Annotated in this window: 50 protein-coding genes, 2 tRNA genes, 1 other RNA gene and 2 pseudogenes (2 of these 55 cut by a window edge); 30 read left to right on the top strand and 25 right to left on the bottom strand. The window is 65.4% G+C overall.

All coding sequences use genetic code 11. The features are described 5' to 3' along the window. Nucleotides 1-56 carry the 5' portion of an RraA family protein gene (locus KM295_RS01770; RefSeq protein ID WP_256028144.1) on the bottom strand. The gene continues 607 nt to the left of window position 1, outside the view, so only the first 56 of its 663 coding nucleotides appear in the window; the start codon lies at nt 54-56; its stop codon lies beyond the left edge, outside the window. Nucleotides 57-235: 179 nt separating this feature from the next. Here KM295_RS01770 and KM295_RS01765 point away from each other — a divergent pair, with 179 nt between their 5' ends. Genes KM295_RS01765 through KM295_RS01755 form a run of 3 tightly spaced genes read left to right on the top strand, consistent with a single transcriptional unit; the run spans nt 236 to nt 3,712 of the window. Continuing rightward, nucleotides 236-1,369, top strand: coding sequence for a thiamine pyrophosphate-dependent dehydrogenase E1 component subunit alpha (locus tag KM295_RS01765; protein WP_256028143.1), 1,134 nt, complete (start codon nt 236-238; stop codon nt 1,367-1,369). Continuing rightward, nucleotides 1,366-2,370 carry an alpha-ketoacid dehydrogenase subunit beta gene (locus tag KM295_RS01760; RefSeq protein WP_256028142.1) on the top strand — a complete coding sequence of 335 codons (1,005 nt, stop codon included), beginning with the start codon at nt 1,366-1,368 and terminating at the stop codon, nt 2,368-2,370. Before KM295_RS01765 ends, KM295_RS01760 begins: the two co-directional genes overlap by 4 nt. Then, nucleotides 2,360-3,712: a dihydrolipoamide acetyltransferase family protein gene (locus KM295_RS01755; protein ID WP_256028141.1), complete on the top strand. Its 1,353-nt coding sequence runs from the start codon at nt 2,360-2,362 to the stop codon at nt 3,710-3,712. The genes KM295_RS01760 and KM295_RS01755 overlap by 11 nt, the downstream gene beginning before the upstream one ends. Nucleotides 3,713-3,772: 60 nt before the next feature. On the opposite strand, the gene KM295_RS01750 is transcribed toward KM295_RS01755, so the two are convergent. Then, the gene (locus KM295_RS01750; protein WP_256028140.1) at nt 3,773-4,513 is read right to left on the bottom strand and encodes an SDR family oxidoreductase; all 741 of its coding nucleotides are present in this window, start codon (nt 4,511-4,513) and stop codon (nt 3,773-3,775) included. A 116-nt stretch (nt 4,514-4,629) separates the two neighbouring features. Here KM295_RS01750 and KM295_RS01745 point away from each other — a divergent pair, with 116 nt between their 5' ends. Next, nucleotides 4,630-5,616, top strand: coding sequence for a D-2-hydroxyacid dehydrogenase (locus tag KM295_RS01745; RefSeq protein WP_256028139.1), 987 nt, complete (start codon nt 4,630-4,632; stop codon nt 5,614-5,616). A 51-nt stretch (nt 5,617-5,667) separates the two neighbouring features. Here KM295_RS01745 and KM295_RS01740 read toward each other — a convergent pair whose 3' ends face one another. The 5 genes from KM295_RS01740 to KM295_RS01720 form a co-directional block, all read right to left on the bottom strand. Next, entirely contained in the window at nt 5,668-5,964 is a 297-nt protein-coding gene (locus KM295_RS01740; protein WP_256028138.1) for a DUF7312 domain-containing protein, read from the bottom strand. 49 nt (nt 5,965-6,013) lie between these two features. Further along, nucleotides 6,014-8,158: a methionine--tRNA ligase gene (gene metG / locus KM295_RS01735; RefSeq protein ID WP_256028137.1), complete on the bottom strand. Its 2,145-nt coding sequence runs from the start codon at nt 8,156-8,158 to the stop codon at nt 6,014-6,016. Between the two features lie 64 nt (nt 8,159-8,222). After that, complete coding sequence (ppsA, locus tag KM295_RS01730) at nt 8,223-10,499, bottom strand: phosphoenolpyruvate synthase (protein ID WP_256028136.1); 2,277 nt, start codon at nt 10,497-10,499, stop codon at nt 8,223-8,225. 67 nt (nt 10,500-10,566) lie between these two features. After that, on the bottom strand, nt 10,567-11,481 hold the full coding sequence (locus KM295_RS01725) for a PhzF family phenazine biosynthesis protein (protein WP_256028135.1): 915 nt from the start codon (nt 11,479-11,481) through the stop codon (nt 10,567-10,569). A 50-nt stretch (nt 11,482-11,531) separates the two neighbouring features. After that, complete coding sequence (locus tag KM295_RS01720) at nt 11,532-12,704, bottom strand: MFS transporter (RefSeq protein WP_256028134.1); 1,173 nt, start codon at nt 12,702-12,704, stop codon at nt 11,532-11,534. 134 nt (nt 12,705-12,838) lie between these two features. Here KM295_RS01720 and KM295_RS01715 point away from each other — a divergent pair, with 134 nt between their 5' ends. Beyond that, nucleotides 12,839-13,534 carry a phosphoribosyltransferase gene (locus KM295_RS01715; RefSeq protein WP_256028133.1) on the top strand — a complete coding sequence of 232 codons (696 nt, stop codon included), beginning with the start codon at nt 12,839-12,841 and terminating at the stop codon, nt 13,532-13,534. Nucleotides 13,535-13,545: 11 nt separating this feature from the next. On the opposite strand, the gene KM295_RS01710 is transcribed toward KM295_RS01715, so the two are convergent. From KM295_RS01710 to KM295_RS01695, 4 genes are all read right to left on the bottom strand, one after another. Continuing rightward, nucleotides 13,546-14,607 (bottom strand): segregation and condensation protein A, encoded by a 1,062-nt coding sequence (locus tag KM295_RS01710; RefSeq protein ID WP_256028132.1) that lies wholly within the window; start codon nt 14,605-14,607, stop codon nt 13,546-13,548. Next, nucleotides 14,600-18,178, bottom strand: coding sequence for a chromosome segregation protein SMC (smc, locus tag KM295_RS01705; protein WP_256028131.1), 3,579 nt, complete (start codon nt 18,176-18,178; stop codon nt 14,600-14,602). Before smc ends, KM295_RS01710 begins: the two co-directional genes overlap by 8 nt. Nucleotides 18,179-18,187: 9 nt before the next feature. Continuing rightward, on the bottom strand, nt 18,188-18,541 hold the full coding sequence (locus KM295_RS01700) for a DUF7518 family protein (RefSeq protein ID WP_256028130.1): 354 nt from the start codon (nt 18,539-18,541) through the stop codon (nt 18,188-18,190). Nucleotides 18,542-18,657: 116 nt separating this feature from the next. Further along, on the bottom strand, nt 18,658-19,887 hold the full coding sequence (locus KM295_RS01695) for a PQQ-dependent sugar dehydrogenase (RefSeq protein ID WP_256028129.1): 1,230 nt from the start codon (nt 19,885-19,887) through the stop codon (nt 18,658-18,660). A 108-nt stretch (nt 19,888-19,995) separates the two neighbouring features. Here KM295_RS01695 and gatB point away from each other — a divergent pair, with 108 nt between their 5' ends. From gatB to mce, 5 genes are all read left to right on the top strand, one after another. Continuing rightward, a complete protein-coding gene (gene gatB / locus KM295_RS01690; RefSeq protein ID WP_256028128.1) occupies nt 19,996-21,480 on the top strand; it encodes an Asp-tRNA(Asn)/Glu-tRNA(Gln) amidotransferase subunit GatB in 1,485 nt (494 codons plus the stop codon). 109 nt (nt 21,481-21,589) lie between these two features. After that, nucleotides 21,590-24,091 carry a DNA topoisomerase I gene (locus KM295_RS01685; RefSeq protein ID WP_256028127.1) on the top strand — a complete coding sequence of 834 codons (2,502 nt, stop codon included), beginning with the start codon at nt 21,590-21,592 and terminating at the stop codon, nt 24,089-24,091. A 68-nt stretch (nt 24,092-24,159) separates the two neighbouring features. After that, nucleotides 24,160-24,885 (top strand): phosphoglycerol geranylgeranyltransferase, encoded by a 726-nt coding sequence (locus tag KM295_RS01680; protein ID WP_256028126.1) that lies wholly within the window; start codon nt 24,160-24,162, stop codon nt 24,883-24,885. A 58-nt stretch (nt 24,886-24,943) separates the two neighbouring features. Further along, nucleotides 24,944-26,614 carry an acyl-CoA mutase large subunit family protein gene (locus KM295_RS01675; RefSeq protein WP_256028125.1) on the top strand — a complete coding sequence of 557 codons (1,671 nt, stop codon included), beginning with the start codon at nt 24,944-24,946 and terminating at the stop codon, nt 26,612-26,614. A gap of 77 nt (nt 26,615-26,691) precedes the next feature. After that, nucleotides 26,692-27,075, top strand: coding sequence for a methylmalonyl-CoA epimerase (mce, locus tag KM295_RS01670; protein WP_256028124.1), 384 nt, complete (start codon nt 26,692-26,694; stop codon nt 27,073-27,075). A 202-nt stretch (nt 27,076-27,277) separates the two neighbouring features. Here the strand turns inward: mce and KM295_RS01665 are convergent, their stop codons facing one another. Beyond that, nucleotides 27,278-27,925 (bottom strand): FAD-dependent oxidoreductase, encoded by a 648-nt coding sequence (locus KM295_RS01665; RefSeq protein ID WP_256028123.1) that lies wholly within the window; start codon nt 27,923-27,925, stop codon nt 27,278-27,280. 162 nt (nt 27,926-28,087) lie between these two features. Between KM295_RS01665 and KM295_RS01660 the strand changes: the two genes are divergently transcribed. Together KM295_RS01660 and KM295_RS01655 are read left to right on the top strand one after the other, a co-directional pair. After that, complete coding sequence (locus KM295_RS01660; protein ID WP_256028122.1) at nt 28,088-29,857, top strand: 2-oxoacid:acceptor oxidoreductase subunit alpha; 1,770 nt, start codon at nt 28,088-28,090, stop codon at nt 29,855-29,857. After that, nucleotides 29,854-30,723 (top strand): 2-oxoacid:ferredoxin oxidoreductase subunit beta, encoded by an 870-nt coding sequence (locus tag KM295_RS01655; RefSeq protein WP_256028121.1) that lies wholly within the window; start codon nt 29,854-29,856, stop codon nt 30,721-30,723. The genes KM295_RS01660 and KM295_RS01655 overlap by 4 nt, the downstream gene beginning before the upstream one ends. A 36-nt stretch (nt 30,724-30,759) precedes the next feature. Here KM295_RS01655 and KM295_RS01650 read toward each other — a convergent pair whose 3' ends face one another. The 4 genes from KM295_RS01650 to KM295_RS01635 form a co-directional block, all read right to left on the bottom strand. Further along, nucleotides 30,760-31,338 (bottom strand): DUF7090 family protein, encoded by a 579-nt coding sequence (locus KM295_RS01650; RefSeq protein ID WP_256028120.1) that lies wholly within the window; start codon nt 31,336-31,338, stop codon nt 30,760-30,762. 294 nt (nt 31,339-31,632) lie between these two features. After that, nucleotides 31,633-31,706: transfer RNA gene (locus tag KM295_RS01645), tRNA-Lys, on the bottom strand. A 41-nt stretch (nt 31,707-31,747) separates the two neighbouring features. Further along, nucleotides 31,748-32,401: a DUF7119 family protein gene (locus tag KM295_RS01640; protein ID WP_256028119.1), complete on the bottom strand. Its 654-nt coding sequence runs from the start codon at nt 32,399-32,401 to the stop codon at nt 31,748-31,750. A gap of 54 nt (nt 32,402-32,455) precedes the next feature. Beyond that, nucleotides 32,456-32,581, bottom strand: a complete 126-nt coding sequence (locus tag KM295_RS01635; RefSeq protein WP_256028118.1) for a hypothetical protein — start codon at nt 32,579-32,581, stop codon at nt 32,456-32,458. 306 nt (nt 32,582-32,887) lie between these two features. On the opposite strand from KM295_RS01635, the gene KM295_RS01630 reads away from it, so the two are divergent. Further along, nucleotides 32,888-33,229, top strand: a complete 342-nt coding sequence (locus KM295_RS01630) for a DUF8134 family protein (RefSeq protein WP_256028117.1) — start codon at nt 32,888-32,890, stop codon at nt 33,227-33,229. 86 nt (nt 33,230-33,315) lie between these two features. Further along, nucleotides 33,316-35,070 (top strand): nitrite/sulfite reductase, encoded by a 1,755-nt coding sequence (locus tag KM295_RS01625; protein ID WP_256028116.1) that lies wholly within the window; start codon nt 33,316-33,318, stop codon nt 35,068-35,070. Nucleotides 35,071-35,101: 31 nt separating this feature from the next. On the opposite strand, the gene KM295_RS01620 is transcribed toward KM295_RS01625, so the two are convergent. Together KM295_RS01620 and KM295_RS01615 are read right to left on the bottom strand one after the other, a co-directional pair. Further along, a complete protein-coding gene (locus KM295_RS01620) occupies nt 35,102-35,437 on the bottom strand; it encodes an AzlD domain-containing protein (protein WP_256028115.1) in 336 nt (111 codons plus the stop codon). Then, complete coding sequence (locus tag KM295_RS01615) at nt 35,434-36,138, bottom strand: AzlC family ABC transporter permease (RefSeq protein ID WP_256028114.1); 705 nt, start codon at nt 36,136-36,138, stop codon at nt 35,434-35,436. The genes KM295_RS01620 and KM295_RS01615 overlap by 4 nt, the downstream gene beginning before the upstream one ends. A 151-nt stretch (nt 36,139-36,289) precedes the next feature. On the opposite strand from KM295_RS01615, the gene KM295_RS01610 reads away from it, so the two are divergent. Beyond that, nucleotides 36,290-37,504 (top strand): CaiB/BaiF CoA transferase family protein, encoded by a 1,215-nt coding sequence (locus KM295_RS01610; protein ID WP_256028113.1) that lies wholly within the window; start codon nt 36,290-36,292, stop codon nt 37,502-37,504. Next, nucleotides 37,504-38,598 (top strand): LeuA family protein, encoded by a 1,095-nt coding sequence (locus KM295_RS01605; protein WP_256028112.1) that lies wholly within the window; start codon nt 37,504-37,506, stop codon nt 38,596-38,598. The genes KM295_RS01610 and KM295_RS01605 overlap by 1 nt, the downstream gene beginning before the upstream one ends. A 146-nt stretch (nt 38,599-38,744) precedes the next feature. On the opposite strand, the gene KM295_RS01600 is transcribed toward KM295_RS01605, so the two are convergent. Beyond that, complete coding sequence (locus tag KM295_RS01600; protein WP_256028111.1) at nt 38,745-39,290, bottom strand: carboxymuconolactone decarboxylase family protein; 546 nt, start codon at nt 39,288-39,290, stop codon at nt 38,745-38,747. A 128-nt stretch (nt 39,291-39,418) separates the two neighbouring features. Here KM295_RS01600 and KM295_RS01595 point away from each other — a divergent pair, with 128 nt between their 5' ends. After that, nucleotides 39,419-40,534 carry an aminopeptidase gene (locus KM295_RS01595; RefSeq protein ID WP_256028110.1) on the top strand — a complete coding sequence of 372 codons (1,116 nt, stop codon included), beginning with the start codon at nt 39,419-39,421 and terminating at the stop codon, nt 40,532-40,534. Between the two features lie 131 nt (nt 40,535-40,665). Here KM295_RS01595 and rnpB read toward each other — a convergent pair. Continuing rightward, nucleotides 40,666-41,084, bottom strand: an RNA gene (gene rnpB, locus KM295_RS01590) — RNase P RNA component. A gap of 150 nt (nt 41,085-41,234) precedes the next feature. Between rnpB and KM295_RS01585 the strand changes: the two genes are divergently transcribed. Then, nucleotides 41,235-42,020 (top strand): MBL fold metallo-hydrolase, encoded by a 786-nt coding sequence (locus tag KM295_RS01585; protein WP_256028109.1) that lies wholly within the window; start codon nt 41,235-41,237, stop codon nt 42,018-42,020. Nucleotides 42,021-42,187: 167 nt separating this feature from the next. Here the strand turns inward: KM295_RS01585 and KM295_RS01580 are convergent, their stop codons facing one another. The 3 genes from KM295_RS01580 to samp2 form a co-directional block, all read right to left on the bottom strand. Further along, nucleotides 42,188-42,451 (bottom strand): DUF7475 family protein, encoded by a 264-nt coding sequence (locus tag KM295_RS01580; protein WP_256028108.1) that lies wholly within the window; start codon nt 42,449-42,451, stop codon nt 42,188-42,190. Nucleotides 42,452-42,533: 82 nt separating this feature from the next. Next, on the bottom strand, nt 42,534-42,887 hold the full coding sequence (locus KM295_RS01575; protein WP_256028107.1) for a GNAT family N-acetyltransferase: 354 nt from the start codon (nt 42,885-42,887) through the stop codon (nt 42,534-42,536). Then, the gene (gene samp2 / locus KM295_RS01570; protein ID WP_256028106.1) at nt 42,884-43,084 is read right to left on the bottom strand and encodes a ubiquitin-like small modifier protein SAMP2; all 201 of its coding nucleotides are present in this window, start codon (nt 43,082-43,084) and stop codon (nt 42,884-42,886) included. Before samp2 ends, KM295_RS01575 begins: the two co-directional genes overlap by 4 nt. A gap of 116 nt (nt 43,085-43,200) precedes the next feature. Here samp2 and KM295_RS01560 point away from each other — a divergent pair. The 11 genes and pseudogenes from KM295_RS01560 to KM295_RS01510 all read left to right on the top strand — a co-directional run. Continuing rightward, a pseudogene (locus KM295_RS01560) lies at nt 43,201-44,862 on the top strand (AAA family ATPase); the annotation flags it as partial. A gap of 3 nt (nt 44,863-44,865) precedes the next feature. Further along, nucleotides 44,866-45,477, top strand: a pseudogene (locus KM295_RS01555) (replication factor C small subunit); the annotation flags it as partial. Nucleotides 45,478-45,559: 82 nt separating this feature from the next. Further along, complete coding sequence (locus KM295_RS01550; RefSeq protein WP_256028105.1) at nt 45,560-47,314, top strand: helicase C-terminal domain-containing protein; 1,755 nt, start codon at nt 45,560-45,562, stop codon at nt 47,312-47,314. Between the two features lie 64 nt (nt 47,315-47,378). Continuing rightward, entirely contained in the window at nt 47,379-48,569 is a 1,191-nt protein-coding gene (locus KM295_RS01545) for an MFS transporter (protein WP_256028104.1), read from the top strand. A gap of 111 nt (nt 48,570-48,680) precedes the next feature. Next, nucleotides 48,681-49,790: a pyridoxal-phosphate-dependent aminotransferase family protein gene (locus KM295_RS01540; protein ID WP_256028103.1), complete on the top strand. Its 1,110-nt coding sequence runs from the start codon at nt 48,681-48,683 to the stop codon at nt 49,788-49,790. Between the two features lie 65 nt (nt 49,791-49,855). Next, nucleotides 49,856-51,931 carry an NAD-dependent DNA ligase LigA gene (ligA, locus tag KM295_RS01535; RefSeq protein WP_256028102.1) on the top strand — a complete coding sequence of 692 codons (2,076 nt, stop codon included), beginning with the start codon at nt 49,856-49,858 and terminating at the stop codon, nt 51,929-51,931. Between the two features lie 211 nt (nt 51,932-52,142). Continuing rightward, nucleotides 52,143-52,745 (top strand): PspA-associated protein PspAB, encoded by a 603-nt coding sequence (gene pspAB / locus KM295_RS01530; RefSeq protein ID WP_256028101.1) that lies wholly within the window; start codon nt 52,143-52,145, stop codon nt 52,743-52,745. 131 nt (nt 52,746-52,876) lie between these two features. Next, complete coding sequence (radA, locus tag KM295_RS01525; RefSeq protein WP_256028100.1) at nt 52,877-53,914, top strand: DNA repair and recombination protein RadA; 1,038 nt, start codon at nt 52,877-52,879, stop codon at nt 53,912-53,914. A gap of 104 nt (nt 53,915-54,018) precedes the next feature. After that, nucleotides 54,019-54,091: transfer RNA gene (locus KM295_RS01520), tRNA-Asp, on the top strand. 107 nt (nt 54,092-54,198) lie between these two features. Then, nucleotides 54,199-54,627, top strand: coding sequence for a group I intron-associated PD-(D/E)XK endonuclease (locus KM295_RS01515; protein ID WP_256028099.1), 429 nt, complete (start codon nt 54,199-54,201; stop codon nt 54,625-54,627). Between the two features lie 22 nt (nt 54,628-54,649). Further along, the gene (locus KM295_RS01510) at nt 54,650-55,108 is read left to right on the top strand and encodes a pyridoxamine 5'-phosphate oxidase family protein (protein ID WP_256028098.1); all 459 of its coding nucleotides are present in this window, start codon (nt 54,650-54,652) and stop codon (nt 55,106-55,108) included. Between the two features lie 4 nt (nt 55,109-55,112). Here KM295_RS01510 and KM295_RS01505 read toward each other — a convergent pair whose 3' ends face one another. Both KM295_RS01505 and KM295_RS01500 read right to left on the bottom strand, forming a co-directional pair. Then, nucleotides 55,113-56,417, bottom strand: a complete 1,305-nt coding sequence (locus tag KM295_RS01505) for a ribonuclease catalytic domain-containing protein (RefSeq protein WP_256028097.1) — start codon at nt 56,415-56,417, stop codon at nt 55,113-55,115. Nucleotides 56,418-56,464: 47 nt separating this feature from the next. Next, nucleotides 56,465-56,773: a DUF7562 family protein gene (locus KM295_RS01500; protein ID WP_256028096.1), complete on the bottom strand. Its 309-nt coding sequence runs from the start codon at nt 56,771-56,773 to the stop codon at nt 56,465-56,467. 133 nt (nt 56,774-56,906) lie between these two features. Between KM295_RS01500 and KM295_RS01495 the strand changes: the two genes are divergently transcribed. After that, nucleotides 56,907-57,135, top strand: partial view of an aminopeptidase gene (locus tag KM295_RS01495; protein ID WP_256028095.1) — the start only. Its footprint extends 863 nt past the window's final position; only the first 229 of its 1,092 coding nucleotides appear in the window; it begins with the start codon at nt 56,907-56,909; its stop codon lies off the right edge, out of view.

The raw sequence follows: 57,135 nt of genomic DNA, 5'->3' as shown, positions 1-57,135 counted from the left end.
GTGTACAGCTCCCCGTACCTGTCACACAGTTCGGCCTCCGTGATATCTCCTGTCATAGCCCCGATTGTGTCCGTCGTTATATAAACTCTTCTCGGACGCCGGGACCGGTTATCCACCGACCTGGGGCCGATCGCCCCGCCTCGAAGCGGAACTGGATCCCCGAGCCCCCGGGCGAAATTCGGGGGGACGGATAATGGGATGTTTTAAGTTTCCTCGAAATCTTGTGCGGGACGATATGGCACTCTGGTCCGAACAGAAGCCGGCAGAGGATTTCTACCGGGTGTTGGCGCCCGACGGGACCCTCGTGAACGAACCGCCGGGGCTCGAGGAGGGCGAACTCAGAGAGCTCTACCGGACGATGAAGCTCACGAAACGGTTCGAGGACAAGGCTCTCAAACTCCAGCGGGCGGGGGAGGTCAGCATCATCTCGCGGTGCCGTGGCGAGGAGGCGACGCCGCTCGGGGCCGCCGCCGCGCTCGAGCCCGGCGACTGGTGTCTCCCGCTGTACCGGCAACGGTCCGGCCTCGTTTACTGGAACGTGCCCCTGGAACGACAGCTGGTCGGGCTGATGGGTGCCGAGCCGGAGACGATCGACGAGCACCTGCCGGACGACCTCGAGGAGCCGGACGTGAACTTCTCGCCGATCTACGTGCCGCTCGGCTCGAACCTCCCGAACACGGTCGGGTCGGCGCTGGCCGACAAGCTGAACGGGCGGGATACGGTCTCGCTGACGTTCGTCGGCGACGGTTCGACGAGCGAGGGTGACTTCCACGAGGCGCTCAACTTCGCGGGCGTCTTCGACGTGCCCGCGGTGTTCGTCTGTCAGAACAACCAGTGGGCGATCTCGGTCCCCGCCCACCGGCAGACGGCCTCCGAGACGTTCGCCCAGAAGGGCGACGCCTACGGGATCCCCAACGAGCGCGTCGACGGCAACGACATCTTCGCCGTCTACGAGAAAGCCAAGGAGGCCGTCGATCGCGCCCGCAACGGCGGCGGGCCGACCTTCATCGAGTGTGTGACCTACCGCATCGTCGAGCACAACACCGCCGACGAGCCGAGCGTCTACCGGGACGAAGAGCAGCGGGAGTACTGGCTCGAACGCGATCCGATCGACCGGTTCGAGGCGTACCTGCTCGAGGAGGGCGTCATCGACGCGGATACGATCGACGCGATGGAGGACGCGATCGACGAACGGATCGACGAGGCCGTCGAGATCGCCCGCGACGTGCCGACGTCCTCCCCGGAACTGATGTTCGAGAACCACCTCCGGGGGACCTCCTGGAAGGAGCGCCACCAGCGCGCCGAACTCCAGCGGGAACTCGACGGAAAGAACCCGTTCGTCGACTGGACCGGGGAGGGGTTCGAATGAACGACACACGCACGACCGACGGCGAGACGACCGAGCGGAACCTCGTCGAGACGATCAACCGGACGCTCGCTGACGAGATGCGCAACGACGCGTCGGTCCGGCTCATGGGCTACGACATCGGCCCGATCGGCGGCGTCTACCGGACGACGGAAGGGCTCTACGACGAGTTCGGCGGCGATCGGGTCATCGACACGCCGCTGTCGGAAAACGGGCTGCTCGGAACCGCCGTCGGTATGGCGATGCGCGGCGAGCGGATCGTCCCGGAGATCCAGTTCATGGGCTTTTTCTACCCCGCTTTCGGGCAGTTCATGTACACGCTGGTGAAGATGCACGAGCGGTCCGGCGGGGCGTTCGACGTGCCGATGACGGTCCGGATGGTCTGTGGCGGCGGGATCAAGGCCAGCGAGTACCACTCCGAATCGACGGAGACGTTCCTGGTACACACCCCCGGCGTCCGCGTCGTCTACCCGAGCGGGCCGCGGGAGGCGAAGGGACTGCTCGCGGCGAGTATCCGTCACGACGATCCGGTGGTGTTCATGGAGCACAAGAAGCTCTATCGGACCCACCGCGAACCGGTCCCCGAAGAGGAGTACACGCTCCCGCTCGACGAGGCCCGGATCGCCCGCACGGGTGAGGATCTGACGCTCATCTCCTGGGGCGCGATGGTTCGACACGCCGAGACCGCCGCCGACCGGGTCGACGCAGACGTCGAGATCATCGACCTCCGGACGCTTTCCCCGCTCGATATCGAGACGGTCCTGGAGTCGGTCAAAAAGACCGGCCGCTGTGTCGTCTTCCACGAGGCGAGACGGACCCTCGGGCTGGGGGCGGAACTGACCGCGGTAATAAACGAGTACGCGTTCGACCGGTTGCACGCGCCGGTCCAGCGCGCCACGGGCTACGACGTCCACTTCCCCGGCAACCAGATCGAGGAGGCGTACCTGCCCGACCCCGAGCGTGCACAGTATGCCATTGAGGCGGTGATGAACTATGAGTTCTGAGAGCCAACGCCAGCGGTTCGAATTCCGGATGCCCGACCCCGGCGAGGGGCTGACTGAGGCCGAACTTAGCGTCTGGCACGTCGAGGAAGGCGAGGAGGTCGAAGCCGACGACGTGCTCTGTGAGGTCGAGACGGACAAGGCGCTCGTCGACATCCCGGTCCCCTGTTCCGGTGAAGTGCTCGAACTGCGGGCCGCCCCGGGGGAGGTCGTCGCTGTCGGCGACGTCATCGCGGTCTTTGCGACCGCGAACCCGCCGACCGATCGGACGGCGGCCGCCGACGCCGCCGACACAGAGCCGGAAGAGCCCGAGGCTCCGGCCGACGGTTCCACCGAAGCGGACGCCGAGCCGGCCGAACCGGCCGCATCGACCGACCCGTCAACGGCGGACGACGGGCGGACGTTCGCGGCCCCGAGTACCAGACGCTACGCCCGCGAGCAGGGCGTCGATCTGGCCGCCGTCGAGGGCTCCGGTCCCGAAGGTCGGGTGCTCAGAGCCGATATCGACGCGTATCTCGAGGACGGAACGGAACCGGACGAGGATGCCGCTCCCGGCGGGGAGCCGGAGCCGGAGACGGCGACGACACGGGTCGAGACAGCACAGGAACCATCCACGGCCGACGGCGCCGAGTACGACGAACACGGCGCGGTCGTCCGCCGGCCGCTCAAGGGGCTACGCAGGACGATCGCCGACAACATGGTCGAGTCGAAACGGAAGATCCCCCACGTGACCTCCGGGTTCAAGGCCGAAGCCGACGAACTCGTCGCGCTCAAAGAGCGGCTCGACGAGGCGATCGACGCGCCGGTGACGTACACGACGCTGTTGATGAAGGCCGTCGTCCCCGCGCTCGAGGAGTTCCCGGAGATCAACGCGAGCATCGACGACGTGTCCGACGAGGTCGTCGAGAAACACTACTACAACCTCGGTATCGCGACCCACACCGAGGCGGGACTGATGGTGCCGGTCATCGACGACGTCGATGGGAAATCGATCGCCGAACTGGGAACCGAACTGGCCGACGTGGTCGAACGGACCCGCGAGCGGTCGATCGACCCCGAGGAACTGCGGGGCGGCACGTTCACCATCACGAACACGGGCGGTCACAGCGAACACGGGACGTTCGGAACGCCCATCATCCGCCACCCGGAAGCGGCGATCATGGGGGTCGGACGGATCAAAAACGAGGCGGTCGCGGTGAGCGACACCGAGACGGAAGTCAAAAAGACGGTCTCGCTGACGCTGTCGTACGATCACCGGCTCATCGACGGCGTGACCGCCACGGAGTTCATGGAGTACGTCATCGAGGGAATCGAAAACCCGGACGTGCTGCTGGCGCGGCTGTAGGTCCCGCCGATCTTTTCCGTTCGGGAACCAACCGAACCGGCAAGGAGACAGCCGGCCGTATCAGAAGCCGCTGAACTTGTCCGGGCGATAGAGGTCCAGTTCGCTGACGGTGTTCGGTTGCTCGCGGGTGGCCGCGAACACGATCGCCTCGGCGATATCGCCCGGATCGCTGGCCTCCTCGGGACCGTACCGTTCTTTCATCCGGGAGCCGTCACCGAACTCCGAGCGTACCTCCGTCGGGTTCACGACGGAGACGGCGATCCCTTCCTCGCCGACCTGCGCCTCGAGGCTGTGGGCGAAGCTTCTGGCCCACGATTTGCTCGCGGCGTAGACGGGGTTGAACGGCCGCGGGTACTGCCCGGCGAAGCTCCCGACGATCACCACGTGCCCCTCCGACTCCCGGAGGTGGGGGATCGACTCGCGGGCGGTGAAAAACACCCCGTCAGTGTTGACATCCATCATCCGGTGGTACTCCTCGTCCGGGAGGTCCTCGATCGCCGAACCGGCGATGAGCCCGGCGTTACAGACCGCCACGTCCAGCCCGCCGAACTCCTCGACGGTTCGCGCGACGGTTTCGGCGACCGCGTCGCTGTCGCGGACGTCGGTCGGAGCGACGAGCGTTCCGACGCCGTGCTCGGATTCGAGTTCCTCGGCCAGTTCCTGTAGGCGCTCCTCGCGGCGGGCGGCGAGCGCGACGTCCCCGCCGGCGGCGGCGACCTCCCGGGCGGTGGCCCGGCCGATCCCGGCGCTGGCTCCAGTCAACAGTACGGTCTTCCCTTCGAGCGGTTGTGAACCGGTCATCGTCGGGCGTTCGCGGGGTGTGTAATTATACCCTTGGCCCTCGGTCTACCCGGGCGAGGAATCGACGGACGCTGCTCTCCGATATTTATATACTTGCCACCCGAGAACGGCCGTCCATGACGAACCACGGTCCCGACATCCTCGTACTGCGTGAAAAGCTCCACGGGATGGGCTCTCAGGAGTGTACGGAAGCGCTCGAGGAACAGCTTCCGGAGCACGACGTCCGAACGGCCCGTACCACGGCCGAAGAGCGGGAACTCATCGCGGAGGCGCCCGTCGCCGTCGGCCTGCACATCGACGAGGAACTGATCCGGCGCGCCGAGAAACTCGAGTACTTCGCCGCGGCGTCGGCCGGCATCGGTCACCTGCCGATGGAGACGCTCGATTCGGAGGGCGTGGTCGTGACGAACGCCAGCGGCGTCCACGTCCCCAACATCCCCGAACACGTTATCGGGTGGATGCTGGCCATCGCCCGGCGGCTGGACGAGGGTATTCGCCGCCAGCGCGAATCGCGGTGGCAACACTACCAGGCCTTCGGGGAACTGGAGGGCAGTACCGTCACCGTCGTCGGGCTCGGGCCGATCGGGGACGGGATCGTCGAACGGCTCGAACCGTTCGGGGTCGAGACGATCGGCGTCCGTTATTCCCCCGAGAAGGGCGGCCCGACAGACGAGGTGATCGGGTTCGAGGACGCCACCTTCCAGGACGCGCTCGCCCGGACGGATTATCTGGTGTTGGCCTGCCCGCTCACGGAAACGACGCGCGGGCTCGTCGACGAGGAGGCGTTCGGAACGCTGCCGTCCGATGCGGTCGTCATCAACATCGGCCGGGGGCCGATAATCCACACCGACGCGCTCCTCGGGGCGCTGCGCGGCAACAAGATCCACAAGGCCGCCCTCGACGTGACGGACCCCGAACCGTTGCCGGCGGACCACCCGCTCTGGAACCTCGAGGACGTCCTCATCACGCCCCACATGTCCGGGCATACCGACGCGTACTGGGAGCGGGTCGCCGACATCGTCGCCGAGAACGTCCGCGCCGCAGAGGGAGCCGATGGGTACCGGGATCTCGATCTCCGCAACCGGGTCGACGCGGACGACTGACCAGCCCTGTGGTCGAAGTACCGTTCGGAGGTTTCCCCATCCGTCCGGGGTTTACCCCACGAACAGCCGAGAGATAACGAACAGCGCGAACCCGACCCCGAGCAGGACGAAGACGGCACCTTCAAGCGAGGGGTCGCCGGATTCGATCGGCTCGGTCCGGCTCTTTTCGGCCGCTTCGACGGCCGCGGCTTCCGCCTCGCGGGCCTCGATGTCCTCGAGCGTGAACCGCCACTCCCGGGCTTGATCGCCGTTTCCCGACCCGGCGTCGGCCGATCCGTCCGGTCCGTCCGGTCGATCGTCGGCGTCGGGGACGTCCGGCGGCTCCGCCGCGTCCTCGCGGTCGTTCATACCGACTGTACCGACGGCGGACGCAAATGGCTGTCGGCGGCGATCGCCGTCATCGGATCTTCGTCCCCGGCTCGGCGTCGCCGTGGGTGGTCAGCAGGTCGGCCTCCTCGCCCGCCGCCAGGAGCATCCCGTCGGATTCGACCCCGAAGAGTTCGTTCTCCTCGAGGTTCGCGACGACGACGATACGGGTGCCCGAAAGCGATTCCAGATCGTGGAGCTGTTTGATGCCGGCGACGATCTGTCGTGTCTCGAGGCCGATATCGACCTCGAGCTTCGCGAGCTTGTCGGCTCCCTCGATCGGCTCGGCCGACAGTACCTCCCCGACCCGGATGTCGAGTTCTTTGAACGCCTCGAAGCTCACCCGGTCGTCGGCGATCGGCTCGAGGTCGGCCACCGCGTCGTCGGTTTCTTCGCCGTCGGCTTCGTCGCTATCGGCCTTTTCACCGCCGTCGTCGGCCGCCTCGATGCGTTCCTCGAGCTGACGGTTGAGCCCCGCGACGCGGTCGTCCTCGATCTGTTCGAACAGCTCGACCGGATCCTCGAACCCGGCCGGCGGGGCGGAAAGCGCCGCCCCTAGGTCGGCGTCGTGGACGCTGTCGTCTTCGCCCAGCTGTGCCCACAGGGTCTCGGCCTTCCCCGGGAGCACCGGCTCCATGAGGACGGCGATCGCCTTCACGAGCTGGACGCAATCGCGGATGACTTCCGCGGCTCGTTCGGGCTCGTCGTCGGTGAGTTTCCAGGGTTCGTGCCGCTGGATGTACTCGTTGCCGAACTTCGCGAGTTCGACCGGGGTGTGCCCCAACCCGCGGACGCGGTAGTCGTTGACCGCCGTCCGGAAATCGTCCATCGCCGCCTCGATTTCGGCTTCGACCTCCTCGCTCACCTCGGCGTCGGGCGTCCCGTCGTAGTTACGCTCGGCGAAGAGCAGCGACCGATACAGGAAGTTCCCCAGCGTCCCGACCAGCTCGTTGTTGACCCGTTCCTGGAGGCCGTCCCACGAGAAGTCCACGTCCGCGGTGAACTCGCTGCCGGTGACGATGTGATACCGGTACAGGTCGGGGTGAAGTCCCGACTCGACGTAGTCGTCGGCCCACACCGCGCGGTTCCGGGAGGTCGAGAAGGCCTCCCCGTCGAGGTTGACGAATCCACACGCCATCACGGCCCGCGGTTCGTTGAAACCCGCCCCACGCAGCATGGCGGGCCAAAAGACCGTGTGATGCTGGATGATGTCGTGGCCGATGACGTGGACGATCTCGCCGCCGTCCGGCTCGGTTTCGGTCCCGTGATTCTTCCAGACGGCCTCCCAGTCGTAGGTGTCGGCGCCGACCGCTTCGGTGTACTGTTTGCTCGAGGAGACGTACTCGATGGGGGCGTCGACCCACACGTACAACACCAGCTCCTCTTCGCTCTCGGCGGTTTCACCGCCTTCCCGAGGCGTCTCCGAAGCCTCGCTTCCGGGGTAGTCGATTCCCCACTCCATGTCACGGGTGATACACAGGTCCTGGAGTTCGCCCTCGATCCACTCCCGGGGCTGGTTTTGGGCGTTGTCGGTGCCTTCCAGCCGGTCGATGAACTCGTTAAGGTACTCCTGGAAGTCCGAGAGCCGGAGGAACTTGTGTGGACGGGTGCGGTACTCGGCGGGGTTTCCCGTGATCGTCGAGACCGGATCCTCGATTTCGCCGGGCTCGAGGTGTCGCTGACAGCCCTCGTCGCACTCGTCACCGCGGGCCCTCTCACCGCAGTACGGACAGGTCCCTTCGACGAACCGGTCGGGGAGTGGCTGGTCGGTTTCGGCGTCCCAGGCGACCTCGATCTCCTTTTCGAAGACGTGGTCGCCGTCGATCCACGACCGGACGAACGACCGGGTCATCTCGGCGTTCGTCCCGTCGTGAGTGTGGCCGTAGTTGTCGAACTCGACGTTGAACTCCGGGAACGTTTCCTCGTACTGTTCGTGGTACTCCAACGCAAAGGACTCGGGATCGACGCCCGCCTCGGCGGCGTTGACCGCGATCGGCGTCCCGTGCATGTCCGAGCCACTGACGAACGCGACGTTCTGGCCGAGCCGATCGAGCGCCCGCGCGTAGGCGTCGCCGCTGACGTAGGTCCGGAGGTGGCCGACGTGGAGGTCGCCGTTGGCGTACGGCAACCCACAGGTGACCACCGCCGGGGACTCCGTCGGAAACTCCTCGTGCATACACGATAGCCCGGGCCAGGACGGTAAAACACTCCCGTTCTGGACCGAGAGGGCTGACCGCGGCTTACCGGACGGAGTCGAGCAGGAGCTTCTGTTCTTCCCGTTTGACCTCGTGTTGGACGTCCCTGACCGCGTCGATGTTCGCCGAGATCGAGGAGACGCCCTCGCCGACGAGGAACCGGACCATCCCCGGTTTCGAGCCCGCCTGTCCGCAGATACCCGTCGCGATGTCGTGTTCTCGGCAGGTTTCGATCGCGTCGCCGATGAGCTGGAGAACGGCCGGGTGGAGTTCGTCGAAACGGTCGGCGACGTGTTCGTTGTTGCGGTCTACTGCCAGCGTGTACTGGGTGAGGTCGTTGGTTCCGAAGGAGGCGAAATCGATCCCCGCCTCGCCCATCTCCTCGATCGAAAGCGCCGCGGCCGGGGTCTCGACCATGACACCCCACGTCCGGATCGCGGGATCGACCCCCGCCGATTCCATCAGGTTCCGCGCCCGGGTGACGTCCTCGCTGTCGTTGACCAGCGGGAACATGATCTCGACGTTGTCGTAGCCCATCTCGAAGAGTCGCCGGAACGCCTCGAGTTCGTGGGCGAAAAGCTCCGGTCGATCGAGGCTGCGGCGGATCCCCCGGTAGCCGAGCATCGGGTTGTGTTCGTGGGGTTCGTCCTCGCCGCCTTCCATCTGTCTGAACTCGTCGGTCGGCGCATCGAGCGTCCGGACGCGGACCGGTCGGGGATAGAACTCGTCGGCGACGGTCCGGACCCCCTCGACGATCTCCTCGACGTAGGCGTCCTCGCCGTGGTCCTCGATGTATCGTTCGGGCGTTTTGTTCGTCGAGAGGATCATGTGTTCCATCCGGAGCAGTCCGACGCCGTCGGCGCCGGTCGCCGCGGCGCGCTCGGCGGCTTCGGGGATGGAGACGTTGACCTTCACCTCCGTCGCCGTCATCGGTTTCACCGGGTTCTCGGGGCGGACCGACTCGACCGAGTCGGTCTGTTCTTCGGGTTCGACGGCGCCCGCGGTGACGCTGCCCTTGTCGCCGTCGATCGTGACGATCTGACCGTCCTCGAGCTGTTTCGTGCCGACGCCGGCCCCGACGACCGCCGGCGCGCCGAGTTCACGGGCGACGATCGCTGCGTGGCTCGTCATCCCGCCCTCGTCGGTGATGATCCCGTCCGCCCGCTTCATCGCCGGCACCATATCGGGGGTCGTCATCTCGGTGACGATGATGTCTCCCTCGCCGACCTTATCGAGCTGATCGAGCGCCCCGACGATCCGGGCCGGTCCGGAGGCGATCCCCGGCGAGGCACCGAGTCCGTTCAAAAGCACGTTCCCGTCCGGCCCATCGGCCTCCCCGTCGGCGTCCTCGGAGATCGTCGTGATCGGCCGCGACTGGAGCATGAACACTTCCCCGTCGATGGTCGCCCACTCGACGTCCTGGGGTTCGTCGTAGTGGGCCTCCGCCCGCTCGCCGAGTTCGACGAGCTGATCGAGTTCCTCCTCGTCGAGCACCTGGGTGTTCCGTTCGTCCTCGGGCACCTCGACCTCGATCGTCTCGCCCGTCTCGTCGTCTTTGACCATCTTGATCTTCTTGTCCGCGACGGTCACCTCGACGGTCTCGTCCGTCTCCCGGTCGATGACGTAGTTGTCCGGCGAGACCGACCCGGAGACGACCGCCTCGCCGAGCCCCCAGGCGGCCTCGATGATGATCTTCGGCTCGCCGCTGGAGGGGTGGGAGGTGAACATCACGCCGGACTTCTCGGCGTCGACCATCCGCTGGACCACGACGGCGATGTCGACGGCGTCGTGGCCGAATCCCTGTTCGTTGCGGTAGTAGATCGCCCGCTGGGTAAACAGCGACGCCCAGCAGTCCTTGATCCGGTCGATGAGATCCTCCCGGGTGACGTTGAGATACGTGTCCTGCTGGCCGGCAAACGAGGCCGATTCGAGGTCTTCGAGCGTTGCCGAGGATCGGACCGCGACAAACGCCTCACCGTCGTCGAGGTCGTCGTAGGCCGCGAGAATCTTCGAGCGGACGTCCTCCGGCATCTCGGTTCCGAGGATGAGCTCTTCGGCCTTCGCTTCCGCCGCCGCGAGAGCGTCGCTGTCGTCCGAATCGATATCGACGGCATCGAACAGTTCCTCGTCGATGCCCGTCTCCTCGATGAACGTCCGGTAGGTGTCCGTGGTGACGATGAACCCTGGGGGGACCGGCAGCCCTGCGGCCGTCATCTCGCCGAGGGACGCACCCTTGCCCCCGACCGTCCCGATGTCCTCGGATCTGATCTCGTCGAGCCAGAGTACGGGTTCTGCGGAACCGTCCGTCCCGTCTGCTGTCATTACGGGAGAGTTCGCTGCCCCCCAACTTAGGCCATTCGTTCGCCGTCCGTGGCGGGATCCGCCCCGATTACGACGGTCCCGTCGCTTCGATGATGTCGTCGTCGCCCGGATCGGGAACCGCGATCGTCCCCTCGAGCGCCGTCACCGCACGACCGCCGACGGCGACGGGATCGGTTCGGGCACGGACCCGGACCCGGCCGGGCCGATCGAGGAAGTGTCCCTGCTCGATGACGGTTTCCTCGGGTAACTCCCCCTCGAACGCTTCGACCCCCCGGAGGTACGCCCCGACCGCGCCGGCGGCAGTCCCGGTGACCGGGTCCTCGTCGACGCCGACGCCGGGCGCGAACATCCGGCCGTGCAGCGTCGCGTTCCCTTCGAGGGTATCGAACGTGAACGCGTACAGCCCGGTCGCGTCGAACTCCTCGGTCAGCGTCCCGATCGCGCCGAAGTCCGGATCGGCCCCAGAAAGCGCCGACAGGAAGTTCACGGGAACGACGAGGTATTCCAGCCCCGTCGAAGCGGTCGCAAGCGGCAGGTCAGCGCCCACGTCGGCGAGCGTCGCTGGATCGACCCCGAGCGCCGACGCGATCCGGTCGTACTCGAGGTCGACCCGCGTCACCTCGGCGACGTCCTGGGTCATCCAGACGACCCCCTCGTCGAGTTCGATATCGAGGACGCCGACGTTCGTCTCTACGGTGTGTGCCCCCCCGGTCAGCCGACCGTTCTCGGCCATCCACGCGTGGGCCGCGACGGTCGCGTGACCACAGAGGTCGATCTCGCCGGCCGGCGTGAAATACCGGAGCCGGCGGTCGGCTTCGGCGCTCGGAAGGAGAAACGCCGTCTCGGAGGCGTTCAACTCCCGGGCGATCGAGCCCATCTGTTCGTCGTCCAGCCCCTCGGCTTCGGGGACGAGCCCGGCGGCGTTGCCGGACAGCGGTTCGCGCGTGAACGCGTCGACGAGCAGGGCGCGTCGGGTTTCCATACGCACGGTTCCGGTGGAGCCATATTAAATGCCGGGCGGCGGTACCGGGGCTAGTATCCGAACCCGAACGCCCGGTTGATCGCAATCATGAGGAACACGGCTCCCAGTATCGCGGCCAGAAACCCGAACGAGACCGGCCACCCGAACAGATCGACCAACAGTCCGACGACAGCCGAGCCCAGCGAGGCGGCGATCATATAGGTGGTCCGAACGAGTCCGAATCCGGCGTTTCGCTCCGCCTCGGAGAACTCGCGGAGAAACCTTGGCATGAGCGCCGATCCGTAACTCATCGCCACCGCGACGAAAAACACGCCGACGAAAATCGAAACGGTGCTGGAACGGATCACGAGCGTCCCGAACCCGACGAGGCCGGCGAGCATACAGCCGGCCAGCGCCCCGTCGCGGCCGATCCGATCGGAGACGGCGCCGATGCCGATCTGGACGACACCCTGTGTGACGAAATACGCCGAAAACAGCGCCCCTGCGAACGTCGTCGAAACGCCGTGGTAATCGATGAGAAACGTCGGCAGAAACGACGCCGTTCCCTGCCAGGTGAACTCCGAGACGATAGCGATGACCAGCGTGAACGCGATCGGTGGCCGCGAGAGGAGTTCGCGGGCGACCGAGAGCTGTACCCGCTCCCGGAGCGGCGTCTCCGGACGGCGCGGGTCGGTCGGGCGGACCTTTACCGCAAAGAGAACCGCCGCCGGTATGCCGATCGTCGCGACGGCGGCGACCGCGATGCGCCACCCGAACTGCACCGTGATCCACGCGACGGCGACGGGGGTACACAGCCCGGCGATCGTGGCCCCGGAGTTGTGGACCCCGACGGCCGTCCCGACGTTGTCGTAGGTTTGCGCAAGGAGCGTGGTCGCGACACTGTAGTGGAGTCCGGCGACGCCCCCGAGCAGGATCGTCGAGAGAAAAAACAGCGCAAAGAGCGGCGAGAGTGCGACCGAAAGCGCGGCGAGGGTGGCGCCGCCGACGGCGACGAGGATGACCCGCCGTTCGCCGTACCGGTCGGCGAGGATCCCGCTGGGGTACTGTGCGAGCCCGTAGGCGAGCCACATCCCGGTCAACGCGAGGCCGACGACAGCGTTCGAGGCGGCGAACGTCTCGACGATCTGTGGCACGACGGGACTGAGCGCCAACCGGCCGACCATCGTGACGAAGAACGCTAGCGTACACAGCGTGAGGACCGTCTCTTTGTATCGCCACCGCATCTGGTCGTCTTACGTGTATCGGTGACGGGACGAGTTTTATGTGACTCGGTTCGATCCCGGGTTCGCTCCCGCCGTCGGGGCGCGAACGGTCGCCCGGAGGAGGTATTAATTACGACCCATCCGAGAAAGCGGGTATGAGCGACCTCCCCGAGGAGTTCGACTGTACCGTCACGACCTGGGAGTACATCTATAGCCTGTGTCGGGACGTCTCCGAGGGGATCAAACAGGCCGACTTCGAGCCCGACGTCGTCGTCGCGCTGGCCCGCGGCGGCTGGTTCGCCGGCCGGTGTCTCTGTGATTTCCTCGGATTGGACGACCTGACGAGCCTGAAGATGGAACACTACGTCGGGACCGGCGAGAAGGCCGACGAGCCGCAGGTCCGGTACCCGATGCCGGACGGCAGCGTCGAGGGGAAAAACGTTCTCGTCATCGACGATATCGCCGACACCGGCGGCTCGATCCGTCGCGCCCACGAGTACGTCTCCGAACGGAACCCCGCGTCGGTCCGGACCGCGACCTTACAGCTACTGCAGACCAGCGAGTTCGAACCCGAGTTCGTCGGCGAACGCCTCGAGGAGTGGACCTGGGTGGTCTATCCGTGGAACTTCATCGAGGACATGATCGATCTCATCGGCGGTGTCATGCGGAAGGCCGACGCCGAGACGCTCACGCGCGAGGACATCCGCCATTACCTGTCGGTCTATCACGACCTGGATCGGATCGAGATGGAGGTCGCCCAGCCGAACCGCCTCGACGAGGTGCTCTCGGAGATGGAGCGTCGCGACGTCGCGGTCCGCGTCGACGAGGGGGTCTGGCGGCTCCCCGAGTGACCCGCCCCCGTTCAATCGTCGGCCGACGCCGGCTCTTCGGCCGGGATCGCCGACGGATCGCGGATCCACATATCGCCGAACAGATCGTCCTGTTCGACCCGGATCCGCCCGCGGTGGGCCAAAAACAGCACCCCGAGGAAGGTATCGACGGTCGACCCGCCCGCGCCGTCGACCTCCGCGAACAGCACTTCCGTTCGCCCCTCGTCGTAGTGTCGCTGTAGCTGGAGGTAGACGTCGTTTATGATCTCCTCCATGTGTTCGTCGTGCGTCCGGCCGGTTACTTCCTCGGCGGTGGGCTCGTCCTCCGCCCGGAGATCCTCGGCTCCACGGTAATCGAGCGTCTGCGTCCCGCGGCCGTATCCCGACGGCGAGGACGAGGTGTCGTAGCTCCGGGACTTTTTCCACCAGGTGTCCCGCTCGCGCTCCCGGAGGTCCCGGACCAGTTCGTCGAGCGTCTCGGGGGTCCCGCGGGCGCGTTTGCGCTCGATCCGGCGGTCGATCTCCCGTTCGAGCTTCGCGAATGGGTCCGCCTCGGGCGGCGGCCCCTCGCCGGGCGGGAGCTCCCACGGCTCCAGTTCCGGATCCGGATCCCCACCGTCGTCGGGCTCCTCGTCGGTCCACATCGCGTCGCTTTTCATCCGCAACAGCACCGACGCGTAGAACAGCGCCCGTCCGCCGGTTCGGAGGTCGGCCTCGTCGAGGCGGTCGAGGAACTTGTCGGTGACGGTCACGACGTCGATGTCCCACGGGTCGATCTCGCCGTCGTCGGCAAGCTGGACGAGTAACTCGACGGGCTCGACCTCGTCGTCGTCCGCCTCGCGGGGATCGGAGACGTCGAACGTCGAGAGGATGTCGTCTTCCCCGTCGCCTCGCTCGTCGGGATCGCCGCCCGCGTTGGGACGCTCTGTTTCGGCGTCGTGATCCGCGATGTTCAACGGGATTTCGCCGGTCGCGCCGCCGTCGGTACGGGTCGGAATCGAGGACTCACTCCGCTCTTCCTCGCTATCTCGCGGTTCGCTGCGCTCACCGCTCGATCTGTTCGAGGGTTCGCTTCGCTCACCCTCGCTAGTCATCGGCGGGGACCCCCTCGGCCGACAGGTCGATCCCGGTCACTGCCGAGACGTTGTCCTCCTGCATCATAACACCGATGGCTCTCTCCGAGCGTTCCAGAAGCGCCGAACGGTGGGAGACGACGACGAACTGGGCGTCGCTGGCGAGCTCTTCGACCATCTCGCCGACCATCTCGGCGTTGGCGGCGTCGAGGAAGGCGTCGATCTCATCGAGCGCGTAGAACGGTGCCGGGTTGTACCGCTGGATCGCGAAAATGAAGGCCAGCGCGGTCAGCGATTTCTCGCCGCCCGACATCGCATCGAGCCGCTGGATCGGCTTGTCGCCCGGCTGGGCCTTCATCGTCAACCCGCCGTCGAAGGGGTCCTCGGGGTTCTCCAAGACGAGTTCGCCGCTCCCGTCCGAGAGCCGCGCGAAGATGTCCCGGAACTGCTCGTTGATGCCCTCGAAGGCGTCCATGAACGTCTTCCGTTTGCGGGACTCGTACTGGTCGATGCGGTCTCTGATCTCGTCGGCTTCCTCGACGAGCGTGTCGCGTTTCTCCTCGAGTTCGGTGAGTTCGGCCTCGACCTCGTCGTACTCCTCGATCGCGAGCATGTTGACCGGCTCCAACGCGTTCATCTCGCCTTCGAGCCGGGAGATCTCGGTTTCGACCGTCCCGTGGTCCGGGATCTCGTCGGGGTCGTACTCGCCGACCTGTGCGTCGAGCTCGTCGATCTCCCACTCGAGTCGCCCCTCGGTGGTTTCGAGCTCTTCGAGGTCGGACTCGATGCGTGTGACCGCCTCCTTCTGCTCGTCGCGGGCCGATTTCGCCTCCGCGAGGTCGTCTTTCAGTTCCTCGCGGTCACCCTTGAGATCCGAGAGTTCCTCCTCGAGTTCGGCGACGGCCTCCTCCTTTTCGGCGAGCGTCCCCCGTTCGTCCTCGATCTTCGCTTCGAGTTCGGCGACGCGCTCTTCGGCCTCGGCCTTGCGGTTCTGGGCCGTCTCGATGTTGTCGTGTAGCTCCTCGATGGCCTCCTCGGCGTACTGCTTTTCGAGTTCGAGTTCGTTGCGGTCGCCGTCGATCTCGCCCATCCGGTCTTCGAGGTCCGCGATCTCCTCGCGGATCGATTCGGCTTTCCCGGTCAACTCCGGAATCTCGGAGTCGGCGATCTCGGCCTCCAGATCCTCGATGTCGGCCTCTACGGCCGCGATATCGTCGTCTTTCTCGTCGATGTCGGCCTCGATCGACTCCATCCGCTCGGCGACGGCCTCGCGTTCTTCCTCGATCGATTCCAGCTCGGATTCGAGCCGATCGATCCGGTCTTCGACCTCCTCTCGGTCGCTTTCGAGCGATTCGATCTCGGCCTCGATGTCGCGGACCTGCTCGGCCGCGTCGGTCTGGCGGTCGCGGGCGTCGTCGAGTCTGGACTCGACGTCCCGGAGGTCCGCCCGGATCGATTCCTTTTGCTCCTGAAGGTCGGTGATCCGTTCTGCGACCCGCTGGAGTTGTCCCTTGCCGCTCTTGGTGAAGGCGTACCGCGATCCGGAACTGGAACCGCCCGTCATCGCGCCGGACTTCTCGACGAGGTCGCCCTCCAGGGTGACAAGCCGGTACTCGCCCATCAGATCCCGTGCCGTCTCCATGTCCTCGACGACGAGCGTGTCGCCGACGACGTAGGAGAACACCTCCGCGTACTCGGGGTCGAAGTCGATGAGGTTGTACGCGAAATCGACGACGCCCGGCAGGTCGGGCGCCGACGGCAGCGACCGACCGTGCATCTCCGTCATCGGGAGGAACGTCGCACGCCCGGCGTTTCTCGATTTCAGGTGTTCGATACATCGCTGGCCGACGCCGTCGTCGTCGACAACGACGTTCGCGAGCCGCCCCCCTGCCGCCGTCTCACACGCGGTCGCGTATTCGGGAGCGACGCCGCCGAGCTGGCCGACGGTTCCGTGGACGCCGTCGAACTCCGCGTTCAGGACCGTCGTGACCGCCCGCCCGTAGGAGGCGTCCCCGCTCTCGTCGGCCCGGGCCTCGAGTTCGGCGTACTCCTGTTGCTTTTCGGAGATCTCGTCCTCGATCGACTCGAGATCGTCCTGTATACCGCGTCTTTCCTGTTTTAAATCCTCGACGACCTCGGCGATCGTCTCCCGGTTCGTCTCGGCTTTCTCCAGTTCGTTCCGGAGATCGGATAGCTCCGCGTCGATCTCCGGGAGTTCGGCCTCGGCGCTTTCGATCGCCCCCTTTTTTTCGCGTTCGGCGTTCGTCCGGCGGCGCGATTCATCGAGCAGCCGGTCCTGTTCGCGCTGGAGTTCGTTTCGCTCGTCTTTCAGTTTCTGGAGCGTCTCGCGGCGCTCCTCGAGTGCGTCCCTGGTCGCCTCGTATTCGCTGTCGACCGCCTCGATCTCGGCTTCGACCTCCTCGAGTTCGGCCTCCTTCTCCTTGACTTCGGCCTTCAGCGAGGATTTCTCGACTTTCAGGTTCCGGATCTCCGCCTCGAGGTCGTCGATCGTCTCCTGTTTGCGGTCGATCTGGACGAACGCCTGTCGGCGCTCGGCCTCGGCGTCCTCGATCCGGTCGTTTTCGGTCCCGATGCGGTCCTCGAGGCGGGCGATCTCGCCTTTCGTCTCTTCGATCTCGCGTTTGATCGCTAGCTGTTCGTCCTCGCCTTTCCGCTCGATCTCGGCGTTGAGATCGGCCAGATCCTCCTCGAGGCGCGTCACCCGGCCCTGCCGTTCGTCGAGTTCCCGCTGTAGCTCGTCGCGTTTCTCCGCTTTCGTCTCGATCGTCTCGCGCACCGATTCGATCTCGTCCCGCTTCTCCTCGAGTTCGGCCGCCTTCCGATAGCCCTCGTACTCTTCCTTTTCGGCTTTCAGTTCCTTGTACTCCAGCGCCGTCTCGCGTTCGTCCTCGAGTCTCTCGAGGCGGCCCTCCTTTTCTTCGATCCGGAGTTCGGCCTCCGAAACCCGATCCTGTACCGTCTCGAGTTCCTCGAAGGCGTCCTCCTTCTTCGCGTCGAACTGGGCGACGCCGGCGATCTCGTCGATGATCGTCCGGCGCGAACCGGGTGTCATGGTGATGATCTCGGTCACGTCGCCCTGCATCACGACGTTGTACCCCTCGGGGGTAACGCCGGCCTGTGCGAGCAGGTCCTGGATGTCCGAGAGGTTCACCGACCGGCCGTTGAGATAATAATACGAGTAATAGGTGTCCTCGTCGGTCTGTTTGACCCGCCGTCGGACCGAGATCTCCTCGGTGTCCCCGATCTTCTCCGTGCCGGCCGCCGACACGACCTGCTGGCGGGTAAGCGTCCCGTCGCTGTTGTCGAGGATGACTTCGACCGAGGCTTCCCGCTCTCCGGAGAAGTCGTTCGCCTCGTCCTCGTGGCCGGGGTTGTAGATGAGGTCGGTCAGTTTTTCCGCGCGGATGCCCGACGTACGGGCGAGCCCGAGCGCGAAGAGCACCGAATCGATGATGTTGGATTTCCCGGAGCCGTTCGGGCCGCTGATCGTGGTGAAATCCTCGTATAACGGGACACGCGTCTTACGGCCGAAGCTCTTGAAGTTGTCGAGGACGAGTTCTTTGATATGCATAGCGTCGGATCAGGCGACGATGATGTCGTCGCCGGATTCGGAGTCCGTCTTCTCCTCCCCGTCGGACTCCGCCTCCGCTTCCGCTTCCGTCGTCTCGGCTTCCGTCGTCGACTCCTCGTCGGCCATCGGTTCCTCGCCCGTCGCCGGTCCGTTCCCGCGTTCGGTGTCGGCTGACGGACCCGTCCCGATCGACCGGTCCCGATCGACACCACGCCCGACGAGTACGTCGGGTTCGACGCCGGCTTCGTCCTCGAGGGCGCCAAGCCGTTCTTTCGTCTCGACGAGTTCGTCTGTCAATCCTTCGACTGTCGCCTCGAGCTCGCGGACCTTGGCCTCGAGTTCCTCGACTCGGTTCCCGGACATACTTCCGTTACCGCTCCCCGGACGTATAAATGTGCGTCAGACATTCTCACTGCGGCTGATACGCCGCCCGGTCGGGATCGGCTGGTTCGGTCCGGTCCGGTTCTGAGGGGTAGCGATCACTCGGGGACCAGCCGGACAATCGGGGCGGGATCGCCGTCGATCGCCACGTGGAGGCCGCCGTTTCCGGGCGCGCTCTCGATCGCCCTGATTCGCCATCCCCGGTCGGTCAAGAGTGGCTCGCGTTCCTCGACGCTCCGGCCGTCGACGGCGAAGCGGCCGAGGTACTCCCCGGCCAGGTTACCGAGGAACAGATCGCCGCGCCACGCCGGGAACGCCTCGCCGTCGTAGAACGCCGCCCCCGAGGGCGGGAACCCGCCACTGCCGCACTCCCAGTAGTGGACCGGCTCGACGAACTCCTCTCGCTCGTCCGGCCGGTCGCCGACAGGGTCGTCGGTGCCGTACTCGCAGGCGTACGTCGCGACCGGCCAGCCGTAGTTGCCGCCGCGTTCGAGGACGTTGATCTCGTCGCCGTCCCGTTCGCCGTGTTCGGCCTGCCAGAGTTCGCCCGTCTCGGGGTGGACGGCCATCGACTGGGGGTTCCGATGGCCGTAGCTGAAGATCGTATCCTCGACGTCCGGATCCTCGAGGAAGGGGTTGTCGTCGGGAACCGAGCCGTCGGGCGCCAGCCGGAGCGTCGCCCCGAGTTCGTTCGTCGTGTTCTGGGCGACGTGATCGGGCCCGAAATTCTTGAATTGGCGGTCCCCGACGGTCAGATAGGCCGCCCCGTCCGTCCCGAAGACGACCCGTGATCCGTAGTGGCCGTCGGATTCGACGAACGGTTCGGCGGCGTGAAGGAGTTCGAACGAGGATAGCCGCGCCGCACCGGGGTCGAGCCGCCCCCGGCCGAGGTGGGTGCCCGAGGCCCCGGTGTCGTTCGTCGCCGAGTAGGTCAGATACACCCACGGCTCGTCCGGGAAGCCCGGATGGACGGCGACGTCGAGGAGTCCGCCCTGTCCCCCGGCGTACACTTCGGGTGTACCGCCGAGCGGTTCTCGCTCGCCGCTTTCCCGATCGACGAGGGACAGTCGCCCGGCGTCACGCTCCGTCACGAGCAGTCGCTTTCCGTCCGGCAGGAAGGCGACCCCCCACGGATGCTCGAGCCCTTCGGTGACCGTCTCGACGGTGACTCCGACGGTGTCGGAGCCGTCCGTATCGGCGCCGTCCGGCTCCGAACCGTCCGACTCTTCGCCGTCCGAGCCCCCGTCGCCCGACCCGTTCCCGCTACACCCGGCGAGGGAGCCGGCGGCGACGACCCCGAGCGCCGAGAGATACGATCGCCGGTCCATACCGGCGGTACGGGGCGGGGCGACTTCAGCCTGTACCCGACACCTCCCCGGGTGTTCCCGCCGACGGCTGTCGTTAGGCTAAAGCCTCCGCGCGAAAACAGGAGCGTAATGACCGCACAGACCGCCGAGCAGCGCGATCTCACGGCCGTCATCGGCCTCGAGGTTCACGTCCAACTCGAGACGGCGACGAAGATCTTCTGTGGCTGTTCGACCGACACGGCCGACGACGAGGCGCCGAACACCCGGACCTGTCCCGTCTGTCTCGGCCTCCCCGGCGCCCTGCCGGTGCTCAACGAGGGCGCCGTCGAGGCCGCCGTCAAGGTCGGGAAGGCCCTCGATTCGGAGATCCCCGAGGAGACCCGGTTTCACCGGAAGAACTACTACTACCCGGATCTACCCAAGAACTTCCAGATCACCCAGTACGACGCCCCGATCTGTGACGGCGGCGAACTCGAATTCAGCGTCGACGGCGAGCGCCGGACCGTCGGGATCGAACGCGCCCACCTCGAGGAGGATCCGGGCAGTCTCTCGCACGCCGGCGGCTCGATCGACACCGCCGAGTACACGCTCGTCGACTACAACCGCGCTGGAACACCGCTCATGGAGATCGTTACCGAGCCCGACTTCCGGAGCGCCGCGGAGGCGCGGGCCTTCCTCACGAAGCTCACCGAGGTGCTCGAGTACCTCGGCGTCTTCGACGTCACCCGGAACGGCAGCCTGCGGGTCGACGCGAACCTCTCGATCGTCGAGCGTAGCGCCGGGGACGGCGATATCGACGGGGAAACGCTCGAATCGGCCAACCGGACCGAAGTGAAGAACATCTCCAGTCACAAGGGTGCCGAGAAAGCGCTGGCCTACGAGGAGACACGACAGAAGAACGCGATCCAGCGCGGCCGGGAGGTCGAACAGGAGACCCGCCACTGGGACGAGTCCCGCGGGATCACCGTCTCGATGCGCTCGAAGGAGGCCGAGAAGGACTACCGGTACTTCCGTGAGGCGGATCTCCCGCCGCTTCGGGTCTCCGACTGGAAAGACGAAATCGAGATCCCCGAACTGCCGGACGCCCGACGGGAGCGGTTCCGCGAGGAGTTCGGTCTCGATCGGGAATCCGCCGAAAAACTCACCTCGACGAAGCAGGTCGCGGACTTCTACGAACGGATCGCGGGCTCTTTCGACCCCGATACCGCCGCGACGTGGGTCGCCGACAACCTCCTCGGGGAGCTCAACTACCGGGACATGTCGATCACGGACGTCGAGGACCGCCTCGAGGAGTTCACCCGGCTCGTCGAGCTAGTCGACGCCGAGGAGATCACCGTCAAGAACGCCGAGGAGATCGTCCTCCGGCGGATGCTCGACGACGGGCTCGACCCGGACGGGATCGTCGAACGGGAGGGCCTCGGCAAGACCGACGCTGACGTCGTCGAAACCGCCGTCGCGGAGGCGATCGAGGAGAACGCCGGTGCAGTCGAGGACTACCACGCCGGCGAGGACGGCGCGCTGAACTTCCTCGTCGGACAGGTCATGGGGAAGACACAGGGCAGCGCGGACCCCGGAACGGTCAACGAACTGTTGCGCGAGCGGCTGGACGGCTGACATCGCCCGAGGGCTGATCGCGCGCGTACACGCTCGCAGGCGTTCTCCTTCGGTTCGAAAGCGTTTCGACGAAAGGTTGAAAAACGGAGTCGGCGTACCCGGAGCCAACGTGGAACTCATCGTTACCGAAAAAGACAACGCAGCGCGCCGGATCGCCGAGATCCTCTCGGACGACACCGCGTCCACGGGGCGGCGCAACGGCGTCAACGTCTACCGCTGGGGCGAGAAACGCTGTGTCGGGCTCTCGGGGCACGTCGTCGGCGTCGACTTCCCGCCGGAGTACGCCGACTGGCGCGACGTCCAGCCCGCCGAACTCGTCGAGGCGGACATCGTCAAGACGCCGACCCAGGAGAACATCGTCCGGACGCTCAAGGAACTGTCCGGACGCGCCGACCGGGCGACGATCGCGACCGACTACGACCGGGAGGGCGAACTCATCGGCAAGGAAGCCTACGAACTGATCCGCGAGGAGACCGATATCCCGATCGAACGGGTTCGTTTCTCCTCGATCACCGAAAACGAGGTCCGCGAGGCGTTCGGAAACCCCGACGATCTGGACTTCGATCTCGCGGCGGCCGGTGAGGCCCGACAGATCATCGATCTGCTGTGGGGGGCCGCGCTCACTCGCTTTCTTTCGCTTTCGGCCGGCCAACTCGGGGAGGATTTCATCTCAGTCGGACGGGTCCAGTCGCCGACGCTAAAGCTCATCGTCGACCGCGAGCGGGAGATCCAGGCCTTCGAACCCGACGACTACTGGGAGCTGTTCGCGGACCTGCTGCAGGCCGACACCGCCTTCGAGGCCCAGTACTTCAGACGCGAGGACGGCAAAGAGAAAGAACGCGTCTGGAACGAGGCCGACGCGACCGAGGCGTTCGAACGGCTACAGGGTGCCCGCGAGGCGATCGTCGAGTCCGTCCGCCGGCGGACCCGGACCGACGAGCCGCCGGCTCCGTTCGATACGACCCGGTATATCAGTGCCGCGAGTTCGGTCGGCCTCTCCGCCCAGAAGGCGATGAGCGTCGCCGAGGAACTCTACACCGCCGGCTACATCACCTACCCGCGGACGGACAACACCGTCTACCCGGACGATCTCGACCCCGAGGCGCTGCTCTCGGAGTTCACCGGCCACTACCTCTTTTCGGAGGACGCCGAGTCGCTTCTGGCGGCCGAGGATATCGAGCCGACTGAGGGTGACGAGGAGACCACCGACCACCCGCCGATCCACCCGACTGGCGAGATCCCAGACCGGGACGGTCTCTCCGACGACGAGTGGGAGGTCTACGAGCTCGTCGTCAGACACTTCTTTGCGACGGTCGCCGACGCCGCCGAGTGGGAGCACCTGAAGGTCGTCGCCGACGCCAACGGCTGTCTGTTGAAATCCAACGGCAAGCGGCTCGTCGATCCTGGCTACCACGAGGTGTACCCGTACCGCTCGACCGCGGAGAACCACGTCCCCGCCGTCGAGGAGGGCGAACTGCTCGACGTCGAGGACGCCCGCATCGAGGCCAAACAGACCCAGCCGCCCCGACGCCGGGGACAGTCCCGGCTCATCGAGGAGATGGCCGACCTCGGTATCGGGACGAAATCGACCAGACACAACACCCTCCAGAAGCTCTACGACCGGGGATACATCGAGAGCGATCCGCCGCGACCGACGAAGCTGGCCGTCGCCGTCGTCGAGGCCGCCGAGAAGTTCGCCGACCGGATCGTCGACGAGGGGATGACGGCCCAACTGGAGGCCGACATGCAGGCGATCGTCGACGGCGAGAAGGACCTCGAGGAGGTGACCGACGAGTCCCGTGAGATGCTCGAGGCGATCTTCGAGGAACTCCACGACTCCCGGGAGGCCGTCGGCGAACACCTCCGGGAGTCGATGAAGGCAGACCGGACGCTGGGGTCGTGTCCCGAGTGCGGCGAGAGCCTGCTCGTCCGCCGATCCCGGCAGGGCTCGTACTTCGTCGGCTGTGACGGCTTCCCCGAGTGTCGGTACACGCTGCCGTTGCCGAACCAGGGCGAACCGACCGTCCTCGAGGAGACCTGTTCCGAACACGATCTCAGGCACGTGAAGATGCTTGCCGGCCGGAGCACGTTCGTTCACGGCTGTCCGCAGTGTAAGTCCGAGGAGGCCGACGATACCGACGACGAGGTCATCGGTGTCTGCCCCGAGTGTGGAACGGAACACGGCGGCGAACTAGCGATCAAACGGCTCCGGAACGGCTCGCGGCTCGTGGGTTGTACCCGGTATCCCGAGTGCGAATACTCCCTGCCGTTGCCGCGACGCGGCGACATCGAAGTGACCGAGGGACGCTGTGAGGAGCACGACCTCCCCCATCTCCTCGTCACCGACGGGGCTGACGACGACCCATGGGACCTCGGCTGTCCGATCTGCAACTACGCCGACTACAGGGAGCGACAGGCGGCCTCCGAAATCGAGGACCTCGACGGGGTCGGCGCCAAGACTGCCGAGAAACTCGCCGCCGCCGGGATCGAGTCGATCGAGGATCTCCGGGCCGCCGACGCCGACGCCGTCGCCGACGACGTCCAGGGCGTCTCCGGTGATCGGCTTCGCGAGTGGCAGGCTGCGGCGAACGCGAGCGCGGCCGCCGACTGACCGGAAGCGAGTCGGACGAGTCGGGGGATGTCGAAGCGGTTTTAGCCGCTCACGGACACAGACGGTGTATGACCGCGCCCTGGGCAGAGTGGGACCACATCGTGAAGATCGATCCCGACAAGACGCTCGTGGAGGGCGAGACGTTCCAGGACGTCTGTGCGACCGGAACCGATGCGCTCGAGATCGGCGGGACGACCGGCATGACCGAAGAGAAGATGGCTCGCGTCGTCGAGGCAACGACGGCGTACGATATCCCGGTCTACATCGAGCCCTCCAACGTCGGCGCGGTCGTCCACCGCGAGGGGCTCGACGGCTATCTGGTTCCGGTAGTACTCAACGCCGGCGACGTGTTCTGGATGACCGGCGCTCACAAGGAGTGGGCCCGCCTCGACGACGACATCGACTGGGGCTCGACGTTCACCGAGGCGTATATCGTGCTCAATCCCGACTCGTCGGTCGCGAGGTACACCGAGGCCGACTGTGATATCGACGCCGACGAGGTCGCCGCCTACGCGGAGATCGCGGAACGAATGTTCGGACAGCGGATCGTCTACATCGAGTATTCGGGAATCTTCGGCGACACCGAGATCGTCCGGGCCGCGGCCGACGCCGCCGAGGAGGCCCGCGTCTTCTACGGCGGCGGTATCGGGGATTACGACGCTGCCTACGAGATGGGCCGGCACGCCGATACCGTCATCGTGGGCGATCTGGTCCACGACGAGGGGGTCGACGCCGTCAGGGAGACGGTCGAAGGGGCGAAAGACGCGAAATCGGAGCGCGCCGACGGGGTCTGACGGACTGACCTCGGCCGTCTCGCCAACCCTTAAGCCGACGCGTCCGAATCTACCAGTAATGTTCGATCCCGACGATCTCGAATCGATCCGGGAGGGATACGACCGCTGGGACGAGGAGACCTACGGTCCGACCGTCGATCGCTTTGGGGAGCGGAAAGAGGCGTTCACGACCGACACCGGGGGACAGGAAATCGACCCGTTATATACCCCCGACGACGTGTCCGATCTCGACTACGGGGAGGAGCTCGGATACCCGGGCGAGGCGCCGTACACCCGCGGCGTCTACTCGACGATGTACCGCGGCCGGATGTGGACGATGCGGCAGTACGCCGGGATGGGGACGGCCAGCGAAACGAACGAGCGGTTCAACTACCTGCTGGACGAGGGCCAGACCGGTCTCTCGATGGCGTTCGATCTCCCGACCCAGATGGGGTACGACTCGGATTCGCCGATGGCGGAGGGGGAGGTCGGCAAAAGCGGCGTCGCGATCGACTCGCTGGACGATATGGAGACCGTCTTCGAGGGGATCCCACTGGACGAAGTGTCGACATCGATGACTATCAACGCGCCCGCGTCGGTTCTTCTGGCGATGTACATCGCCGTCGGCGACAAACAGGGCGTCGATCGCGAGGAGTTGCGCGGCACCATCCAAAACGACATCCTCAAAGAGTACATGGCGCGGAACACCTACATCTTCCCGCCGGAGCCGTCGATGCGGATCATCACCGATATCTTCGAGTTCTGTGCCGAGGAGGTCCCGAGCTTCAACACGATCTCTATCTCGGGTTACCACATTCGGGAGGCGGGCTCGACGGCCGCACAGGAGCTGGCCTTCACGCTCGGCGACGGCATCGAGTACGTCGAAGCCGCGATCGACGCCGGCCTCGACGTCGACGAGTTCGCGCCGCAGCTGTCCTTCTTTTTCAACGCCCACAACAACATCCTCGAGGAGGTCGCGAAGTTCCGGGCGGCCCGTCGGATGTGGTACCGGATCATGGAGGACCGGTTCGACGCCGAAAAGCCCGCGTCGAAACAGCTGAAGTTCCACACCCAGACGGCCGGCTCGACGCTGACCGCCCAGCAGGTCGAGAACAACGTCGTCAGGGTGGCCTATCAGGCGCTGGCGGCGGTACTTGGCGGCACCCAGAGCCTCCACACCAACGGCAAGGACGAGGCGCTCTCGTTGCCGACCGAACAGTCCGTCCGGACGGCGCTTCGAACCCAGCAGATCCTCGCCCACGAATCCGGCGCGGCCGATACGATCGATCCGCTCGCGGGATCGTACTACGTCGAGCACCTCACCGACGAGCTCGAACGCGAGGCGTTCGAACTCCTCGAGGAGGTCGACGAACGCGGCGGGATGCGGCAGGCGGTCGAAGACCAGTGGGCCCAACGGCAGATCCAGGACGTCGCCTTCGAGCGCCAGCGGGAGATCGAAACCGGTGAGCGAGTCATCGTCGGCGTCAACGAGTACGAGGTCGACGAAGACCCCAAAGAGGACATCGAGGAGGTCAGCGAAGAGGAGCAGCGCCGGCAGCGCGAACGGGTCGAGGAGATCCGGGAAGACAGAGATAGCGAGGCTGTCGACGCCGCTCTCGCGGCACTGAAGGACGCTGCCGAAAGCGACCAAAACGTCATGCCCTACATCGTCGACGCGGTAAAGATCTACGCGACGACCGGCGAGGTCTGCAACGCGCTGCGCGACGTTTTCGGCGAATACAACGGCTGAAAGAGCCGGACTGGTCTCGATTCTCTCTGTCGTCACCTTTCCCGCGCGTTTTTAATGGCGGCTCCCGAACCGCCGATATGCGCTTCGATCACGTCGGCGTCGCGACCGAGGACGCCGAGGGGCTCGCGTTCCTCTATGAGGATCTGCTCGGCTGTTCGATCGCCCACGAGGAGCGGTTCGAGGGACTCAAGATCATCTTTCTCGAACTCGAAAACGGCTATTTCGAGCTCTTAGAGCCGACGGGTGAGGGAACGGTCGCACGCTATCTCGAGGAGAACGGCGACGGGGTCCACCATGTCGCCGTCGAGACGGACGATATAAACCGGGCGCTCGAGACCGCCGAAGCGGTCGGCGTCGAACTCATCGATTCGGAGCCACGGCAGGGGGCCTGGGGCCATCAGGTCGCCTTCCTGCATCCGGGATCCACCGGCGGCGTACTGATCGAGTTCGTCGAACACTGACAGGCGCGGTCGCCCGACTGTCGGTGTAGCTGGCGAACAGGCGGCACGCTTCCGATCGCGATCCGTATGCCACACTCCCGCCCCGGCGGATCGCGGCGAACGCTCAGGTCATACGGCCGCTGGTCCCGGCATCCTATATAAACCAAATGCCGCCGGACGGCAGTGTTCGGGGCGATCCGGCGGGGGACCGTCTGTCCGGCCTTCAGCCGAAATTCTCGGCTTTTGATCCATCCATGGGGGCGCCTGCGTCCTCGAGTGCGTCTTCGGCGTCCTCGAGGAAGCCGGCGAAACCGTACACGAACACCTGCTCGTCGGCCGTACCGGTGAGGACGTCACCCACGGCGTCAGTAAGCGCCGTCGATTCGGTAAGGACGAGTACCTCTGCCCCCGCGACCGAGAGCGCCGCGAGTCGGTCCTCGTGGACGGGCTCGTCGTCGCGATAGACGATCGCCGCGTTCCCTCCGTCGGCAAGCGCGCGTTCGGCGATCGCGACGGCGGGGCCAATCCCGGGACCGCCGGCGAGCACGACGACCCGCGATTCGTCCTCGTAGTAGTTGTCGCCGAACGGGCCGGTGACCGTGATCGGATCGCCGGTCTCGAGCGAGAGCAGATATTCGCTGAAGTCTCCCCCCTCCTCGGGATCGTAACTGACGGTGAGTTCGAACGTATCGTCCGTATCGGGCGAGGAGATAGTATAAAAACGGCCGACCGTCTCGCCGCCGATCGTCGTCGAGAGCTTGACGAACTGTCCCGGACGCGCGCTGAACGCCGCCGGCGTCGTGACGTCGATCGCGACCGCGTCCGTCCCGAGTTCGCGGACTCCGGCTACGGTCGTCTCGAAAGGATCCATACGTGATATGGGCCGCTCCGGCGGCAAGGCGCTTTCGAAGGCGGTGGCTGTCCATCGCTCGCCCGATCGGAGTCCCCCGTTCGGCGCGTATTCGGTGGATAGCGAACCACAATAGTCGTATTCAGAAGGCTTAACGTCCGTCGTGTAGAATCCCGATGTAGCATGCCAGAGGACCTAAACTGGGCCGTCGGCGGGGAAGCCGGCGACGGGATCGACTCAACCGGGAAGATCTTCGCCCAGGCGCTCTCCCGTGCGGGGCGTCACGTCTTTACCTCGAAGGACTTCGCGTCGCGGATCCGTGGCGGGTACACCGCCTACAAGGTACGGACGTCGGTCGACCGCGTCGAGAGCGTCGTCGATAGACTCGATATCCTGATCGCGCTCACCCAGCGGACCGTCGATGAGAACCTCGATGAACTCCACGAGGACTCCATCATCATCTACGACGGCGAGCGATCGATGATGTCCGACTTCGAAGCCCCCGGTGAGATGACTGGCCTCGACGTTCCGCTGAAACGGCTGGCCGAGGACGCCGGCGGAGCGATCATGCGGAACATCGTTGCGCTCGGGGCGGCGTGTTCCGTGTCCGGGTTCAAAATCGAGTACCTCGACGAGTCGCTCGAAAAGCGGTTCGGGGACAAAGGCGAAGCGATCGTCGAGAACAACAAGACGGCGGCCCGACTCGGTGCCGAGCACGTCGAGGAAGAGTACGATCTCACGACGTCCTACGAACTGGAGACGACGGACAACGACTACGTCCTCCTGAACGGCGACGAGGCGATCGGGATGGGCGCCCTGGTCGCCGGCTGTCGGTTCTACGCCGGCTACCCCATCACGCCCGCAACGGACGTAATGGAGTATCTGAAAGGGCGGATCGAAAACTACGGTGGGATCGTCGTCCAGGCCGAGGACGAACTCTCGGCGATCAACATGGCGCTGGGCGCCGCCCGGGCGGGCGCGAGATCGATGACGGCTACCTCGGGTCCGGGGATCGACCTGATGACGGAGACGTTCGGCCTCGTCGCCACCTCCGAGACGCCACTGGTGATCTGTAACGTCATGCGCTCGGGGCCCTCGACCGGAATGCCGACCAAACAGGAGCAGGGCGACCTCGAAGGGATGCTCTACGGCGGTCACGGCGAGATCCCCCGGTTCGTTCTGGCGCCGACGACCATCGCCGAGTGTTTCCACAGGACGATCGAGGCGTTCAACCTCGCCGAGAAGTACCAGATCCCGGTGTATCTCACCGGAGATCTCGCCCTGGCGGTCACCGAACAGACGTTCTCCCCCGAAGAGTTCGACATGGATTCGGTCGAGATCGACCGCGGAAAGGTCGTCGACGAGTCCGACATCGATGAGTGGCAAAACGAGAAGGGGCAGTTCAAGCCCCACGCCGTCACCGACGACGGGGTCAGCCCCCGGTCGCTCCCCGGCACGGAGGGCGGTGCCCACATGTCGACCGGCCTCGAACACGACGAGTTGGGCCGACGAACGGAGGACACGGAGATGCGGGTCGAACAGGTGGACAAACGCGAACGGAAAGTCGAGACCGCACGAGAGCAGGAAGACTGGGACTACCGGGAGTTCGGCGACGCCGAGGCCGACACGCTCGTCGTCTCGTGGGGCTCCAACGAGGGTGCGATGCGGGAGGCGATGACCATTCTGGCGGAGAAGGATATCGACGTCCGGTTCATCTCGGTTCCGTACATCTTCCCCCGGCCGGATCTCACGGAGGAGATCGAGGCGGCCGAGGAGACCATCGTCGTCGAGTGTAACGCGACGGGGCAGTTCGCCGATCTCGTCGAACACGACGCTTTGACCCGCGTGAAACGCATCAACAAGTACAACGGCGTCCGGTTCAAGGCGGACGAACTCGCCGAGGAGGTCAACGCGGCGCTCGGCGAACCGGCGGAGATGGAGGCCCGACAATGAGTTCAGACACCCGATTTATCGACTTCAAATCCGACAAACAGCCGACGTGGTGTCCCGGTTGCGGCGACTTCGGGACGATGAACGGCATGATGAAGGCGCTTGCAAACACCGGCAACGACCCCGACAACACGTTCGTCGTCGCCGGGATCGGCTGTTCCGGCAAGATCGGCACGTACATGCACAGCTACGCGTTACACGGCGTCCACGGCCGCGCGCTGCCGGTCGGGACGGGCGTGAAGATAGCCAACCCCGAACTCGAAGTGATGGTCGCCGGCGGCGACGGCGACGGCTACTCGATCGGGGCCGGCCACTTCGTCCACGCGGTCCGTCGGAACGTCGACATGACGTATATCGTCATGGACAACCGGATCTACGGGCTGACGAAGGGGCAGTTCTCCCCGACCTCCCGTGAGGACTTCGAGACCTCGACCTCGCCGGACGGCACCAACCAGCAGCCGATCAACCCCCTCGCGCTGGCGCTCGCGTCCGGCGGTACGTTCATCGCTCAGTCGTTCTCCTCGGACTCACAGCGACACGCCGAGATCGTCCAGGAGGCCATCGAGCACGACGGCTTCGGCTTCGTGAACGTCTACTCGCCGTGTGTGACGTTCAACGACGTCGACACCTACGATTACTTCCGCGATACGATCGTCGACGTCGGCGACGAGGACTTCGAGCACGACCGCACCGACTACGACGCGGCCAAGGAACTCATCCTCGATCGCAACAAGGAGTATCAGGGTGTCATCTATCAGAACGAATCCTCCGTCGGCTACGAGAAACGCGAGGGCGTCGAGGCGCCCATGACGGAGATCCCCGAGGGTGCGCCCGAGGACGCGATGGATCTCGTCCGCGAGTTCTACTGATCTCCCCCGGGGTTTCCGCTGTTCTTTCCGTCCCGATCAGAACTCCGTCTCGACGTTCCCGTCCGGATCGAGATAGACGATCCCGGCGAAGAGCTCCTTGAACGCCTCGACGTCGGCCTCGTCGTGGACCTCCTCCGAGAGGTGAAAGAGCCCGACGGCGTCGTATTCTTCGAGCAGCTCCAGCAGCTTCCCAACCGTCTCCAGCGCCCGTTCCTCGTCGGCGTAATACGCCAGTTCGGTCACCGAATCGAGGCTGATCCGCCGTTTGCCGTCGTGTTCGGAGAGGAACTCCCGCGTCGTCTCCGTGATCCCCTCGAGATCGTCGGGCGCGGAGACGTAGTGGACGTGTTCCGAGGAGCGCCGCGAGTAGCCTCGCTCGACCGACAGCGTATCGAGGATGTCGGCTTTGGTCTCGTCGACGTCGTAGTACTCCAGTTTCTGTTGGACCTCGCGGGCGGTCGTCCGCGTCGAGATGACGAGGATCCGATCGGTGTCGGTCTTCAGAAAGTCGGTATCGATGCGGTCGGTCTCCCCCGTGCTGGGGTGGATGAGGAGAATTCCGGTTCCGCCCGGGATCGTCTCCGGTGCGTTCTCGATAGCGAGGTCGTAGTCCATGGGAAACCACGGGAGCGGAGCCGACTTAAATTATTGTTTACCGGGGCGGTTCCTCACCCGGGGTTCCGCCGGTCGCCGTTCGTTACACTCACGGGTTCGATCGACGGGTCGCTCCGCTCACCGTCTCCCTGCACGGGCCGAGAGGGAGTTGAACCGGAGCAGGGTGGTCGATCTCGCTTCGCTCGATCGCTGCGACCTGCAGGGTTCAATCCCCCGAGCCGTTCCGTCCCTCACGGGAACCCGAGCGGGCCTCGCTGTCGCTCGGCACCGTTCGTTAGGTGTTCAGGACAGATACGGGCCGAGAGGGAGTTGAACCCCCGACCGTCTGGTTAAAAGCCAGACGCTCTGCCGGACTGAGCTATCGGCCCACAGTACAGTTATTGCCGTGGCCCGCGATAAACTCTTTCGGTTAGAGGTACTCGCCGAGCGCGCGGTCGATGATCTCGCCGGGATCGGTCCCCTCGAGGGCGGCACGGCGGCGCAACTCTCGGTACGTCGCCGGCGGCAACGACACCGACAGGCGCCCGAGGTCGATCCCTTCGGCGGCCAGCGCCGCCTCGACGCTTCTTCCCTCGTTGACCAGGGAGGCAATCGACCGGATCTCCCGGACCGTCAGATCGTGATCGAGCGCCGCCCACGCAAGCAGAAAGCGTGACTCTCCGGAGACGCGGGCGATGTGCTTTGCCGCGGTCGGCGCGATCTCGCCCAGCGCGACGTGTCTGCGGATCGACCGCGGCAGATCGTGGACGCGGGCCCACTTCCGGATAAACGAGACCGTCGCGTCGCCGTCGGCGCGTTCGGCCGCGACCTTGTAGGAGCCGGTCCCCCGGACGAGGGCGGCACAGGCCGCCGCGCCCCGGAGCATGTAGACGTTGTCCTCGCCGCCGGCGGTGTTTTCGGCGAACCGGCCGACGGTGTCGGCCGCCTCCGCGAGGCTCTCGGGGTCGTCCGGATCGAACCGCACGGCCCCCTCGCCGGCGATCCGCGGATCGCGGCGGATGACCGGCTCCCCGACCGGTGACTTCCGGTCGGTCGGCGGCTCGCGCCCCGGCTGGTCGCTCATTGGAACCGCGTACGACGACGAGCCTCAAAAACATCCCGCCCCGGTGAAAACGACCTACCCCTCGTCACGCTCGTCGGAGAGGTGTTCCCAGATTTCCGCACAGCCACAGCCGTCCTCGATGTCCTCGAGGTGGCTTTTATCGACCGAGTCCTCGTCAGTCTCGTCAAGTCGCCCCGTCATCGTGAATCCTCCTCGTACAGCTCGGGGGCGACGTCGGCGGAGGTGTGTTGCCGTGTCGTCTCCCGCGGTCGGTCTGTCATCACTGCTTTGTACGATACAGACGTTCTTAATACACGCTGCACCCGTAAACGCTACCCGGACTCCCGGATCCCGGATCCTGTTGCCTCTACCTTTGACGGGCCTGAATCTCCGATCCCGGCGCTGTCATCCGGTTTTCCCGAAACGTTCCGTCGCCGGACTGCCCGACACTCGGTAATCGATGTCGGTGGCAACGGCCTTACCGGTACCGGGCGTGTATCCTCCGGTATGCCGACCTCGGTACACCAACTCGACGACGGGGCGTGGCTGAGCGTCAACGACACCCGTCAGATCAACGTTTCCGACCTCTGGTGGCTCGCCCGCCACGACTTTTGCTCGTGTGAGATGGCGGATTTCCTCGCGGAGGGGTTCGTCGATATCGGCGTCGACTACCCGAACATCGAGGGACGGATCGCCGGCCAGTGTATCGAGTGTGGCGAGAGCGGCGTCACCGATTGGCTGACGCTCGGCCGCGTGGTCGACCCCGAGGCGGGACGGTTCTTCGGGGTCGACCCCGGGAGCGTCCACGTCCCCGTCCGTCGCCGGCGTCTCGCTTTGCCGGACGAGTAACCAGCAACAGTGTCCGGTAAGCGCGAGCCGCGGGGAGGATTGACGCCACGGGCGGGCGTATATGGTTCGGAGCACTGTATTGGGACATGCCGAGCAAGGTCGAAGGCTGGAAAGACGAGGTCTACGGGACCGACGTCCGCGAGCATCTCTATCGGTTCGCCGAGGAGGGCTGGAACGCCATCCCCGAGGACGAACGCGACGCGTGGTTCGAGCGGTTCAAGTGGTGGGGGCTGTACCACCAGCGGAAGGGCCAGGAGTCGTACTTCATGATGCGGATCGGGACGCCGAACGGGCGGTTGACGCCCGAACAGCTCCGGGTCGTCGGCGAGATCGCCGACGAGTACGCCCGGGGTCCGGTCGAGAACCCGGAGTTCGGCGGCGCTTACTGCGATTGGACGACCAGACAGTCGATCCAGCTACACTGGATCCAGCTGCAGGACGTCCCCGAGATCTTCGAGAAGCTCGAAGCGAACGATCTCTCGACGATCCAGGCGTGTGGCGACTCGTGGCGGAACATCGTCGGTTCGCCCGTCGCCGGCCGGGACGCGAAAGAACACCTCGACGCGTGGCCGGTCATCCAGGAGCTCCACGAGACGTTCAAGGGTAACGACGACTACGCGAACCTCCCCCGGAAGTGGAAAGTAGCCGTCACCGGCGATACCCGCGGCTCCGGACAGGCGGAGATCAACGATCTGGGCTTCGAGCCCGCGAGCAAGGAGATCGACGGCGAGGAACGGAAGGGCTTCAACGTCACCGTCGGCGGCGGCCTCTCCCGGAAGGAACCGCGCTTTGCCCGCGATATCGACGTCTTCGTCACGCCCGAGGAGGTCCCCGAAGTCGCCGGCGGGGTCTCCGCGCTGTTCCGCGATCACGGCGACCGCGAGGATCGCTTTAACGCCCGTATCAAGTTCCTCGTCGACGAGTGGGGCCCCGAGAAGCTCCGCCGCGTCCTACAGGAGGACTACGTCGAGTTCGAACTCCGGTCGGCCGGCGATGGGCTCCGCGAGGAGTACACCTACAACGCCGGACGCAACGACGAGATCGGCGACTACGTCGGCGTCCACGAACAGACCGACGGGAACTATTTCGTCGGGCTGTCTGTGCTCGTCGGTCGGATGGGCGCCGAAGACGTCATCGAACTCGCCGACCTCGCCGAGGCCTACGGCTCGGAGATGATCGGACTCACCCAGCGTCAGAACGTCATCGTCGCCGACATCGCGGAGGAGGACCTCGACGATTTCCTCTCGGAGGACGTACTCGAGTACTACTCCCCGGACCCCCACCCGTTCCTTCGCGGTTCGATCGCCTGTACCGGCACCGAGTTTTGCTCGCTTTCGATCGTCGAGACGAAAAACCGGATGGTCCGGTACGCCCGCTGGCTGAAGGACAACGTCGAGTTGCCCGACGGGATCGACGATTTCCACATCCATCTGTCGGGCTGTACGGCCTCCTGTGCCCAGCCACAGATCGCCGACATCTCCCTGCGCGGGATGAAGACCCGCAAGGACGGCGAGCCCGTCGAGGCGTTCGACATCGGGCTCGGCGGCGGCCTCGGGGAGAACCCGCAGTTCGCCGACTGGGTCGAGATGCGCGTCGCCGCCGACGAGGTCCCCGGTTACATCCGGAACCTGCTTCGGATCTACGACGAGGCGAGCGACGGCAAGGAGTCGTTCCGGGAGTTCATCGACCGCCACGACGAGGACGAACTCAACGGGCTCGCCGAACCCGAGGAGACCTCCTACGAGGACCCGTATCTGGGGAACACGAAGATGACGTGGTACCCCTACGCCGAGGAGACGGAGATGGACGCTTCCCCGACCCCCTCGCCCGCCGACGACTGATCGGGCTGTTTTGCTCTGCTGCCGGCGGCGGTCACACGATAAAAAGTAGCGTCCACAGCGTTCCCATCCCGACGACGATCGTGACGAACATGTTCTCGGTATACCACGCGACGACGAAGGCGACGATGCCGGCCAGCAGCTGTTCGTTGTCGATTCCGACCGCGAGTGCGCCCTCACGAAGGAACAGATCCGGCGCGACGATCGCCGCGATGACCGCCGCAGGGATGAGCGCCAGTATCCGGTGAACCCGCTGGGGTACGTCGTCCAACAGCCCGAACAGGACGACGAAGACGGTCCGAAAGACCCAGGTTCCGACGGCAACCACGGCGATCGCCATCCAGATGACGAGACTGCCGTAGTCCGTCATCCTCGCACCGCCTGTGCCGCGAAGCCGACCAAAATTCCGACGGCGGTACCGACCAAAAGTCCCAGATTGAACGGCAAGTCGACGACGGCGACCGCCCCACCGCCGCCGGCGACCGCCGCCAGGACCGTCGGAACGTCCTCGAGAAACCGGACGATGATGGCGATGAAGATCAGCGGGACGGCGAAGCCGAGTTGTAAGGACTCGGGCACGCCCGCGCCGACCACCACGCCGACGACGGTTCCGACGACCCAGACGGTCCAGGAGGGTATCGCGACGCCGAGGAAGTACCACCCGTGGTGGTCCGCCCGCCCCCGTTCGTACGCGTTCAGGGCGATGGCGTAGACCGGGCCGACGAGAAAGAACGGGAGCGTCCAGCGCCAGACGCGCCCCAACTCCTCGAGGTGGGGGGCGATCGAGGCGCTATACATCGTAAACCGGAAGTTCACGATGAGCGCCGCGGCGATGGCCACGGCGATCGAGGCTCCACCGCCGAGGAGATCGACCATCGTAAGCGACGCCAGCCCCGCGAAGACGAACGCGGCCAGCCCCGTCGCCTGTGGCAGTGTGAGGCCGATGCTCACGGCGGCGATCCCCAACACGAGACCGTAGGGAACGGTCCCGAGCGCCGCCGGGGCACCGTCGCGCATTCCTCTGAGGATGTCTTCCCGATGTGTATCGAGCGCTCCGAGCGTCCGGTTCATCACGCATGGTTCGATTCCCCCGGCCTACTAATAACTTGACGCGACGGAACCGTTCGCAGGCGAGTGGTTATCGGTCTCACACGCCATCGCAAACGCGTGGTATCGTACCCTCGGGCTTTATTCCTACAGGACGACTCATCTGTCGGGTATAATGACAGCGAACGGTTCCGGCGGCCCGCTGGCGGGGCTCAACGTCGTCGACTTCTCGGGCATGATAAGCGGCGGGTTCGCGACGATGCTTCTCGCCGATTTCGGCGCCGACGTCGTGAAGGTCGAACATCCGGAGCATACCGATCCGCTCCGCGATTGGCCGCCGATGGAGAACGGGACCTCGCTGTGGTGGAAGTCGATCGGCCGGAACAAACAGTGTATCACGCTGGATCTCAAGAGCGACGACGGGCGCGACCTCGCTTTGGAACTCGTCGAGGAGGCCGACGTCGTCTTCGAGAACTTCCGGCCGGGCAAGATGGAGGAGTGGGACCTCGGCTACGAAACGCTCAAAGGGGTCAACGAGGGGATCATCTTCGTGCGTATCTCCGGGTACGGCCAGACGGGCCCGATGTCGCACAAACCCGGCTTCGGGACCGTCGCCGAGGCGATGTCCGGGTGGGCCCACGTCAACGGGTTCCCGGATCAGGAGCCGTTGCTCCCGCCGATCAGCCTCGCGGATCTCGTCGCCGCACTGTTCGCCGTCCAGTCGACGATGTTCGCGGTCTTCGAACGCGACGTCGGCGCGAACGCGAGCGGTGAGGGGCAGGTAATCGACGTCAGCCTCTACGAGCCGCTCTTTCGGCTGTTCGTCAGCGACGTCGAACAGTACGACAAGAAAGGCAACGTCCCCGGGCGGACCGGTAACCAACACCCGAACGCCGCGCCGCGCGGTGTCTATGAGACCGCGGACGGGTACATCGCGCTGTCGGCCTCGGCGCAGGCGATCTTCGAGCGGGTCATGCACGCGATCGACCGTCCGGAGCTGATCGGAGACGAGCGCTTCGAGACGAACGAAAAACGCGTCGAGAACGCCGACGAGATGGACGCGGTCATCGAGGCGTGGACCCGACAGCGCTCCACCGAGGACGCGATCGACATCATGGAGGAAAACGACGCCATCGTCGGCCCGATCAACGACATCGCCGAGGTCTTCGAGGACGAGCAGTTCCGGGCACGGAACGATATCGTCGAGATCGAAGACGAGGACGTCGGTCCGTTGAAGACGCCGAACACGGTGCCGAAGTTCTCGCGGACGCCGGGCGCGGTCTCCCATGCGGGCCCGCGCCACGGCGAGCACAACGAGGCGGTGTTCCGCGACCGCCTCGATCTCTCCGAGGAGGACCTCGAAACGCTCCGGGAACAGGGGGTCATCTGATGCGGTTGACCGACGTGACGCTCCGGGAGGGCGGCCAGATGCCCGGTCGCTCCTACACCGCCGATCAGAAAGTCGCGGCCGGCTGCGAACTCGACCGGCTCGGCGTCTCAGTGATCCAGGTCGGCTTCCCGATCACCGGCGAAGAGGACAGGGAAGCCACCCGGCGGCTCGCGGCCGAGACCGACGCCGCGATCGAGGGGATCGCCCGCGCCGTCCCCGGCGACATCGACGCCGTCGCCGAGGCCGACGCGGACCGGATCGACGTCTTCGCGCCGCTTTCGGCGGGCCAACTCGAACACGTGATGGACAAAGAGTACGGGGAGATGCTCGAGATCATCGACGACGCGATCGATCACGTCCGCGAGTACGGGCTCCCGATGACGCTGACGCTCATGGACGCCTTCCGGACCGACCCTGCCCGGCTGATCGAGGCCTTCGAGCGGTTCTCCTATCCGGCCCATCTGGGGCTGGCCGACACGGTCGGCGCCCGGACGCCGGGGTACGTCGAATCGTTGCTCGAGGACCTCTCGTCGGGCGGTGTCGATCTCTCGCGGGCGGGCGTCCACTTTCACGAGGATCTGGGCGTCGGGACGGCCAACACGCTGACGGCGGCCGAAATGGGCGTCGGGAAGGCCGATCTGAGCGTCGCGAACCTCGGCGAGCGCGCCGGTAACGCCGCCTTAGAGGAGGTCGTCGTCGCCGACGCCCTCGCGGGGGAATCGGCCCTCGACGTCGAGGCCGACGAACTCATCCCGGTCTGTCTGGAGGTACTCGAGATCCTCGCGGAGGACGTCGACCCCCGGAAGGCGGTCCTCGGCGGGGAGGTCACCAGCCACGAGGCCGGGATCCACACCGCGGCCATGCTCGAGGAGCCGAGCGTCTTCGAGCCGTTCGATCCCGCCGAGTTCGGCGGCCGGCGCGATCTCGTCTTCGGGGAGGGGACCGGTCGCGGCGGCGCCCGGAAGCTGATCGAACGGGCGGGCGGCGAGCCGACCGACGAACAGGTCTCCCGGCTGCTCGATCGGTTGGCCGAGGCGGGGCCGCTCGATGGGACCGAGGCGACCGAACTGGCGGCCGAGGTTCTCGACGGGTAGCCGCAGAGCGGAGGCGTCCCGCCTACCGTTCGGGTCCGATATCCGGGAGGAGTACACAGAGTCCGACGACAAGAACCGTCGTCCCGAGTCCGCCCGCAGGCATGGGGATCGCACCGATCACCGCCGTCGGTTCCCTGACCGCTTTCTTACCTCGGATCCCAGCCCGCGAACTCGTCACCGTCCTCGATCTCGACGCCGAGTGCGTCGATCACCTGTCCGAGCGCGGCGTATCCCGCGGCGGTCGATGCGGCCCCGATGGTCGCCTCGGCCCCGAGTTCCGATTCGACCGCCTCGTGGAGCGCGTCGGTCACCCGACCCCGGACGACCGCACGGGTGTAGGCGATGAGGGCCTGTTCGTCGATCGGGAACCCGGTCCGGTCGTCGCGGCCGATCGCCGCGATCTCCTCGGGGGTGAGCCCTGCGTCGGTACCGACGTTGACGTGCTGGTGCCACTCGTAGGCCGAACCGAACTCCGAAGCCGCGGTGAGGATGACGATCTCCCGCTGGCGGTCGGATAGCCCGGAGTGGTCCCACAGCGACCCGAGAAACGCCCGAAAGCCAGCAAGCACTTCCGGGTTGTTTCCGATCGCGCTGTAGACGTTGATCCGTTTGCCGGGCTGGAGCGAGGAGACGATGAGGTCGGCGTACTCGTCGTCGAGATCCTCCTGTGAGACGTAGTCGACACGTGGCATACGTGTACCCGAACGAGCGACCACCTAAAATTTCCGTCCGGTTCTCGTATTCTCGGGCTGCCGGAATTCGGACACCGATCGGCTCCTGTACGAACAGTTTATAAACCAATCCGTCCCGAACGCCGTGTATGGACGAACGCGTACGCGAACACGCCGCCGTGCTGGTCGAGTGGAGCGCGAGAGTCGATCCCGGGGACGACGTCGTCGTAGACGTCGCCGAGGGCGCCCACGAACTCGGGGTCGCGGTCGCCGAGCGGCTCGGGGAGATCGGCGCGAACGTCGTGACGACGTACGGTTCCGGGGAGATCTCCCGGGCCTACCTGTCTGCCCGCGACGGCGAGTTCGACCTCGGGGGCCACGAACTGGCGCTGTTCGAGAACGCCGACGTCTACCTTCGGCTCGGCGGCGGCCGGAACACGGCGGCGACGGCTGACGTCGAAAGCGACACCCGACAGGCGTACTCCAACGCCCGCCGCGAGGTTCGGGAAGCGCGGCTGGACACCGACTGGGTCTCGACTGTCCACCCGACCCGCAGCCTCGCACAGCAGGCAGGGATGGCCTACGAGGAGTACCAGTCGTTCGTTTACGAAGCCGTCCTCCGGGATTGGGAGGCGCTGGCGGAAACGATGGCGGAACTGAAGGCGATCCTCGATGCGGGATCGGAGGTACGGCTCGTCACGGACCGCCCCGACCGGCCGAGAACCGACGTCAGGATGTCGATCGACGGTCGGACCGCGGTGAACTCGGCGGCCTCGGTCGCCTACGATTCCCATAACCTCCCTTCCGGTGAGGTGTTCACCGCGCCGTACGGGACGACCGGTGAGGTCTTCTTCGACGTGCCGATGACGATCAACGGCCGCCGCGTCCGGGACGTCCGGCTGGTCTTCGAGGAGGGCGAAGTCGTCGATTTCGACGCCGAACAGGGCGGTGACGTCATCGAGAGCGTCCTCGAGACCGACGCCGGCGCACGGCGGCTTGGCGAGCTCGGGATCGGAATGAACCGCGGGATCGACCGCGTCACGGACAACATCCTCTTCGACGAGAAGATGGGCGATACCGTCCATCTCGCGCTCGGCCGCGCCTACGACGCCAACCTCCCCGAGGGCGAGTCCGGAAACGACTCGGCGGTCCACGTCGATCTGATCGCCGACGTCTCGGAGGGTTCGTTCATCGAGGTCGACGGCGAGGTGATCCAGCGGAACGGCGTCCTCCGGTTCGAGGAGGGGTTCGCCGCCGAACGGTAGAGCGGTTCCTCGAAGCTCGAGGCGGACGGTGACGACGTCGTGACATCCGGGGAGGTCCGCGAGACACTCCGGGAGCCGACGGTCCGAGCCCCGATCTCCGGACCCGCCGCTCTTCGGTCGGTGACGGCTGAGGAGAGTAAGCCCCCTTCTGTTCGGCCCGGCATTCGGCTGAGCGCCCGCCGCGTCTCCGGGCTACCAGTGGCGACGGGCTTGCACCGGTGAGGGTTCGCCGTTCCATCCGTTCCCGCCCGTCGGCTCGCGGCTGACGCCGCTCGCGTGGCGGTCGTCGATGACGACCGCCCAGCCCTCGACGGGTTAACTCCCTTCCCTTGCGGGTCGGTTCGCGCGTTCGCGGGGTGACCCCGCGAACGCCGCCGGCCGTTTTGACGGCCGAACGCGTCTCATCGGTCGGGGCGGGTGGTCCCGTTTCTGTTCCAGCGCCGGCGGTCTCCCGCCCCGGGCTTGCGCCCGGTCACCTGCCCGGAGGGTGGGGGGACTTTCCTCATGGGCAGGGCGGCGACGCCGCCCCGCTCACGGGAACCGGGCTTCCTCTGCCGACCGAAGGTAAGCCGGTCGGTGGTTTAAGCCGTTCGGTGATCGACATCGTCGGCGCGTTCAGGTGCGTCCACGCCGTCGCCGTCGGTGGGCCCGACTGCCGCGATCCCTGCACTATTAACCTCCTCGCGGCCGACGTGGCGGCATGCGGCTCGAACGGATTCCACTCGAGGTTCCGACGCGAGCGCCGGGCGGTCGGACCGCCGCCCACGTCGTCGGCGTCGAGGACGCCCTGCTCGTCGATCCCGCCGTGGCCGACGAACGGCTCGAGGCGACACTCGAACGCGTCGGCCACGTCGCCGTCACCCACCACCACCCGGATCACGTCGGCCGGGTCGCCGCCTGCGCCGAGCGCGCCGACGCGGCGGTATGGTGTCGGTACGGACGGGCCGCAGCGTTCGCCGACGCGGCCGGCCTCGAACCGGATCGGACCTTCCGGGAGGGGACGACTATCCCGGTCGGCGACGGCACCGTGACCGTCCGCGAGACGCCGGGACACGCCGTCGAACACGTCGCCTTCGAACTCGACGATGGGATCGTGACCGGCGATCTGGCCGTCGCCGAGGGCAGCGTCGTCGTCGGTGCGCCCGAGGGGGATATGCGCGCGTACCTCACCTCCCTCCGTCGGATCTACGCGATGGACCCGTCCCGGCTGTTCCCGGCTCACGGTCCCGTCATCGACGAGCCCAGAAAAACCTGCGAGCGGCTGATCCGCCACCGGCTCGACCGAGAACGTCGGGTGCTCGCCGCCGTCGAAGCGGGCAACCGGACTGTCGCCGACGTCCTCGATGCCGCCTACGAAAAGGACCTCGAGGGCGTCCGCGATCTCGCCGGCCGGACGGTCCGGGCACATCTGGACAAACTGTGCCACGAGGGGCAGGTCCGGTGGGACGGCGCGCGGGCCGCCTCCGCCGAGCCCCGTCAGTCGTAGCGGCAGACGCCGAGTTCGGCGACAGCCCCGGTCACATCGAGCCTTTCAGCGTCGAAGACGGTCGCGATCGAGCGGAGCGTCCGCGTTCCTTCGATCAGTGTCTCCCCCGTCTCGGATGATGGCTTCGGGGGTGACCGTCCGTCCGCTTTCGGGGCCGTCTTCGACGCTCACCTCTCCGCGTCGACGTACAGATAAACCGCACAGACGGCGAGAACGGCCTCGGTGCCTTTCGTGACGACCAGGATCGGGTTGGGGCTCCCGCCCCTGTAGAACGCCTCGAGGCTCCAGCCCTCGAACGCAAAGAGCGCGAGGATCGTCGCCACCAGGTGGATGATGCCCGTCACCAGCGCTGCGAGAACGGCGACGTACCCGACCGGATTCGACGGCGACGAGATGCGTCGATCCGTCCCGGTTGTGGATGTCGTGCCCATATCCATACAATCCAACAGTGCGAGCAAAAGCGGTCTGGTGCGATCGTCGGAGGGCGCGGATCGAGCGCGCGGGCTCTCTCCGCTATGGCTGGCGGACTCCCCGACACCGCCCTCCGTCAGACACCACCTCGAAGCCGAGCGCCTCGTAGAAGGGTCGGACCGCCGGATCGAACCCGGCCGACAGACGCGGGCGGCGCGTTGCCGCCTCCCGGATCAGCCCCGAGCCGACCCCCTTCCCTCGGCGCTTCGGCCGGACCGCGATCGCCTCGATCTCGGAGCCCCGGAGTACGAGCGCCCCCAGGATCCGACCGTCCTCGATCGCGACGAGGACCGACGACCGGCGGAGAAGCCCCGCCTCGACCTCCAGCAGCGCGCCCTCGAGGATCGATCGAACGGCGATGTACTCTCCGGGGACCGCCGGCCGCGTCGTCGTCATCCGCCCTTTATGAGTCGGATGACCCGAACCGAACCGGTATCGACGGGCCGATCCTCCGGGACGGGACTGTCGTCGACGAGTACCGACGCCTCCTGTGTCGAGAGCCCGACCGCCTCGAGGACGTCGCCGTAGGTCGCGTCGGCGGCCACCTCGAGTTCGTGGGTCTCCCCGCCGACGACGTCACACGTCACCTCCATACGACGAATACGGGATCCGAGCCGTTTCAGCGTGCCGTTTCTCGCCCCCGACCCGATACGGCGACGCTTTCCTTCCGTCTCGGGAAGTTTATGACTGACGGGAGCCATCTCCGTCTATGAGCGAGGCCGCCGCCGAGGATCGCGGGCGGGAGATCTGGATCGAGAAATACCGACCACAGTCGCTCGATGAGGTCGTCGGCCACGACGACATCACGGCACGGCTTCTGAACTACATTAACCAGCAAGAATTGCCGCATCTTCTGTTCGCCGGCCCGGCCGGTACTGGGAAAACCACTTCATCGATAGCTATCGCCAGAGAGATCTACGGCGACGACTGGCAGGAGAACTTCCTCGAACTCAACGCCTCCGACCAGCGCGGGATCGACGTGGTCCGCGACCGGATCAAGAGCTTCGCACGGGCCTCCTTCGGCGGCTACGACCACCGGATCATCTTCCTCGATGAGGCCGACGCGTTGTGTGTGCCGCCCGAAACGAAAGTCATCACTGGGTATCCGTCCTCACCGGAAGTGAAACCGATAGAGGAGGTAGCCACCGACGGTGAGCCGATACCGTCCGTTGATTTCGGGACGAACGAAATACAGTCTGACACGGGCAAACTCGTGGATTCCGGTGTCGCGGACTTCTTCGAAGTTGAATTGGAGGACGACCGGACAGTTCTTGCGAGTCTCGGTCATCCGTTCTTCGTGGTCGGGGATGATGGGCGGCTCGTCGAAAAAGAACTCCGGGAACTATCGCCCGGTGACGAAATAGCCGACTTGAAAGATGACGTGGGTGTCTCTCAGTGCGATGTCTGTGGCGCTTGGACGGCGGGTCGGTTCTGCTCTGTCGACTGTAAGAACGAAGGGCACAGTCGGGAGATGCAGGGCCGAGGCAATCCGATGCACGGCGTCGAGTGGTCGAACGATCGCCGCGAAAAGATCATCGAGAAGCTCTCCGACGGGCGGCTATCGGGGGACAATAACCCGAACTACGGGGGAGAGTTCCACGGCGTTTCCGTCTGGGAGATGGATGAACAGACGATCGAGGAATTCTGCGAACAGATCAGCGAGCTGCGATCCGATACCTCTTGGGACGAGTGGGTCGTCGATGCTGACCCCGAAACGGTGAAAGAAAAGATCGGAAACGCTTCCGCCGAGTGGTGGGCCAACTTGGACGAGGAAAGAAAGACGGAGGTTATCGAGAAGAGCACGGAAAATTGTGAATACCCTGTTTATGATATCACGGGCGACAACAACCCGATGCGTGACCCGGAGGTTGCACAGAAGGTTTCGGAAGCACTGCAAGGACACGAACCGACGGGAGGAAATATCAGACACAGCGAAGAACTCGGTCACCTCGTCCGATCTGACTGGGAATACGAAGTCGCGAAGGCACTACAAGACACCGGGATCGACTACGAATACGAACCGGAATTCGAGCTATCCGATTCGGTTTTCCATCCAGACTTCTTGCTTGATGATACAGTAATCGAGGTCAAAGGGGTCGCCGAACTCTGGGGCCAGCCGGATAAGGTTAGGGAGTTCATGGAAACATACGGCGACGATTACACGTTTGTCGTCGTCGGTGACGGTGCACTCCCCCATGACGAACATTACGAAAGGGACGAATTCGAACCCGCGCTCGTCTCCGATGGTGGAGTAAAACCCGTTCAGACCGCGGAAATACGACGGATCGAACACAGTCACCGTGGGAAAGCGTACAACATTAGTATGGAGGGCACTCCCAACTTCATGCTCGCTAACGGTATCTTGACACACAACACCAGCGACGCCCAGTCAGCGCTCCGGCGGACGATGGAACAGTTCTCCGATAACACCCGTTTTATCCTCTCGTGTAACTACTCCTCGCAGATCATCGACCCGATCCAATCGCGGTGTGCGGTCTTTCGGTTCTCGCCGCTGGGTGACGACGCCGTCGCCGAACAGATCGAGGTCATCGCCGAGGTAGAGGGGATCGAACTGACCGACGACGGGATGGACGCCTTAGTGTACGCCGCCGACGGGGACATGCGGAAGGCAATCAACGGCCTGCAGGCCGCCGCGGTGATGGGAGGCGTCGTCGACGAGGAGGCGGTCTATACGATCACCTCGACGGCCCGCCCCGAGGAGATCCGTGAGATGGTCACGGCGGCGCTTTCGGGTGATTTCACCGCTTCCCGTGCGCAGCTCGATTCGCTCCTGACGGACGTGGGGATCGCCGGCGGCGACATCATCGACCAGATGCACCGGTCGGTCTGGGAGTTCGACCTCTCCGAACGGGAGGCCGTCCGGCTGATGGAGCGGATCGGCGAGGCCGACTACCGGATCACGGCCGGGGCGAACGAGCAGATCCAACTCGAGGCGCTTCTCGCGTCGCTCGCGCTCGAGGAGTAACGGTGTCCGCACGCGGTGATCCGGAGGGCTGATCGCCGATCCGAACCGGACACTTTAGAACGGCGCAGCCCCTCGATCGCGTGTGGATCCGACGCGCATCGTCGAGGAGTTTCCCGCCCCCTCGTTTCGGGGCGCACAGGAGCAGGCCCTCCGGGACATCCGCGCCGCCTTCGAGGCGGGCAACGAGGTCGTTTTGGTCCGTGCCCCGACGGGAAGCGGCAAGTCGCTTCTGGCGCGGGCGATCGCGGGCTGTGCCCGCCGGGACGGCGAGGCCGCGCCGAGTCTGCCGACCGGCGCCTATTACACCACACCACAGGTCTCCCAGCTCGATGACGTCGCCGGCGACGAGTTGCTCGACGACCTGAGCGTCATCCGGGGGAAACCGAACTACACGTGTATCCTGCCGGGGGAGACCTCGACGCCGGTCAACCGGGCTCCCTGTTCGCGCGAACGCGGGTTCGACTGCCCGGTCAAACACCGGTGTCCGTACTTCTCCGACCGGGCGATCGCCTCGAACCGTCCGATAGCGGCGATGACGCTCGCGTACTTCATGCAGACGGCCGGCAGCGAGGTGTTCGGCGAGCGCGACGTCGTCGTCGTCGACGAGGCCCACGGCCTCGCCGAGTGGGCTGAGATGTACGCGACGATCGAGCTGTCCCCGTCGTCGGTGCCAGTCTGGGGGTCGTGTCGGCCGCCCGATATCGAGGACGTTTCCGACGTCGAACCGTACGCCGAACGGCTGCTCGAGACCTGCGGCCGACGGCAAAAGGAGCTCCGCGGCCGGGTCGAACTCACCGAGGCCGAGGCCGAAGAGCGCGACCGACTCGCCGAGTTGACCCGGGATCTGAAGTGGTTTCTCGAGGATCTCAGAGACACGGAGAGCCCGACCGTCTGGGTCGCCGACCAGTCGGACCGCGGCACCCGGGAGGACCCCCGCGGCGGCGCCGTCTCGATCAAGCCGCTGGACCCGGCCCGGTACCTGCATCACACCGTCTGGAGCCGCGGCGAACGGTTCGCGCTGCTCTCGGCGACGATCCTCGACAAGGCGGCCTTCTGTCGCGGGGCTGGGCTCGATCCCGGATCCGTCGCTTTGGTCGACGTCCCCCACACGTTTCCGGTGGAGAACCGGCCGCTGTACGACGTGACACAGGGGAAGATGACCTACGAACACCGCGAGGAGACGCTGCCGGGGGTGGCCCGGACGGTCGTCCGGCTGATGGCGAAACACGGAGACGAGAAAGGGCTGATCCACGCCCACTCCTACGACATCGCCGATCGGCTCGGGGACCTCCTTTCGGAGTTCGGCGTCGCCGGACGGATCCGTGGCCACGACCGCGAGAACAGAGACGCCGCCCTCGCGGGCTGGAAGCGGAGCGACGACCCCGACGTGTTCGTTTCCGTGAAAATGGAGGAGGCGCTGGATCTCGCTGGCGACCTCTGCCGGTGGCAGGTGCTCTGTAAGGCACCGTACCCGAACACGAACGACTCCCGGGTCGCACGGCGGCTCGAGGACGGCCAGTGGAACTGGTACTACAGGACGGCGCTCCGGACGGTGATCCAGGCCTGCGGGCGGGTCGTCCGGGCCCCCGACGATCACGGCACGACGTATCTCGCCGACAGTTCGCTTTTGGATCTGTTCGAGCGCGCCCGCTCCGATATGCCGCCGTGGTTCGAAGATCAGGTCGATCGGATCGAGCGTCCGGAGCTTCCAGCGTTCGATCCCGCCCGGGCCGTCGGCGATCGGGGTGGATCCGATACCCACGGCCGGACGGGGCGCCGTTCGAACGCCGACTCCGTCGACGACCACCCGCTTTCGGACGTCTGGGGTGACGGCTGATCGGCCCCCGACCGTCGGTGTGTCTCTCGCTGGTTTAAGATAGCTCCGGACCGTACCGTTCCGTGTGAGAAACAGCGAGCGGGCTCGGCTTTCGGCAGTCGTCTTCGCCGTCCTCTTCACCCAGCTTTTAGTCTATCCCGGTGTCGACCGGCTCGCGGCGGCGCTCGGCGGCGGCTCGACCGTCGACGCCGGGACCGCGTTTCTGGCTTCCCAGCTTCTGGCATTCGTGCTGTTTTCGGCCGTCTGGGGGGCGCTTTCAGATCGGTTCGGTCGGCGGCTCCCCTTCATCGTCATCGGCGCACTCGGCGGGACCGTCGCGTATCTGGCCCTGGCGGCGCTCGTACTCGCCGGCGTCGGTGATTTCCGAACCGCCCTCGCGCTCCGGTTCGTCGAGGGGGCGTTCACCATCGGCGCGTTCTCGCTTTCGATCACGATGCTCATGGATCTCGACGGCGGCCACGGCCGCAACATGGGTGCGGCCGGTCTCGCGATCGGGCTCGGGGCGGCGCTGGGGGCCCCCGTCGGCGGGGGGCTGTATACGTTCGGCCCGCTCGCGCCAATTCTCGTCGCCGCGGCGCTGCTGTCGACCGTGGCGGCGGTGACCTGGACGCTTCCGGACCGGACCCCGGATCGGTCCAGCAGTCTCGGGGACGCCCTCGCCAGCATCCGCCGGACGCCGGAACTCGCCGTCCCCTTCGCGTTCGGCTTCGCCGACCGGTTCGCCGCGGGGTTCTTCGGCCTCATCGGTACCTTCTACTTCCGGGATACGTTCGATCTCGAACCCTCCGGGATCGGGCTGTTGCTCGCGTGTTTCTTCGTCCCCTTCGCGCTGTTGCAATACCCTTTCGGGGCGTTCTCCGATCGGATCGGCCGCGTCGTTCCGATCGTCGCCGGGTCGGCCGGGTTCGGGACCGCCATCCTCTCGGTCGGGCTCGCACCGACCGTCGGGACGGCCGCGCTCGGGATGGCCGTCGTCGGCGTCCTCGGGGCGCTCGTCGCGCCCGCGACGATGGCGCTCGTCACCGATCTGGTCGACCCGACCGAGCGCGGCGCCGCCATGGGGGGATTCAACATCTTCGGGAGTCTCGGCTTTCTCGGGGGCATCCTCGTCGGCGGTTGGCTCGCCACCCGGTACGATTATTTCGCCGCGTTCGTCGTCGCCGGCGGGTTCGAGATCGCCATCGCGGTCGTCACTCTCCCCGTGTTGCTCAAGATCGCGCCGACCCCGACAGTCCGGTTCGGGGTCAGGGAGTGACCGGTCGCCGCCGGTGACCGATTCCGCCGGACCGGTCGGATCCGTCCGACGGGAGCCGTATCAAAAGTACCATGCGTTCCCCGGACATAGGGCACGTATCCGGTGGTTTCCGTGACGAAAAAACGCGAATACAAGGACGAGTACCCCGACAAGACGCTGTATATCCCCGGCCCGACCGAGGTCCGCGAGGACGTCATAGAGGCGATGTGCGAGCCGATGTTCGGCCACCGCATGGATCGGATGACGGATCTGTACACGACCATCGTCGAGGACACGAAAGCGTTCCTCGGCACCGACAACGACGTCATCGTCCTCACGGCGTCGGGGACGGAGTTTTGGGAAACATCGACGCTCAACCTCGTCGACGAGAACATCCTCGTGGCGACCTGTGGGAGTTTCAGCGAACGTCACGCCAACGTCGCCGAACGGCTGGGCAAGGACGTCGACAGGCTCGAATACGAGTGGGGTCGGGCGGTCAAACCGGCGGACATCCGCGAGGCACTCGAGACGAGCGAGAAGGATTACGACGTCGTGGCCTGCGTGATGAACGAAAGCTCCACCGGCGTCCGGAACCCGATCGAGGAGATCGGCGACGTCATCGCGGAGTACCCGGATACCTACTTCGTCGTCGACGCCGTCTCGTCGCTGGGCGGCGATTACGTCGATATCGATTCCCACGACATCGACGTCATCTTCGCCTCCACACAGAAAGCCTTCGCCATGCCGCCGGGGCTGGCTGTCTGTGTCGTCAGCGACGACGCCTACGAGCGCGAACTGGAGAAGGGGTCGGCCTCCTGGTACGGTGGTTTCCAGCGGACACTCGATTACTACGACCGGAAGGGCCAGACGCACTCGACGCCGGCGATCCCGATCATGCTGGCCTATCGAAAGCAGATGAAACGCATGCTCGAGGAGGGCCACACAGGCCGATCGAACCGCCACGAGGAGATGGCCGAGTACACCCGTGAGTGGGCCCGCGAACACTTCGAGATGTTCCCCGAAGAGGGATACGAATCACAGACGGTCGCCTGCATCGAGAACACGCAGGGCATCGACGTCGCGGGGACGATCGAGACGGTTTCCGAGGAGTACGATATGGTGTTCTCCAACGGGTACGGCGACATCGCCGAGGAGACGTTCCGGATCGGCCACATGGGCGAACACACCCTCGAGAGCGTTCGGGCGCTGACGGACGCTATCGAGGACGTCGCCGGCCTCTGAGACGGCTTTCGGTCCCGATACGCGACACGTCCGATTTTTTACCATCCCTCCCGAAGCCTTCGCCGATGGAGGAACCGCAGGACAACCCGTACGTTCGGGATCCCCCAACCGACTTTACACCTCCCGAGGATCTCGAGGAACCCGAGGCGAAAACGCAGATCGAGCTACTGCGGGAAGCGATCCGGTACCACGATCACCGGTATTACCGGCAGGCCGATCCAGCCATCTCCGATCGGGCCTACGACCGGCTCTTCGAGCGCCTGGAGACGCTCGAGGACGCCTTCGGTCTCCGCTCGGAGACCAGTCCCACACAGCGCGTCGGCGGTGAACCGATCGACGAACTCGAGACCGTCGAACACGTCCGTCCGATGCGGTCGATCGATTCCTCCGGCGAGCAGACGGACGTTCGGGACTTCGACGACCGCGTCCGGGACCGACTGGCGGAGGCGGGCTACGAGGGGCCGATCCGGTATCTCTGTGAGCCGAAGTTCGACGGCCTCTCGGTCGAACTCGTCTACGAAAACGGGGCCCTCGAGCGCGCGGCGACCCGCGGCGACGGCGAGCGTGGTGACGACGTGACCGAGAACGTCCGGACGACCCGGTCTGTTCCGCTGGAACTCCGCGGCGATTATCCGTCGTTTCTGGCCGTTCGCGGCGAGGTCTTCATGCCGAAGGAAGCGTTCCAAGCGTACAATCGCGATCGCATCGAGCGCGGCGAGGATCCGTTCGCGAACCCGCGAAACGCCGCCGCCGGAACCCTCCGCCAACTCGACCCGTCGGTGACGGCCGAACGCCCGCTGGACTGTTTCGTCTTCGGAATCCTCGACGACGGCGGGACCGGTTTCGAGACACGGCTCGAGGAACACCGGGCCGTCGACAGGTGGGGATTCCACACCGACGGACACACCGAGCCCGTCGAGGACATCGACGGTGCGATCGCGTTCCGCGACCGGATGCTCGATCGACGGGACGACCTCGGTTACGAGATCGACGGTACCGTGATCAAACTCGACCAGCTGGACGCCTGTGAACGTCTGGGATCGACCGCGCGTGCGCCGCGGTGGGCATTTGCCTACAAGTTCCCGGCCCGTACCGAGGAGACGACGGTCCGCGATATCGTCGTTCAGGTCGGCCGAACCGGCCGGATAACTCCGGTCGCGTTGCTCGATCCGGTCGAGGTTTCGGGCGTCGAGGTGTCGCGGGCGACGCTTCACAACCCCGAACAGATCGCCGAACTCGGCGTCAACGTCGGCGATACGGTTCGGATCAAACGCGCCGGGGACGTGATCCCCTACGTCGAGACGGTGGTCGATCACGCCGAGGACGGATCGTTCGAACTCCCCGATCGGTGTCCGGTCTGTGAGAGCCCGATCGAACGGGAGGGACCGCTGGCGTTCTGTACCGGCGGGATCGGCTGTCCGGCCCAACTGCGGCGGGCGATCCAGCACTACGCGTCCCGCTCCGGTCTCGACATCGAGGGACTCGGCGAGAAGGCGGTCGATCAGCTGCTCGAGGCCGGTCTCGTCGAATCGCTTCCGGACCTGTATACGCTCTCGGAGACGGAACTCGCGGGACTCGACGGCTGGGGGGAAACGAGCGCGGCGAACCTGCTTTCGGAACTCGAAGCGAGCAAGCGACCGCCGCTTTCGGATTTTCTGGCTGCGCTCGGCGTTCCGGGCGTCGGCGGGACGACCGCCGGTGATCTCGCCCGCTACTTCGGAACGCTCGAGGCAGTTCTCGAAGCCGACGAGGACGAACTCCGGGATGTCGAGGGGATCGGGCCGAAGACTGCCGCCGAGATCCGGGAGTTCTTCGAAAGCGACCGGAACCGCGACGTCATCGCGACGCTCCGCGATCGAGGGATCGATCCCGAGTCGGCCGAAACTGCCGATGACGCCCTCGAGGGGCTAACGTTCGTCTTCACCGGATCGCTCGAGGGATGGACCCGAGATGAAGCTCAATCACTGGTCGAACGCCACGGCGGTTCGGCGACCTCGAGCGTCTCGGGAAACACCGACTATCTCGTCGCCGGGGACAACCCCGGCCGGAGCAAACGCGAAGCTGCCGCCGACAACGACGTTCCGACGCTCGAGGAATCCGATTTCCGGAGGTTGCTTTCCGAATACGGCGTCGAACCGTAGCGAACAGGCGGAACAGCTCTTCCGGTGACCCGTGTTCCGCTACGGTGCTTTCGCACCCTCCCGCCCCGGCGGATCACCGACGATCGCTCAGCGCATACGGGCGGTGGCCGCGTCCTCGTATATAAATTGGATGTCCGGCCCCGCCTCCACTCGATCACGACCTCCGGGGTGACGGTAACGTACTTTGCCCGTCGCGTTCGGGATACACACGATGGGTGTTTTCGATACGATCCGGCAGGCGCTCGGATTGAGTGCGGAAACGGACGCGGCGCGGGAGGCCGACCCCGAGGATCTCTTCGGGATGTCGACGGCGTATCTGACCATGGAAGCGGATCTGGGTTTCGAACCGACCGGCGACGCGGCGCTCTGTTTCGCGAACGTCGACAGCACCGCGTTCCGGGACGCACGACGGGAAGTCGAGGCGGTCCTGGAACTCGGCGAGGAGGAGACGGGAACGACGGCCTCGTTCATCGAGGACAGCCACGGGTATCACTGGATCGTGCTTCGCGACCGGGACTTCGAGGACCTCGTCACGAGCGTCCACTTCGCTGCCGAGACCCTCATCGAGGCGGGGTTCGGATCCCGGTTGCTCGCGGCGCTTTTCGCGTTCGAACGCGAGGGGACGACCGCGTACTGGATCTACTCCTTCCGGCGCGGCGCGTATTACCCGTTCGTCCCCGCTGGCGGCCGAGAGCGGGACGAACGGGTCGAGTTCAAACTCGAGAGCAACCTCGACGGCGAACTGAACACCGAGGACGATACCGCCTACTGGTATCCCATGTGGCCAGAGGGCGATGCCCACCCGTGGGGATGAATCCGTCGCCGGTCGCTCTTTCCTCCTAAAGTTTCGGACCCTCTCGGTTTTCGGATGCGTGGTGTCCTGCGGTTTCACTTTCAGTAAGCTGTTAACGAGACTTTATGTACCGGGCGGACACAACGACAGGTATGGCAGCAAGCGCAGAAGACCTAGAGGAACTGCCGGGCGTCGGCCCGGCGACGGCGGACAAGCTCCGGGAGAACGGTTACGAATCGTATCAGAGCATCGCGGTCGCCAGCCCCGGCGAGCTCTCGAACACCGCCGATGTCGGCGAATCCAACGCCAACGACATCATCCAGGCTGCCCGCGAGGCCGCCGACATCGGCAGCTTCGAGACCGGATCGGACGTTCTGGAACGGCGGGAACAGATCGGCAAACTCGAGTGGCTCATTCCGGAGATCGACGACATGCTCGGCGGTGGCGTCGAGACCCAGTCGATCACCGAAGTGTACGGCGAGTTCGGCGCCGGCAAATCCCAGGTCACCCACCAACTCGCGGTGAACGTCCAGCTTCCGGCCGACGCCGGCGGTCTGCACGGTCGCTGTGTCTTCATCGACAGCGAGGATACCTTCCGCCCGGAACGGATCGACGAAATGGTTCGCGGGCTCCCCGAGGAAGCCATCGAGGCGGCCATGGAGGACCGAGATATCGACGGCACGCCCGACGACGAGGACGCGATGGAGGAACTCGTCGAGGCGTTCCTCGACAAGATCCACGTCGCGAAGGCGTTCAACTCCAACCACCAGATCTTACTCGCCGAGAAGGCCCAGGAGATCGCCGCCGAACACGAGGACGACGAGTATCCAGTCCGGCTGGTCTGCGTCGACTCGTTGACCGCTCACTTCCGGGCCGAGTACGTCGGCCGTGGCGAACTCGCAGACCGCCAGCAGAAACTCAACAAACACCTCCACGACATCGACCGGGTCGGAAACCTCTATAACGCCGCCACCGTCGTCACGAACCAGGTCCAGTCGAACCCCGACTCCTTCTTCGGCGACCCGACCAAGCCCATCGGCGGCAACATCCTCGGGCACAAATCCACGTTCCGGATGTATCTAAAGAAATCGAAGGCGGACAAACGGATCGTCAAGCTCGTCGACGCGCCGAACCTCCCGGACGGCGAGGCCGTCATGCGCGTCCAGGGCGAGGGGCTCAAACCGGAGTAACCGTCGAACACTGACGGCCGTCGCCCCGGCATGTGAGACCGAACCGCGGCACGGCCCTTTGGAAAGCCTTAAGGTTCGAACCCGGCTACCCGATAGTGCAGGGAGCCCGGGTGGTGTAGTGGCCCATCATACAACCCTGTCACGGTTGTGACGCGGGTTCAAATCCCGCCTCGGGCGCTCTTCTTTCGACGAATCGCGATGACTACTTACACGTGTCCTGCTGTTGTTCTCAGTCGTTACGCGATGATGTTGTTTTATCATTCCCTCGTCTGTCGTCAGATGCATTGGCCGATCAAAACACCAAGCACCGCGGAGATGCGACCGAATCAAAAATAATCCACGAACTGATCTCGGACGGATACAGCGTTTCGGTTCCGTTTGGGGACAACGACAAGTACGATCTGATCGTTGATGACAGCGGAAAACTGCACCGTATTCAGTGCAAAACAGCATGGGAAAACAAGCCGGAGACCATCCGGTTCAATACACACTCACAGACGACGGCGAACGGGGAATACCACGAAAAGACATATCACGACGAGATTGACGCGTTCGTCGTTCGGTATCCCGAAACCGAGCAACTATACTGGATCTCTATCGACGAAGCGACCAAACAAAAAATGGAACTCCGGTTTGAAGCCGATCTGAACCACCCGTCGATAAACTGGGCAAGGAATTACGAGTACCGAGGGAATATCCCGTCAGGTAATTAGTATCTCGTCCCGTACCCAACGTATGCCGACGTGGACTGGCGCGTGGTCGGAGGCGGAAGCCGAATCCTATCTCGCGGAGGCGACCGTTCCGATCCGGCTGGCGTGTCGGACGCCCGCCGGCGGGTTGTGGATGCTGTCGCTTTGGTATCGCTACGAGGACGGGACACTCCACTGTGCGACCGGTGCTGATGCCGATATCGTCCGCTATCTGGATGCCACCCCCGACGTCGCCTTCGAGATCTCCGACAACCGGCCGCCGTACAAGGGCGTTCGAGGGGCCGGGACGGCGACGATCGAACCCGACGAGGACAAGGCGTTGCTCGAGAGGCTTTTGATTCGGTACCTCGACGGCACGGACAACGAACTCGCGACTTGGCTGCTCGATGCCGGCCGCGAGGAAGTCCGGATCCGGATCGAACCGAGTAAACTCTACACGTGGGATTTCACCGAACGGATGGCGGACGTGACGACGGAGGAGTGATCTGTCAGACTGTATACTCGGCGTCAGCGGAATCCTCGACGACCTCGATCCCGCGGTTGTTGACCGCGTGGGGATCCAGCCCGACCTCCTCCAGGAAATCCTTGTAGATCCGCTCGCAGGTTTCTCCGTCCTTCTGTTTGTCGCTGGCGTGATCACAGAGGTCGGCGATCCCCTCGGGGACCTCGTTCGTGTAGATGATCCAGTGGTTGACAAGATCCGAGAGCCGCCGGATCGGCGAGGTGAAGTGCCCGTAGATCTCGAAGTTCAGCGCGTGATGGCCGCCGAAGGGATCCGACATGTACTTGGCTCGCGGCATCACTTTCATCACGGCCCACTGGATCTTATCGAGTTGTCGTCCGGGCGCTTCCTCGAGCGTCGCGTTGACCGCCTTCCGGGGGTCGTCCCACGCGTCACCGGGGATGGAGACGCCGTCGAGGTCCTGGATCTCCTGGAGCGCCTCGTCCCACTCCTGTGGCGTCGGCTGGGGGTGGACGCGGAACATCGCCTCCAGCCCCCGGTTCCACTGGAGTTCGTGGGTGACGGCCTTGTTGGCCTTCAGCATACACTCCTCGATGATGGTGTGGGCCCGGTCGCGTTTGGGGTTCAACACGAGCGAGCCGTCCTCCTTGCGCTGTTCGTGGAGCCGTTCGGCGAGTTCGTACGCGAGGTTGTTCTCCTCGTACAGCGGCGCGTCGGGATCCTCGAGGCGGTCCTCGCAGTCGTTGTACGTCTGGCGGGCGTCGGAGTGGATGACGGACTTGTAGATGTCGATCGACTCGTGTGAGAGCGTCTCCCCGTCGATGTGCATCTCGACGGTGTGGGCGAGTCGGTCCTCGTTGGGGACCAGAGAGCAGACGGTCTCGGCGAGGATCGGCGGGAGCATGTGGACGGTATAGGCGGGCAGATAGACGGTGTTTCCGCGCTTCTGTGCCTCCTCCCACATCGTCGTCTCCGGGTTCACGTAGTGGGTGACGTCAGCGATGTGGACCCACAGCCGGTATCCCTCATCGGTCCGTTCGACCGAGATCGCGTCGTCGAAGTCCTGGGCGTCGGCGGGATCGGTCGTCCACGTCGTCAGATCACGGAGATCCCGCCGGTCCTCCAGTTCCGCCTCGATGTCGCCTTCGGGATCCGAGGCTCGCTCTTCGGCCTCGGTGAGTACCTCGTTCGGAAACTCGTCGCGGATCTCGAACTCCTCGAAGAGTTCCTCGCGTTTGTTCTCGAGGTGGCGGGCGAGTTCCTCGTCGATTCTGACGGGGCCCTGTCCCTCCGCCGTGCCGGCGTAGGCCTGCTCGTCGCGGTCACTCATACCGGACGGTTGGGCGGTGGTACAGTTAGTCGTTGCGAGGGAGGGGGTCAGCGTTTCCCGTCGTGTCTGCCGTCTTCGCCGTCCGGCTCCTCGATCCCTTCCTCGAGGGCCTCATAGTAGCGTTCGACGAATTCCCTTCCGGTAACGGGGTCCCCCTCCAGCCCGACGAGCAGTGCCTCGAGCCCCTCCCGCGGCTGGTGGCACAGCTCCCGGTAGCAGGGTTTACACAGGTGTTCGAAGGTCTTTTCGCGGCGGTTCCAGCGGTCGCCGTGTTTGTCGTACTCGCGGGCGTCGGCGCGGTCGAGCGTCTCCCCGCACGCGATACAGGTGACGTCCGTGTCCTCCCGCCGCCACATATCACGCGTTTGGCAGTGGTGGGACTTAGTCGTATCTCTCGTCGCAGCGCCGACTGACGACGGGTCCTCCCGGTCCTCTCCGCTTGCGAGCCGCCACCACAAGCGTATAGACGCCTCCGGCCCGACAACCGGTATGGATCCACGGATCCGCGAACACGCCGAGATCATCGTCGATCACTCGACGGACGTACAGGCGGGCGACAACGTCGTCATCAGCGCCCCGAGCGTGGCCGAGGATCTGGCCGTCGCACTCCATAAGGCCGTCGGCGACCGCGGGGCGACGCCGACGTATCTCGCCAGCGACAGCCGGGCACAGCGGGCCTACCTCCGTTCGGTCGACGCCGACGACCTCGAGACGCCGA

Origin of the sequence: Natronomonas aquatica (genome assembly GCF_024449025.1) — an archaeon.
Lineage (GTDB): Archaea > Halobacteriota > Halobacteria > Halobacteriales > Haloarculaceae > Natronomonas > Natronomonas aquatica.
The sequence above is the reverse complement of the archived record's forward strand: the minus strand, read 5'-3'. Positions and strand labels throughout refer to the sequence as shown.

Excerpts from the sequence above, each read along its gene's own strand:
- KM295_RS01765 (WP_256028143.1), top strand. The coding sequence starts at position 236 with ATGGCACTCTGGTCCGAACAGAAGCCGGCAGAGGATTTCTACCGGGTG.
- KM295_RS01760 (WP_256028142.1), top strand. The coding sequence starts at position 1,366 with ATGAACGACACACGCACGACCGACGGCGAGACGACCGAGCGGAACCTC.
- KM295_RS01755 (WP_256028141.1), top strand. The coding sequence starts at position 2,360 with ATGAGTTCTGAGAGCCAACGCCAGCGGTTCGAATTCCGGATGCCCGAC.
- KM295_RS01750 (WP_256028140.1), bottom strand. The coding sequence starts at position 4,513 with ATGACCGGTTCACAACCGCTCGAAGGGAAGACCGTACTGTTGACTGGA.
- KM295_RS01745 (WP_256028139.1), top strand. The coding sequence starts at position 4,630 with ATGACGAACCACGGTCCCGACATCCTCGTACTGCGTGAAAAGCTCCAC.
- KM295_RS01740 (WP_256028138.1), bottom strand. The coding sequence starts at position 5,964 with ATGAACGACCGCGAGGACGCGGCGGAGCCGCCGGACGTCCCCGACGCC.
- metG (WP_256028137.1), bottom strand. The coding sequence starts at position 8,158 with ATGCACGAGGAGTTTCCGACGGAGTCCCCGGCGGTGGTCACCTGTGGG.
- ppsA (WP_256028136.1), bottom strand. The coding sequence starts at position 10,499 with ATGACAGCAGACGGGACGGACGGTTCCGCAGAACCCGTACTCTGGCTC.
- KM295_RS01725 (WP_256028135.1), bottom strand. The coding sequence starts at position 11,481 with ATGGAAACCCGACGCGCCCTGCTCGTCGACGCGTTCACGCGCGAACCG.
- KM295_RS01720 (WP_256028134.1), bottom strand. The coding sequence starts at position 12,704 with ATGCGGTGGCGATACAAAGAGACGGTCCTCACGCTGTGTACGCTAGCG.
- KM295_RS01715 (WP_256028133.1), top strand. The coding sequence starts at position 12,839 with ATGAGCGACCTCCCCGAGGAGTTCGACTGTACCGTCACGACCTGGGAG.
- KM295_RS01710 (WP_256028132.1), bottom strand. The coding sequence starts at position 14,607 with ATGACTAGCGAGGGTGAGCGAAGCGAACCCTCGAACAGATCGAGCGGT.
- smc (WP_256028131.1), bottom strand. The coding sequence starts at position 18,178 with ATGCATATCAAAGAACTCGTCCTCGACAACTTCAAGAGCTTCGGCCGT.
- KM295_RS01700 (WP_256028130.1), bottom strand. The coding sequence starts at position 18,541 with ATGTCCGGGAACCGAGTCGAGGAACTCGAGGCCAAGGTCCGCGAGCTC.
- KM295_RS01695 (WP_256028129.1), bottom strand. The coding sequence starts at position 19,887 with ATGGACCGGCGATCGTATCTCTCGGCGCTCGGGGTCGTCGCCGCCGGC.
- gatB (WP_256028128.1), top strand. The coding sequence starts at position 19,996 with ATGACCGCACAGACCGCCGAGCAGCGCGATCTCACGGCCGTCATCGGC.
- KM295_RS01680 (WP_256028126.1), top strand. The coding sequence starts at position 24,160 with ATGACCGCGCCCTGGGCAGAGTGGGACCACATCGTGAAGATCGATCCC.
- KM295_RS01675 (WP_256028125.1), top strand. The coding sequence starts at position 24,944 with ATGTTCGATCCCGACGATCTCGAATCGATCCGGGAGGGATACGACCGC.
- mce (WP_256028124.1), top strand. The coding sequence starts at position 26,692 with ATGCGCTTCGATCACGTCGGCGTCGCGACCGAGGACGCCGAGGGGCTC.
- KM295_RS01665 (WP_256028123.1), bottom strand. The coding sequence starts at position 27,925 with ATGGATCCTTTCGAGACGACCGTAGCCGGAGTCCGCGAACTCGGGACG.
- KM295_RS01660 (WP_256028122.1), top strand. The coding sequence starts at position 28,088 with ATGCCAGAGGACCTAAACTGGGCCGTCGGCGGGGAAGCCGGCGACGGG.
- KM295_RS01655 (WP_256028121.1), top strand. The coding sequence starts at position 29,854 with ATGAGTTCAGACACCCGATTTATCGACTTCAAATCCGACAAACAGCCG.
- KM295_RS01650 (WP_256028120.1), bottom strand. The coding sequence starts at position 31,338 with ATGGACTACGACCTCGCTATCGAGAACGCACCGGAGACGATCCCGGGC.
- KM295_RS01640 (WP_256028119.1), bottom strand. The coding sequence starts at position 32,401 with ATGAGCGACCAGCCGGGGCGCGAGCCGCCGACCGACCGGAAGTCACCG.
- KM295_RS01635 (WP_256028118.1), bottom strand. The coding sequence starts at position 32,581 with ATGACGGGGCGACTTGACGAGACTGACGAGGACTCGGTCGATAAAAGC.
- KM295_RS01630 (WP_256028117.1), top strand. The coding sequence starts at position 32,888 with ATGCCGACCTCGGTACACCAACTCGACGACGGGGCGTGGCTGAGCGTC.
- KM295_RS01625 (WP_256028116.1), top strand. The coding sequence starts at position 33,316 with ATGCCGAGCAAGGTCGAAGGCTGGAAAGACGAGGTCTACGGGACCGAC.
- KM295_RS01620 (WP_256028115.1), bottom strand. The coding sequence starts at position 35,437 with ATGACGGACTACGGCAGTCTCGTCATCTGGATGGCGATCGCCGTGGTT.
- KM295_RS01615 (WP_256028114.1), bottom strand. The coding sequence starts at position 36,138 with ATGAACCGGACGCTCGGAGCGCTCGATACACATCGGGAAGACATCCTC.
- KM295_RS01610 (WP_256028113.1), top strand. The coding sequence starts at position 36,290 with ATGACAGCGAACGGTTCCGGCGGCCCGCTGGCGGGGCTCAACGTCGTC.
- KM295_RS01605 (WP_256028112.1), top strand. The coding sequence starts at position 37,504 with ATGCGGTTGACCGACGTGACGCTCCGGGAGGGCGGCCAGATGCCCGGT.
- KM295_RS01600 (WP_256028111.1), bottom strand. The coding sequence starts at position 39,290 with ATGCCACGTGTCGACTACGTCTCACAGGAGGATCTCGACGACGAGTAC.
- KM295_RS01595 (WP_256028110.1), top strand. The coding sequence starts at position 39,419 with ATGGACGAACGCGTACGCGAACACGCCGCCGTGCTGGTCGAGTGGAGC.
- KM295_RS01585 (WP_256028109.1), top strand. The coding sequence starts at position 41,235 with ATGCGGCTCGAACGGATTCCACTCGAGGTTCCGACGCGAGCGCCGGGC.
- KM295_RS01580 (WP_256028108.1), bottom strand. The coding sequence starts at position 42,451 with ATGGGCACGACATCCACAACCGGGACGGATCGACGCATCTCGTCGCCG.
- KM295_RS01575 (WP_256028107.1), bottom strand. The coding sequence starts at position 42,887 with ATGACGACGACGCGGCCGGCGGTCCCCGGAGAGTACATCGCCGTTCGA.
- samp2 (WP_256028106.1), bottom strand. The coding sequence starts at position 43,084 with ATGGAGGTGACGTGTGACGTCGTCGGCGGGGAGACCCACGAACTCGAG.
- ligA (WP_256028102.1), top strand. The coding sequence starts at position 49,856 with ATGGAGGAACCGCAGGACAACCCGTACGTTCGGGATCCCCCAACCGAC.
- pspAB (WP_256028101.1), top strand. The coding sequence starts at position 52,143 with ATGGGTGTTTTCGATACGATCCGGCAGGCGCTCGGATTGAGTGCGGAA.
- radA (WP_256028100.1), top strand. The coding sequence starts at position 52,877 with ATGGCAGCAAGCGCAGAAGACCTAGAGGAACTGCCGGGCGTCGGCCCG.
- KM295_RS01510 (WP_256028098.1), top strand. The coding sequence starts at position 54,650 with ATGCCGACGTGGACTGGCGCGTGGTCGGAGGCGGAAGCCGAATCCTAT.
- KM295_RS01505 (WP_256028097.1), bottom strand. The coding sequence starts at position 56,417 with ATGAGTGACCGCGACGAGCAGGCCTACGCCGGCACGGCGGAGGGACAG.
- KM295_RS01500 (WP_256028096.1), bottom strand. The coding sequence starts at position 56,773 with ATGTGGCGGCGGGAGGACACGGACGTCACCTGTATCGCGTGCGGGGAG.